47 protein-coding genes and 1 other annotated feature are annotated in these 51346 nt (G+C 37.0%); of the genes, 17 read left to right on the top strand and 30 right to left on the bottom strand.

Annotated elements, in window-relative coordinates:
- Positions 1-1313: hemolysin family protein (locus V7124_RS02270; protein WP_335485469.1), on the bottom strand; the 1313-nt coding region annotated here is incomplete at its 3' end.
- A gap of 156 nt (positions 1314-1469) precedes the next feature.
- The gene (locus tag V7124_RS02265) at positions 1470-2258 is read right to left on the bottom strand and encodes a TerC family protein (protein WP_335485466.1); all 789 of its coding nucleotides are present in this window, start codon (positions 2256-2258) and stop codon (positions 1470-1472) included.
- A 521-nt stretch (positions 2259-2779) separates the two neighbouring features.
- Here V7124_RS02265 and V7124_RS02260 point away from each other — a divergent pair.
- Positions 2780-4777: a peptidoglycan D,D-transpeptidase FtsI family protein gene (locus V7124_RS02260; protein ID WP_335485736.1), complete on the top strand. Its 1998-nt coding sequence runs from the start codon at positions 2780-2782 to the stop codon at positions 4775-4777.
- Positions 4778-4847: 70 nt separating this feature from the next.
- Here the strand turns inward: V7124_RS02260 and trhA are convergent, their stop codons facing one another.
- Positions 4848-5495 (bottom strand): PAQR family membrane homeostasis protein TrhA, encoded by a 648-nt coding sequence (trhA, locus tag V7124_RS02255; protein WP_335409383.1) that lies wholly within the window; start codon positions 5493-5495, stop codon positions 4848-4850.
- A 196-nt stretch (positions 5496-5691) separates the two neighbouring features.
- Complete coding sequence (locus V7124_RS02250) at positions 5692-6135, bottom strand: GNAT family N-acetyltransferase (protein WP_335485463.1); 444 nt, start codon at positions 6133-6135, stop codon at positions 5692-5694.
- Between the two features lie 116 nt (positions 6136-6251).
- On the opposite strand from V7124_RS02250, the gene V7124_RS02245 reads away from it, so the two are divergent.
- Entirely contained in the window at positions 6252-6602 is a 351-nt protein-coding gene (locus tag V7124_RS02245) for a hypothetical protein (RefSeq protein ID WP_335485460.1), read from the top strand.
- On the opposite strand, the gene V7124_RS02240 is transcribed toward V7124_RS02245, so the two are convergent.
- Positions 6599-7228: a TVP38/TMEM64 family protein gene (locus V7124_RS02240; protein ID WP_335485457.1), complete on the bottom strand. Its 630-nt coding sequence runs from the start codon at positions 7226-7228 to the stop codon at positions 6599-6601. The two genes, V7124_RS02245 and V7124_RS02240, sit on opposite strands and share 4 nt — an antisense overlap.
- A gap of 522 nt (positions 7229-7750) precedes the next feature.
- Between V7124_RS02240 and V7124_RS02235 the strand changes: the two genes are divergently transcribed.
- Together V7124_RS02235 and corA are read left to right on the top strand one after the other, a co-directional pair.
- Complete coding sequence (locus V7124_RS02235) at positions 7751-8914, top strand: TIGR04053 family radical SAM/SPASM domain-containing protein (protein ID WP_335485732.1); 1164 nt, start codon at positions 7751-7753, stop codon at positions 8912-8914.
- A gap of 158 nt (positions 8915-9072) precedes the next feature.
- Positions 9073-10029: a magnesium/cobalt transporter CorA gene (gene corA / locus V7124_RS02230; RefSeq protein WP_335485454.1), complete on the top strand. Its 957-nt coding sequence runs from the start codon at positions 9073-9075 to the stop codon at positions 10027-10029.
- A gap of 62 nt (positions 10030-10091) precedes the next feature.
- Here corA and V7124_RS02225 read toward each other — a convergent pair whose 3' ends face one another.
- Positions 10092-10403 carry a hypothetical protein gene (locus tag V7124_RS02225; RefSeq protein WP_335409376.1) on the bottom strand — a complete coding sequence of 104 codons (312 nt, stop codon included), beginning with the start codon at positions 10401-10403 and terminating at the stop codon, positions 10092-10094.
- 237 nt (positions 10404-10640) lie between these two features.
- On the opposite strand from V7124_RS02225, the gene V7124_RS02220 reads away from it, so the two are divergent.
- Together V7124_RS02220 and V7124_RS02215 are read left to right on the top strand one after the other, a co-directional pair.
- Complete coding sequence (locus V7124_RS02220; protein WP_420490499.1) at positions 10641-11663, top strand: M42 family metallopeptidase; 1023 nt, start codon at positions 10641-10643, stop codon at positions 11661-11663.
- A gap of 168 nt (positions 11664-11831) precedes the next feature.
- On the top strand, positions 11832-12257 hold the full coding sequence (locus tag V7124_RS02215) for a hypothetical protein (protein WP_335485449.1): 426 nt from the start codon (positions 11832-11834) through the stop codon (positions 12255-12257).
- 27 nt (positions 12258-12284) lie between these two features.
- Here V7124_RS02215 and V7124_RS02210 read toward each other — a convergent pair whose 3' ends face one another.
- Positions 12285-12857 (bottom strand): hypothetical protein, encoded by a 573-nt coding sequence (locus V7124_RS02210; RefSeq protein ID WP_335485446.1) that lies wholly within the window; start codon positions 12855-12857, stop codon positions 12285-12287.
- A 284-nt stretch (positions 12858-13141) separates the two neighbouring features.
- Between V7124_RS02210 and V7124_RS02205 the strand changes: the two genes are divergently transcribed.
- Both V7124_RS02205 and V7124_RS02200 read left to right on the top strand, forming a co-directional pair.
- Positions 13142-14365, top strand: coding sequence for an NAD(P)/FAD-dependent oxidoreductase (locus tag V7124_RS02205; RefSeq protein ID WP_335485443.1), 1224 nt, complete (start codon positions 13142-13144; stop codon positions 14363-14365).
- Positions 14366-14614: 249 nt separating this feature from the next.
- Positions 14615-15991 carry a YheC/YheD family protein gene (locus V7124_RS02200; RefSeq protein ID WP_335485440.1) on the top strand — a complete coding sequence of 459 codons (1377 nt, stop codon included), beginning with the start codon at positions 14615-14617 and terminating at the stop codon, positions 15989-15991.
- 219 nt (positions 15992-16210) lie between these two features.
- Here the strand turns inward: V7124_RS02200 and V7124_RS02195 are convergent, their stop codons facing one another.
- The 6 genes from V7124_RS02195 to proS all read right to left on the bottom strand — a co-directional run bounded on the left by V7124_RS02195 (position 16211) and on the right by proS (position 22569).
- The gene (locus tag V7124_RS02195; RefSeq protein WP_335409368.1) at positions 16211-17191 is read right to left on the bottom strand and encodes an ABC transporter permease; all 981 of its coding nucleotides are present in this window, start codon (positions 17189-17191) and stop codon (positions 16211-16213) included.
- Positions 17184-18095 (bottom strand): ABC transporter ATP-binding protein, encoded by a 912-nt coding sequence (locus V7124_RS02190; protein ID WP_335409366.1) that lies wholly within the window; start codon positions 18093-18095, stop codon positions 17184-17186. Before V7124_RS02190 ends, V7124_RS02195 begins: the two co-directional genes overlap by 8 nt.
- Positions 18096-18109: 14 nt before the next feature.
- Complete coding sequence (locus V7124_RS02185; protein ID WP_335485437.1) at positions 18110-18886, bottom strand: SGNH/GDSL hydrolase family protein; 777 nt, start codon at positions 18884-18886, stop codon at positions 18110-18112.
- Between the two features lie 88 nt (positions 18887-18974).
- Positions 18975-20216 carry an NO-inducible flavohemoprotein gene (gene hmpA / locus V7124_RS02180; RefSeq protein WP_335485434.1) on the bottom strand — a complete coding sequence of 414 codons (1242 nt, stop codon included), beginning with the start codon at positions 20214-20216 and terminating at the stop codon, positions 18975-18977.
- A gap of 130 nt (positions 20217-20346) precedes the next feature.
- A complete protein-coding gene (locus V7124_RS02175) occupies positions 20347-20910 on the bottom strand; it encodes a GNAT family N-acetyltransferase (RefSeq protein ID WP_335409359.1) in 564 nt (187 codons plus the stop codon).
- A 228-nt stretch (positions 20911-21138) separates the two neighbouring features.
- Positions 21139-22569 (bottom strand): proline--tRNA ligase, encoded by a 1431-nt coding sequence (gene proS, locus V7124_RS02170; protein ID WP_335485431.1) that lies wholly within the window; start codon positions 22567-22569, stop codon positions 21139-21141.
- Between the two features lie 47 nt (positions 22570-22616).
- Positions 22617-22835 (bottom strand) — a binding site (T-box leader).
- A gap of 159 nt (positions 22836-22994) precedes the next feature.
- Between proS and V7124_RS02165 the strand changes: the two genes are divergently transcribed.
- Both V7124_RS02165 and V7124_RS02160 read left to right on the top strand, forming a co-directional pair.
- Positions 22995-23132, top strand: coding sequence for a hypothetical protein (locus tag V7124_RS02165; RefSeq protein WP_335409356.1), 138 nt, complete (start codon positions 22995-22997; stop codon positions 23130-23132).
- A 148-nt stretch (positions 23133-23280) separates the two neighbouring features.
- A complete protein-coding gene (locus tag V7124_RS02160; protein ID WP_335485429.1) occupies positions 23281-24159 on the top strand; it encodes a cupredoxin domain-containing protein in 879 nt (292 codons plus the stop codon).
- Between the two features lie 43 nt (positions 24160-24202).
- Here the strand turns inward: V7124_RS02160 and V7124_RS02155 are convergent, their stop codons facing one another.
- The 4 genes from V7124_RS02155 to V7124_RS02140 form a co-directional block, all read right to left on the bottom strand.
- Positions 24203-27355, bottom strand: coding sequence for an MMPL family transporter (locus V7124_RS02155; RefSeq protein WP_335485427.1), 3153 nt, complete (start codon positions 27353-27355; stop codon positions 24203-24205).
- 3 nt (positions 27356-27358) lie between these two features.
- Complete coding sequence (locus tag V7124_RS02150; protein ID WP_335409351.1) at positions 27359-27820, bottom strand: MarR family winged helix-turn-helix transcriptional regulator; 462 nt, start codon at positions 27818-27820, stop codon at positions 27359-27361.
- A gap of 145 nt (positions 27821-27965) precedes the next feature.
- Positions 27966-28550: an ATP-dependent Clp endopeptidase proteolytic subunit ClpP gene (gene clpP / locus V7124_RS02145; protein ID WP_335409349.1), complete on the bottom strand. Its 585-nt coding sequence runs from the start codon at positions 28548-28550 to the stop codon at positions 27966-27968.
- A gap of 30 nt (positions 28551-28580) precedes the next feature.
- A complete protein-coding gene (locus tag V7124_RS02140; RefSeq protein WP_335485424.1) occupies positions 28581-29273 on the bottom strand; it encodes a sigma factor-like helix-turn-helix DNA-binding protein in 693 nt (230 codons plus the stop codon).
- Between the two features lie 227 nt (positions 29274-29500).
- Between V7124_RS02140 and V7124_RS02135 the strand changes: the two genes are divergently transcribed.
- A complete protein-coding gene (locus V7124_RS02135; protein ID WP_335485421.1) occupies positions 29501-30985 on the top strand; it encodes a TerD family protein in 1485 nt (494 codons plus the stop codon).
- A 38-nt stretch (positions 30986-31023) separates the two neighbouring features.
- Here V7124_RS02135 and selB read toward each other — a convergent pair whose 3' ends face one another.
- The gene (gene selB, locus V7124_RS02130; protein ID WP_420490497.1) at positions 31024-32907 is read right to left on the bottom strand and encodes a selenocysteine-specific translation elongation factor; all 1884 of its coding nucleotides are present in this window, start codon (positions 32905-32907) and stop codon (positions 31024-31026) included.
- Between the two features lie 72 nt (positions 32908-32979).
- Positions 32980-33786, bottom strand: coding sequence for a type II pantothenate kinase (gene coaW / locus V7124_RS02125; RefSeq protein ID WP_335485419.1), 807 nt, complete (start codon positions 33784-33786; stop codon positions 32980-32982).
- A 165-nt stretch (positions 33787-33951) separates the two neighbouring features.
- On the opposite strand from coaW, the gene V7124_RS02120 reads away from it, so the two are divergent.
- Positions 33952-34362, top strand: coding sequence for a hypothetical protein (locus V7124_RS02120; protein WP_335485416.1), 411 nt, complete (start codon positions 33952-33954; stop codon positions 34360-34362).
- Between the two features lie 55 nt (positions 34363-34417).
- On the opposite strand, the gene V7124_RS02115 is transcribed toward V7124_RS02120, so the two are convergent.
- The 6 genes from V7124_RS02115 to V7124_RS02090 form a co-directional block, all read right to left on the bottom strand.
- The gene (locus tag V7124_RS02115) at positions 34418-37510 is read right to left on the bottom strand and encodes an AAA family ATPase (protein ID WP_335485413.1); all 3093 of its coding nucleotides are present in this window, start codon (positions 37508-37510) and stop codon (positions 34418-34420) included.
- Positions 37511-37514: 4 nt separating this feature from the next.
- Positions 37515-38720 (bottom strand): exonuclease SbcCD subunit D, encoded by a 1206-nt coding sequence (locus V7124_RS02110; protein WP_335485410.1) that lies wholly within the window; start codon positions 38718-38720, stop codon positions 37515-37517.
- 171 nt (positions 38721-38891) lie between these two features.
- Positions 38892-39092: a cold-shock protein gene (locus V7124_RS02105; protein WP_007083969.1), complete on the bottom strand. Its 201-nt coding sequence runs from the start codon at positions 39090-39092 to the stop codon at positions 38892-38894.
- Positions 39093-39259: 167 nt separating this feature from the next.
- Positions 39260-41074: a TIGR04190 family B12-binding domain/radical SAM domain protein gene (locus V7124_RS02100; protein WP_335409337.1), complete on the bottom strand. Its 1815-nt coding sequence runs from the start codon at positions 41072-41074 to the stop codon at positions 39260-39262.
- A 135-nt stretch (positions 41075-41209) separates the two neighbouring features.
- A complete protein-coding gene (locus V7124_RS02095) occupies positions 41210-41566 on the bottom strand; it encodes an ArsR/SmtB family transcription factor (RefSeq protein WP_335409335.1) in 357 nt (118 codons plus the stop codon).
- Between the two features lie 23 nt (positions 41567-41589).
- Positions 41590-43338, bottom strand: coding sequence for a SulP family inorganic anion transporter (locus tag V7124_RS02090; RefSeq protein ID WP_335485406.1), 1749 nt, complete (start codon positions 43336-43338; stop codon positions 41590-41592).
- 316 nt (positions 43339-43654) lie between these two features.
- On the opposite strand from V7124_RS02090, the gene V7124_RS02085 reads away from it, so the two are divergent.
- Positions 43655-44446, top strand: coding sequence for a TIGR00266 family protein (locus tag V7124_RS02085; RefSeq protein ID WP_335409331.1), 792 nt, complete (start codon positions 43655-43657; stop codon positions 44444-44446).
- 72 nt (positions 44447-44518) lie between these two features.
- Here the strand turns inward: V7124_RS02085 and V7124_RS02080 are convergent, their stop codons facing one another.
- The 4 genes from V7124_RS02080 to V7124_RS02065 form a co-directional block, all read right to left on the bottom strand.
- Complete coding sequence (locus V7124_RS02080) at positions 44519-45979, bottom strand: DUF4153 domain-containing protein (RefSeq protein WP_335409330.1); 1461 nt, start codon at positions 45977-45979, stop codon at positions 44519-44521.
- Positions 45980-46052: 73 nt separating this feature from the next.
- The gene (locus V7124_RS02075; RefSeq protein WP_335485404.1) at positions 46053-46691 is read right to left on the bottom strand and encodes an HAAS signaling domain-containing protein; all 639 of its coding nucleotides are present in this window, start codon (positions 46689-46691) and stop codon (positions 46053-46055) included.
- Positions 46672-47019 carry a PadR family transcriptional regulator gene (locus V7124_RS02070; protein ID WP_335409326.1) on the bottom strand — a complete coding sequence of 116 codons (348 nt, stop codon included), beginning with the start codon at positions 47017-47019 and terminating at the stop codon, positions 46672-46674. Before V7124_RS02070 ends, V7124_RS02075 begins: the two co-directional genes overlap by 20 nt.
- A 104-nt stretch (positions 47020-47123) precedes the next feature.
- On the bottom strand, positions 47124-47369 hold the full coding sequence (locus tag V7124_RS02065) for a hypothetical protein (protein WP_335485401.1): 246 nt from the start codon (positions 47367-47369) through the stop codon (positions 47124-47126).
- A 29-nt stretch (positions 47370-47398) separates the two neighbouring features.
- On the opposite strand from V7124_RS02065, the gene V7124_RS02060 reads away from it, so the two are divergent.
- The 4 genes from V7124_RS02060 to V7124_RS02045 all read left to right on the top strand — a co-directional run bounded on the left by V7124_RS02060 (position 47399) and on the right by V7124_RS02045 (position 49788).
- A complete protein-coding gene (locus V7124_RS02060) occupies positions 47399-47605 on the top strand; it encodes a methionine aminopeptidase (RefSeq protein ID WP_335409324.1) in 207 nt (68 codons plus the stop codon).
- A gap of 170 nt (positions 47606-47775) precedes the next feature.
- Positions 47776-48789: an aspartate--ammonia ligase gene (gene asnA, locus V7124_RS02055; protein WP_335409323.1), complete on the top strand. Its 1014-nt coding sequence runs from the start codon at positions 47776-47778 to the stop codon at positions 48787-48789.
- Between the two features lie 83 nt (positions 48790-48872).
- On the top strand, positions 48873-49223 hold the full coding sequence (locus V7124_RS02050; RefSeq protein WP_335409322.1) for a hypothetical protein: 351 nt from the start codon (positions 48873-48875) through the stop codon (positions 49221-49223).
- Positions 49224-49317: 94 nt separating this feature from the next.
- Positions 49318-49788 (top strand): CBS domain-containing protein, encoded by a 471-nt coding sequence (locus tag V7124_RS02045; RefSeq protein ID WP_335409321.1) that lies wholly within the window; start codon positions 49318-49320, stop codon positions 49786-49788.
- Positions 49789-49836: 48 nt separating this feature from the next.
- On the opposite strand, the gene aspA is transcribed toward V7124_RS02045, so the two are convergent.
- Complete coding sequence (gene aspA, locus V7124_RS02040) at positions 49837-51258, bottom strand: aspartate ammonia-lyase (protein ID WP_335409319.1); 1422 nt, start codon at positions 51256-51258, stop codon at positions 49837-49839.
- Between the last annotated feature and the right edge of the window lie 88 nt (positions 51259-51346).

Here is a 51346-nt window from a genome sequence, read left to right as displayed (position 1 = left end):
TTGCTTGTTTTTGTTTCTTCATTAAATACTTTTTTTACTTCGATAAACAAAATATGATGTCCTTGAATTTCTTTAATGGTGAAGATGAACCCTTCTTCTTCAATCTCATCTCCCTTTTTGGCATCAAAATTTCGTGTTAAAAACCAGCCACCTATCGTATCCATTTCATCGTCCGATAAATTTGTACCAAGAGTATCATTTACTTCACCAACTAATACTTTGGCATTAAATAAATAATGATCATTATTTATTTTTCGAATTTCTGCCACTTCGTCAATATCATATTCATCTCTAATTTCACCGACAATTTCCTCAAGAATATCCTCAACCGTCACTAATCCTGATGTTCCACCGTATTCATCAAGTAAAATGGCCATATGCGATCGTTCCTTTTGCATTTTTACCAATAAATCATGGATGGGTATTGACTCAATGACTCGAATTACAGGTTTTAATATTCGTTTAAGGGTAGTATTTTTTAAAAGTTCTTCCTTCGTAATATCTTCCGTTAAAATTTCCTTAATATTAATCAAGCCTAATATATTATCCTTATCACCATCGACTACTACCGGGTAACGTGTATATTTTTCCTTTTTTATGACATCCCTTACCGTTTCAATACTATCGTTCATATCCAACGTAATCATTTCTGTCCTGGGAACCATGATTTCTTTTGCAAGTCTTTCATCAAATTCAAAAATATTATTTACGTATTCCAATTCACTTTTGTTAATCTCTCCACTTTCATAGCTTTCTGAAAGGAGTATGCGCAGCTCCTCCTCTGAAAGTCCTAATTCATTTTCAGAAACCCCTTTAAATCCAAACCATCCAACAAGCACGCGAGCGGAATGATTTAATATCCATATAAACGGATACATAACTTTATAAAAAAAGATCAATGGTTTAGAGAATAAAAGTGTTATTTGTTCCGCTCTCTGAATGGCTATAGTTTTTGGAGCTAACTCGCCAATAACAACATGTAAAAATGTAACAGAAGCAAAGGCTAATCCAAACGATAAAACATGGGCTACTGCCTCATTTAGCTCCAGCATCTGAAATAAGGGCAATAATAAACTTTCTACTGTTGGTTCCCCCAGCCAACCAAGTCCCAAAGCAGTAACGGTGATACCAAGCTGACACGCCGATAAATATTCATCCAAGTGTGTGGTCACATGTTTAGCAGCTTTTGCTCCTTTTATACCTTCTGCGATTAACTGTTCAATTCTTGATCCCCTAACCTTGACGATAGCAAATTCGGTTGCAACGAAAAATCCAGTTAAGGCAATGAGTAAGGCGATAAGAAAAAGATTCATGGTTATCAATAGCAAACCTTACAGCATGTAAGGCTTCCACCTCCATCATTATGATGTATACAAAAGGATCCATTTTATTGAAGGTAAGCTGCATTAAGATTAAATGCAGCTTTCCTTTATTCTTCCTATTTTAAGTTTTCCTATATTGAATGCAAATTATGACACTTTTGTTTCGACTTTCCCCTTTTCAACTCCTTGATCCTTGGATAGGAACCATCCAGCAGCTGCAATTGCTACCAGCACACCATAAAACGTTAATTTCCATTCAGTTGAATGAGCAAATTCTTCACTTAATATAGCGAGTGCCGGATGTGATAGTGTGTACACAGCTAGCTTAACACCAACCCAGCCAACAATAGCAAAGGCGGCGATTTCTAATCCTGGTCTTCTCTCTAATAACGTAACAAATTGATTTGCTGCAAAACGCATGATAATTAATCCAATAATACCACCGGCAAAAATGACTAAGAATTTCCCGCCATCAAGACCACCGATATTAGGTAGAGGAGTCTCTGGCAAAACGACTGCAAGTGCAACTGCCGCTAAAATAGAATCAACTGCAAAGGCGATATCTGCTAATTCGACTTTAAAAACTGTTGCCCAAAATCCACTCTTCTTAACAGGTTTAGGCTCCAGATTACTATCCGATTTTCCTTTAATAGCGACTTTTCGAACAATATGGTTGATAGCCATAAATAAAAGATATAAAGCCCCTATGGCTTGAACTTGCCATACATCCACAAGGAACGAAATGACGAAGAGCGAAATAAATCTGAACACAAATGCACCAGCTAATCCATAAAATAAAGCTTTCTTCCGTTCTTCTTCCGGTAAATGTTTTACCATAATTGCAAGGACTAATGCATTATCTGCTGCTAACAACCCTTCCAATGCAATTAGTACTAGTAATACCCATCCGTATTCCAGCAATAGAGAAAAATCCATTAATAAATCCTCCTAATAAAATAAGTTTTTTTCTAAAACATCCCTTTGCTGCAACTAAAAAAGACCTTTACCAAGGAAAAAGTGATTTACTTTTTCCAGCGATAAAGGCCTCAAAAAACACAAAAAGACCTTTACCGTTTTGCAGTAAAGGTCTTGCTAACAACATCACGTTGCCAATAAAGCCGGAGAAACGAATTTCTCGGAATGACGACTTTATTGTACAGCTACTCCCCTTTAAAAGGAAATATTTTATTACTACAACTATATGATAAAACCAAAGATGTGTCAATGACAAAATTCAACATAAAGCGTAGCGATGCAAACTGTAGGAAATACTTTACATATTTGTGAATTTAACCGTAAAATAATAAATAATTACAAATAATAAATAGGATACTAACGATGGAACCATTTCGTGTGTTTGCTAAAAAAGGATGTGTCAGCATTTGGAGAATACTAAAAAGAAAAAGAAAAAATCTCATTTCCCGATTCGCTTAAACCTACTTTTTTTCAGCGTTTTTATGTTATTTTCCATTCTAATTTTACGTTTAGGCTTTGTTCAAATTGTGTATGGGGAGAATTTTAAACGTGAATTAGAAAGAAAAGAAGATATAACCATTAATAACCCTGTTCCAAGGGGGAAAATGTTTGACAGTAATCACCGTGTGATTGTTGATAATGTACCAAAACGTGCTATTACATATACCAATATGGGCGCAAGCCAAAAAGAAATGCTTCAAACAGCAGAAAAATTAGCGCAGTTAATCGTTAAAAACCCTGATAAAGTAACTGAAAGAGATAAAAAAGATTTTTGGTTGATCAAAAACCTTAAGAAGGCTGAAGCAAAAATTACTGAAAAAGAATATTCATTATTTAAGGCAAAAAAATTAAAAGATAATGATCTTTATAAACTAAAACTTGATCGGATTACTCCGGAAGAAATAGCACAATTTACCCCAGAGGAGCTTGAGGTGCTCGCCATTTACCGTGAGTTATCTAGTGGTTACAAATTCACACCGCAAATTGTCAAGAATGATGATGTTACCCCTGAGGAGTTTGCGATTGTTAGTGAAAACTTACAATCGCTCCCAGGTGTTGATACCACGACTGACTGGGACCGATCCTATACATTTGACCAAACATTAAAATCGATTCTAGGGAATGTAACAAAAACAGATGAAGGACTTCCGGCAGATCGACTAGATCATTTTTTATCACTTGGGTATAACCGTAATGACCGAGTTGGAAAAAGCCAGCTTGAACTACAATATGAGGATATCCTTCATGGACACAAAGCAAAGGTTAGAACGGTCACGGATAAACAAGGCAATGTTATCGAAACAGAAGTGGTTTCAAATGGAAAAAGAGGCAAGGACATGGTCCTGACGATTGATATGGATTTACAAATAGCGGTAGAGAAAATCATCGAAGAAGAGCTTTGGGCATTGAAAAAAACTCCTAATACCGTTTTATTGGATCGAGCCTATGTCGTTTTAATGAATCCGAATAATGGCGCAGTCCTAACAATGGCCGGAAAAAGAATCGTTAAAAATAAAGAAACCGGGCAGGTTGAAATGCAGGATGACGCACTTGGTACAATTACCACCACCTACAATGTAGGCTCATCCGTGAAGGGTGCCACCATTTTAACAGGCTATAAGACCGGGGTCATAAAACCGGGAACGAGAATTGATGATTCAGGTATAAAAATTAAAGATACTCCACTAAAAAGTTCATATTCCTATTTAGGTATATTGAATGATGTCGATGCATTAAAACTATCTTCTAACGTTTATATGTTCCATACGGCAATTAGAATTGGTAAAGGAAATTACCAATTTGATCAGCCGTTAAATCTTGCATCTAACACGGGTGAAATTATCAGAAATTCTTTTGCAAGCTTCGGACTCGGTTCAAGAACAGGAATTGACCTGCCAAATGAATCAAGTGGATTAAAAGGTACTAGCAAGCTGCCAGGACACATAATGGATTTAGTGATTGGACAGTATGACACCTATTCCCCGATGCAGCTGGCGCAATATATTTCAACAATTGCGAATGGCGGCAATCGCATGAAGCCACATATTGTCAAAGAAATCCGTGAGCCAAACGATGATACTGATGAATTAGGTCCAGTTTTTCAAGAGATTAAACCCACTGTTCTCAATACCATTGATGCTGAACGTTTCTGGATGGACCAAGTACAATTAGGCTTTAAAAAGGTTTATCAAGAGCCAGGTGGAACAGCGTTTAGACGATTTGCCGGTGTCTCATACTCTCCTGCAGGTAAAACCGGCACAGCTGAGGCATTCTATGATGGTCCTGAACGCGCTAAGTTCGGTAAGGAACCACCACCTGTTATGAACCTTAGTTTGGTCACTTACGCCCCTAGTACAAATCCTGAAGTGGCAATGGCTGTCATTGTCCCATGGGCTTACCAAGGAACGAATGATAATGGGGCAAACTTCCTAATTGGTAAAAGAGTCATGGATACATTTTTTGAAATGAAGAAAAATTAATGTGAAAGCGCCTGGCAGTTTTATTACCAGGCGCCTTTTTGAGCATTATTGAAGTACCGTAGGATCTACTCTATTGAATTGGTAAAACATAGAGCAAAACACAGAAAAAGTGAAGCACGGTCGCTGCAATTACAAATAGATGCCAGATGGCATGGTGATATTTAAAGCCGCGCCATACATAAAAAATCGCCCCAAAGGTGTAAAGAAGCCCGCCTATCATTAATAAAGTCATACCCTGTGAGGGGAGTTTATCCGCTAAGGGATTCCATACGAAAACCATCATCCATCCCATAACTACATAGAGAATGGTGGAGGTAAAAAGATACTTTTTTGCAAAAAAGCATTTAAATACTGTTCCTGCAACGGCTAATCCCCAAACAACCCCAAATAATGTCCATCCTAAAGACCCTCTAACGACAACCAAGAGGAATGGTGTGTATGTTCCTGCTATATAAAGGTAAATAGAGGAGTGATCAAAAATTTCAAATAGATCTTTGACTTTTCCTTCTGGAAAACTATGAACCAATGTCGAGGACATAAATAGAATGAACATGGATGCTCCATAAATTGTAAAACTGACGATATGCCAAGCATTTCCATATAGGGATGCAAAAACGATTAATATGACCAGTGCGGCAATACTAAGCATTGCACCGATTCCATGAGTAATTGAATTGGCAACTTCCTCTTGCCGTGAAAAAACATGTGTATTTGCCATTTCTCTGTACTCCTTTTTCAAAACTATGAATTCTTTATTTTCTCCATTAATTCTATTATGCGCTTTTTGGGGCTCCAACAGTTAAATTTATAATTTGTTTTTGTTTCGAACCCTAAACGGGTGCAGAAATAAACCAGTCCGACTGTTTTTTTCTCTGCTTGAAAATGTCTGCAGGTGGCACAACAATGGAAATCCTTCACATTTTTCTCTCCATAAAGATTTCTGGATCATCGAGTGTCTGAAAACCGTATTGTTCATATAGTCCATGTGCGTCATAGGTGCATAACATCATTTTTCGGACATCTTTTAGCTCAGATTCCCCAATCATCGTTTCCATCATCCATTTTGATAGTCCTTTTCCCCGATATTCAGGGAGTACAAATACATCCATAATCCACGCAAACCTAACAAAATCGGTTACTGCTCGTACAAAGCCTATTTGTTTTGCATCCCCTTTTTCAGGATCAGCCTCATACATCCCAAAACAAATCGAGGATTTTTCAATTGATTTTTTCACTTTTTCCAACGATATTCCTTTAGCCCAGTATGAATCAACACTCAAAAACTGGTGAATCACATTTGTATCAAGATATTGCTTATCCGTACTAAGAATAAAACCATCTTTTACCCAATTAGACATTGTCCATCACCTTCCCGGTTTTTGGAATAACCCAACCTTCAGTTATTATGGGGTATACTTACTTCCTTTCCTGTCAATAACAATACCAATCACTAATTCAAAAGAGGTGTTAAGGTATGAAGGGAATTTATTTTATCAATGATCGGATCAGTTTAAACGGTCTTTCTAAAGAAGAAAGCTTAAAACTCCAAGAACAAACCATGCTGCCTTACATTCAAAAGTCCAAAATTGAAATGGTAAAGTTAAATCCTTACCAACTTCACAATTATTACACCATTCCTCATGCCCTTTTATATGATTTGAAAAAACATAGAAATATTCTAGATTGTTTCATCCTCTATTCTCCAGAAATAATGGATGACTTTATAAATTCGTATCCTTCGAAATGGTTGATCCTAAAAAGCTTTTTTAATGAGATTGTTACCATGAAAGAACGAAAAGATCATCCTTTTAAGTTTATCGTTTAGTCCACCGATTCCTTTGACATTCTACGATACATAATCACGATATACACCAGAAAAACAACTAGAATATATCCACCATACAAACCAAAGGAAAACAGCTTGTTGCTAGTAAATGAAGCTCCTGCGTATGACAAGATTAAAATGTTAGGTAATTTTCCTATTGTGGATGCACTAAAGAAAATGAACCCATTCACTTTGCTTAAGCCACCAATGATATTGACAACAGGCGCTGGGATAATGGGAATCAAACGGCAGGTTAAGATTGCCAAAAAAGAATTCCGATTTAGATAGGCTTCATATTCCTCGACTTTTGGTTTGTTCATTAACTTTGCCTGTGCATAGTCACGAAAACCATATCTGCATAAGAAAAAGAATGCCATCGTTCCAATCATTGCACCTGTTAGGGAAACGACCACACCTTGTGTTGTCCCAAATACACCACCAATGACACCAGCTAGAACAGGAAAAGGAATAACAGGGAAAAAAACACAAATGGCGACAAGCAGTACGCTAATTAAAAGAGAAAGTATTCCACCTTCTTGAATTATAGTAAGTAATTCATCCTTTTGAAATATGCCAATCACCACGATTATGATTAAAATTGATATACTACTTATTCTTTTACCCATCATTTACTCCTAACCCTTTAGCATTTCGCTGTGTTAAACTCGACTGTTGATTTGAGCTCCAGGCGCTATGCTTTCCGCGGGCGGTCCGGGGAGCCTCCTCGGCGCAGAAGCGCCTGCGGTGTCTCCCCTGCCCCGTCCTCCCGCAGGAGTCGAGCGCCTTCCGCTCAAATCAACAGGTTATAAAATCAACAGTACCTATTAACACAGCCTAGCATTTAAAAATGCATATGCTCTTCTAACTTAAGTATAAATCTAATTGGTCTTTTCATAAACTATAAATTTTCTGTTTTTTTGAGCAGAAAAGGACCTTTATCGTTTGGATAAAGTGAGAATATGTAGTAGTTGGTTTACAGTGAAATTAGTTGAATGTAGAAATATTGTAACAAACCAACCACCAAAACAGATTATGAGAAATTTATAATAAACCTATAGAAGCATTTTTAATGGTTTTAAATAGTATTAAAAATATGATGAATCTTGGTGATGATAATGCAAGGAATAAGTAAAGGACATCCACATGGAATGGGGCACCCCCATGCAAAAGGCCACCCTCATGGAGTGAGCAAGGGAATTGATTATGATGTGAATCCGTTTATTGTAATCTGGGAAGTAACGCGAGCATGTCAATTGAAGTGTGTACACTGCCGGGCTGATGCCCAGTTAACACCTGATCCTCGTGAATTAACTCATGAAGAGGGTATTAATTTAATTGATCAAATCTATGAAATGGATAATCCAATGCTTGTTTTCTCTGGTGGTGATTGTATGATGCGGGAAGACCTTTTTGAGCTTGCGGATTACGCAGTTAAAAAAGGTATGCGAGTTAGTATGACTCCAAGTGCAACTCCAAATGTTACCAAGGAAAAAATGAAGCTTGCACAGGACGTAGGTCTTTCACGCTGGGGCTTCAGCCTTGATGCACCAACAGCGGAAATACATGATAAATTCCGTGGAGTTCCTGGATCTTTCGACCTTACACTTGAAAAAATTAAATACTTAAATGAATTAGGAATGCCTTTACAAATAAATACCGTTATCTCTCGTTATAATTATGACCACCTTGAGCATATGTCTAAGCTTGTTGAAGAGCTTGGTGCAGTCATGTGGTACATCTTCTTGCTGGTACCAACTGGAAGAGGTCAAATGGATGCTTGTATTACACCTGCAGAGCATGAAAAAGTATTTCGCTGGTTGTATCAATTAAGTAAAACTGCACCTTATGATATCAAAACAACCGCTTCTCAACACTACCGTCGTGTAGTGTTACAAGAAAAAGCTCGTGACCATGTAATTGAAAAAGGCGAAATTCGCTATGAAGATTCCATCACAACTGACTTTGCTTCGATGCATGATGGTTTAAAGCGTGCACCAAAAGGTGTAAATGATGGAAATGGTTTTGCCTTCGTTAACCATATTGGTGATGTAATGCCAAGCGGCTTACTGCCAATCGTTGGTGGTAATATTCGTGAAACTCCGTTAGCAGAAATTTATCGGGAAGCAAAAGTATTTAAAGATCTAAGACAGCCAGATAACTATAAAGGCAAGTGCGGCGTTTGTGAATTCAACAAAATTTGCGGCGGCTCTCGTTCAAGAACATATGCGGTAACCGGTGACTATATGGAAAGTGAACCATTCTGCGTTTATATTCCACAATCAATGCGTAAAAAAGCTGAACAAACCGTATAAAAATTAAGGCATTCCAATTGGGATGCCTTTTTACATGCAATTAAACAGGTATTGTTGTATTACTATCTTCGATTTTTGAAAACCGCGATATTTTCCATTATCATGATCATAGGAGTAACTTTATCAAAATTAAAAAAAAGAAATAAGGTGTTTAAAATATGATTAGATTTATGGGGATTACAAATGAAAATACAATTGTAGAACAGGATTCTATTGAAAATCTAAACTTTATTGACTATAAATGGTTTTGGGTTGATTTTAATGGACCAAGTGAGGAAGAGGTAAGTCATTTAATTAAAACTTTTCATTTTCATCCCCTAGCGGTTGAAGATTGTATATACCACTCAACTCAAAGACCTAAACTAGATTACTACGAGGACTATACTTTCTTTATTACCCATATTGTTCGTGAGAATGAAAATGAAATCATAAAAGAAGAGTTGGATTTTTTTTTAGGAGAAAATTTTATCATTACCTTCCACCTAATGCCCTCGATGGAAGTCTTCCAAGTGGTGGATAGATTAACGGCCCGGAAAAACATTGAAGAGTTTACAAGTCATCATGTGTTTTATGAAATATTGGACAAAATCGTAGACAACTACTTCCCGATTATTTACAAAATCGAAGATAAATTAGATGAGATTGAAGAAAATACCCTTAATAAACCAATGAACAATTTATTAAAGGAATTATTTGATACAAGGTATCTGCTCTTAAATCTAACGCATACCGTTAATCCAATGCGTGATCTTCTCTATCGGATGCTAAACTCTCAACATTTGAAAAACATTACAAAAAGGAAAGAATATTTCTCTGACATTCATGATCATCTGTTAAAATTATCAGAAATGTTGATGGCAAACAGGGAAATCACGGCTGATATCCGAGATAATTACCTATCTATGAATTCACACCAAACAAATAATGTAATGAAAGTTCTTACCATTATGACGTCTATTTTTGCTCCGTTAACCTTTATTGCCGGTATTTTTGGAATGAATTTTCAAGATATGCCCGAATTATCCTGGAAGTATGGCTATCCATTTTCACTCTTGTTGATGGGCAGCGTCGGTGTGTCATTGATTTTTTGGTTTAAGAAAAAGGGATGGTTTTAAGCATTGTTATCGAATAACTTGTTTCATAATCAAAAAAGACTAGGCAGCTAGTCTTTTTTGATTCATTCCCAATTTTCATAGGTAACCGTTCCACCAGTTAGATCAATTGTATTACGCTCTCCCTTATAGTAGATCCTTCCGTCTTTTTCAAGAATATAATTTTCATACGTAAAAACCTCTTTCCCATCTGGAAGATGGATGACAACTTTTGAACCTAGATTTTCATCAGGTGCTTCAATTTTTATCGTACTTTGATAATAATGCTTAAACAAGAAGAAACCTGCTGTTACTATTATTAAAGTTAGTATAAAAAAAAATGGCCTCTTCCATGAAAATTGCTTCGTTTTTTGGTGATATAATTCAATTCTGGTCATTTTTCTCTCCCATTTGCATCATAGATTTAATTTTTCTAATTATTCACTTTCCCTGGTTTTTATCCTTGAAATCGATAAATTCAAACACTACCTAGACTATGCAAGCACACAAGAAAAGTTGACGGTTTTCAATTAGTTTTGTATCGATTGATTTTTTGGTTATGATGTTATAATAGGTAAGACAGTTATATTTGATAGGAGGTTTTAACTTTGTTAAACAAGAATACAGAGGAAACAATGAAATTACTCGTGGATTTAGTATCAATACCAAGCCCATCTGGAAATACAAATGAAGTAATTTCATATGTTGAAAAATACCTTGCTAATTTAAACGTTGAAACGATAAGAAATAGGAAAGGCGGTCTTATTGCAACATTAGAAGGAAAAGATTCTAGTAAGCACCGCATGCTTACAGCACACGTGGATACGCTCGGGGCAATGGTTAAGGAAATAAAGTCTAATGGCAGGCTGAAAATCGATTTGATTGGGGGTTTTAAATATAACTCAATCGAAGGAGAATACTGTCTGATTGAAACAAGCAGCGGCAAGAAAATGACAGGTACAATTTTGATGCACCAAACCTCCGTTCATGTATATAAGGACGCTGGAAAAGCGGAACGCAACCAAGACAATATGGAAATACGACTTGATGAAAAAGTACATAATGCAGAAGATATTAGGGCACTAGGAATCGAGGTTGGCGATTTCGTTTCTTTCGATCCGCGGGTAGAAGTCACTCCTAGCGGCTTTATTAAATCCCGCCATTTGGATGACAAAGCTAGTGTAGCCATTTTACTTCAACTGATTAAACAATTAAAGAGTGAAAACATTCAATTACCTTATACGACCCATTTCTTAATTTCAAACAATGAAGAAATTGGTTACGGTGGAAATTCCAATATTCCCCCTGAAACAGTAGAATATTTAGCGGTTGATATGGGCGCTATGGGTGATGGACAGTCAACAGATGAATATACAGTATCTATCTGTGTAAAAGATGCAAGTGGACCTTATCATTATGAACTCCGTAAAAATTTAGTGAGACTTGCCGAAGCTAATGATATTAAATATAAGCTCGATATCTATCCCTTTTACGGTTCCGATGCATCAGCAGCCATCCGCTCTGGTCACGACATCGTTCATGGGTTAATTGGTCCTGGGATTGATTCATCCCATGCTTTTGAACGTACACATGAATCATCGATTGAAAATACAGCCAAGCTTTTGCTTCATTACGTTCAATCAAGTTTAGTCATCTAAGAAATACTCTGTTAAAAAAAATGCAAGATGCAGACGCATCCTTGCATTTTTCTTTTTACATCAAAGGTTTACTCCTTAAATATTTTACTGTATTCTAAATATATAGATAATATAATCCATCTAGAATCCACATCTAGCATCCTATTTTAATCAAAAGAAGGTGTTGAGATGTTTTTTCATTTGATCGCTGCCATCCTCTTCTGGACGATTCCATTCTTCATACCTGCAATTTCTGAAAAGTATATGGTGTCTATTGTAACCATGGGTTTTATCGCCTTACTCATATTTCTCAAAAATCTATATTTCTATGTAAACCATCAATTCCTAATAAAAGCAAAAGAAGCAGAAAATGAAAATATTAGTAATCTGTCATCGTTTAAAGGAAAATTTGTCATGATTCGGAATGAAGAATCACCACTTTCTGATGAATTCACTTTTATGATTTTTAATAATGGATCCATTGAAGTCCCCTTATTTTGCCGAAACTTCAATGTAATTCAAAAAGCCACAAAAGCCAATAATGAGTTAATCATTTATTATAAAGATTATATCCTCATAAATGTTGAGGAAATTGAAAAGACACCAAATCGATAAACGGCTGGTGCCTACTTCCTGACTAAATTATTCTCTTAACATTGCCTTTATCTTTTCATTATGCTGTTTAGACTGCTCTAATAATAGATTTAATAACTCAGTAGCCTGATTATCATTTTTCGCTTCAACTGCTGTTTTTAAATCATGATAGGTCTTCCAATTTCCCATGGCTTTATCACCATGTGCTTTTTGGACAAATTCCTCTTTCGTTATCTGTCCTTCATCTAATTGCTTTTTTAGTTCCTTAATTTTCCCCATCTTTTCTTGCTTCCACTTTTCACGTTTTTCAGCATTCTCTGGACTTAACCACTTATTTCTTAATTCCTTTTTTTCTGCTAATACCTTTGTCCATTCAGCTTTTTTATCTGGGGTATATTGATCAACCCATGCTAGAAGCTTTTGTTCACGTTCTGCCATTTTTTCCTGCCAGTTATTGTGATTATGTTCTTTACCTTCTTCACCATCCTTATCCCCCTCTTTATCATGAGGACTAGGTGCAGCTGGTTTTTCAGTCTCATCTGGCGCCTGAACATTTGCTGATGTTATACCTGGCATTGCTAGGAGTAGTCCTAACACAATTATCAACATTCTTACTTTCATTTTAATCTCCTTCTTTCATGATAATCACTTCAAAATTTAACCAGTCTTTAATTGGCACGAAATTATCATTCCCTTTATGTCGAAAAAAATTTACCAATTCGACATATTTATTCAAAAATAATACTTGTTAATTTTAAACAATTATCGTATTCTATGAATATAGAAGATATGTGAAATACTTCACAATGTGTGAGCGAAAAGCTCTATATTTTTTGTCACATAATGTGAAGTGTTTCACAATAGAAATCGTTGAAAAACTTACTTATTGTTAGGAGAGGGTTTAAATGAAGAGACCAAAAATAGTAATCTTAGGTGCTGGTTACGGTGGCATTATTACAAGTAAGAAGTTAGAAAAATTGTTAAAATCCGGCGAAGCAGATGTGACTTTAATTAATAAACATGAATACCACTATATTACTACTCAACTGCATAAAACAGGCGCTGGGACTGCAGCCGATCGTCAAATTGCCATGGAGATTCCAGAGTTGATTAATCCTGAAAAGACAACCTTTAAAAAAGGCAGTGTTACTTCAGTCGATGTCCAAAAACAAGCAGTACACCTTGAAGGTGGCGAAACTGTAGAATATGATTATCTCTTAATCGCATTAGGTTTTGGTATTGAAACATTTGGTATCCCTGGCATTAAGGAACATGCCTTTGCCATTCGCAGCTTTAGAAGCACGAAGGCTATCTATAACCAAATTATCAGACAACTTTCTCTTTATAAAGAAGATAAAGATCCATCCCGTTTAACCTTTGTTGTTGCTGGAGGCGGATTTACTGGAGTAGAAATGTTAGGAGAATTATCTGAAGGACTTCCTAAGCTTTGTAAAAAATATGATGTCCCATTCGAGCATGTAAATATTGTAGCAGTTGAGGCTGCACCATCCGTCATTCCGTTTTTCCCTAAGGAATCAGTTAAATACACAACCGAAGTTTTAGAAAAATTTAATGTACAAATGTATATGTCCACTAAAATCTTAGAATGTACACCTGAAAAGGTCGTACTTGAAAACAATTTAGAGATTCCGACTAAGACATTAATCTGGTCTTGTGGTGTAAAAGGAAATCCAATTGTTCAAAACTGTGGTATTCCATTAGAAAAAGGCAAGCTCCCTGTTGATTCCTTCCTTCGTGTTAACGGTAAGAATAACATTTTTAGTATTGGTGACTGTTCTTTATTCATGAAGGATGAGAAAAATGCCCTTCCACCAACTGCACAGGTTGCTTTACAAGAAGCAGATGTTTGTGCAAAAAATATTGTATCTACCTTACGTGGAGAAAGCTTAAAATCTTTTGAATATCACCACAAAGGATCAGTTGCATCCATTGGTAACTTTGCAGCAGTTGGAAAGGTTGGAAACTTTAGATTATCAGGATTATTTGGAGCCTTTATGAAACAAGTAATTGAAGCTAGATATTTATTAAACCTTGGTGGTCCTGCGCTTATCATTAAACAACACTTGAGATTTAGTAAAGAACCAGTAAAAGTGACTGCTAAGCAGTAATTTGTATTAAAGAGCATCCCGTTTTCCCGGGTAAAAAAGGGTTCCCTCCCCTTGCATCCCATTGAATAGATTACCCTTTTTCTATACCTTGCCTTAATCCCCCAATGTTAAGGCACAAAAACCACCTTTCATGTAGAAGGTGGTTTTTTCTTATAAAAACATTTTTAACCTCAGGGCTTCTACCCACCATCTTATATAACATTTGAATAGAATAAGTAGAAAGCTTGTTTAAGAAGGGAGACATAGACTATGTGTGGAAAGTTAAACTATTATTCTCGCTTATTAAACGACGGGGAAATTTCTCGGCATTTACCCGAAACAGCCCTATTTAACGAAAAAAACTTTTATGAATTTCTGAACAAATATGACCAGGTTTCATTAAAGCCCTGCAATGATAATAAAATAAACATCCTAGTCACTACACTTGTTCATCCACAGTATCAAATTGAAACAGGAATCATGAATCAGATCGTATCTGGAAAACAAGAAGTCTATCAGTTTATTGAAAAGAATCTAATAGCAGAGGGAAAATTCATTATTCAACAGGCAGTTCCACGTGCAAAATTTAATGAAAATCATTTTGATATTAGGGTATATGCAACAAAACAACCTGCTAAATGGACTATTACTGAAAAGGTAGCACGGATAACCCCCAAGGGATTTTCAATTACCGATGAAGTTAAGGACATATTCCCAGCCAATGATATTCTTCAAAAAGGATATCCGGATAACAGTACTGACATCAGCTGTCAACTTGACCATATTGCCTCACTACTAGCTGAAATACTGGAAGAAAAATATTCTAAATATAATTTGGTGATGATTGATTTCTACCTTGATCAATTAGGGAAACCATGGATAAATGATATACGTTATAGATTTACAGAGGGAAAATGGGACTGGCATCAAGTGTTACGAGGTGCCAAGGCTCTCTTCCCTTATTTGCCTATTTCCTACCCTTTTCACGAAAAAGTACTCCAGCAATATCTTGAAAAATATAAATGCTGCATTATTAAACCTAATCGCAGCCAATGGGGGCGCGGGCTGGCACTAATCTCACAATTTGATGATCAAACCTATGTAATTCATTCTAAAAGAAAGATATCTCCTTTCAATCATTTTAATGAGCTGCTAACTGAAATACATGATCGGTTTACCTCAAAGAAATCCTACCTTATTCAAGAAAAAATTCTTCTCCCAACGATAAAAGGATGCCCATTTGATATCAGAGTCATGATCCAACGAAAAACAGTTCAATCAGAATGGGTAGTCACAGGAAAGATTACAAGAATAGCAGCTACTGGATTTATTGTTACCAATGTTGCAAAAGCTTTATCCACCTTGGAAGATGCCATGGAAGCATCTGTCTTAAACCCAAAGAACCCAGATTCACTTCACTGGGAAATTGATCAGCTATGTAAATTGGCAGCAATCCAACTGGAAAAAGTTTATCCAAATGCTCGAATGTGGGGTATGGATATAGGAATTGATCAATTTGGAAAACCATGGTTTATTGAAGCAAATCTTGTTCCTGACATATCCTTCTTCCGTGTTCTTTCTGACAAAACGATGTATAACACAATAAAAGAATATATAAGAGCTGGAAAAAAGCCAAAAATAGAATGACAAAAGAGCTATTCCTAGGAATAACTCTTTAATAAGGCTCTTTTCTTAAACTTTGTTTCTTTTTTATACAAAAAAAGAATGAATGTACTGTGTTTTCGCCGAAAACAGCATAAATTTAGTAAGAAAAGAGTTTGCAGACTAAATTCAAAGGCTTAAAATACTATTGCCACGTTAAAATCGGCTTTAAGATTTTAACAACAATCGTTACGAAAACAGCCTTTAATAAACATCCTTTCTTGTAAAAACAAAGAAGGAAACAAATAATCCTGCTGCCCACCATACGAGTAGAACCATCATTGAAAATGAAAGTGTCATTCCTTCAATCGGAGGTGGATTACCGTTCATATAGTTCGTTAGCTTTAAATTTACCATAAAGAAGTATTTTGCTGACTCCCAAGAGGAAACCATATTGCTTAGGATTGCTCCTGAAATTAGGGCGGCTAACATGACCCCCATACCTGCAGCAGTGCTCCGGATTAAAACAGATAACATAAAGGAAAGTGTCCCAACCACAATAGCTACAAGCCATACAAGACCAAAATCCATTAATAAAAACTGCCATTGATCGATTAACTTTACACTAGAAGTATTTAAGCCTGTATCATTTACACTAAAACCTGTCAGCACAGGTGCACCCCAACCTTTATAGCCAAAAACCAACCCCGAGATTAAATAGGAAAGGATTCCTGCAATGGCCACGATTAACGAGATTGCAAGGGTAAGGGTTATATATTTACTGAGAAGAATTTTCCACCTTTTCACCGGCCGCGTCAATAATAACTTAATGGATCCTTGGCTATGCTCCGAAGACACTATATCACTGGCAATCACCATAACCATTAATGGAATAAATAATTCAATCGAATTCTCTAAAAAGATCCTCATAAACGTAGGAGCACCTGGCTCTGAAGGGTTTATGTTATGATCGAGATAGTATTGATTTTGCTGTAAGGCTATTTGTAGTTGTTTTTTCCATTCATCCGAAATTCGTGGACTGCTGATCCTGTTTTGCTGATCAATGATCGTTTGTTGGATAATCGTTCGCCAATCATCGGTTCCTAATTTTTCTCTCTGACGTTCGACCTCTTTAAATTGTGCATAGGTAAATAATGCAACCAAAATACCAATAATAATCGCAATGACAATAAGGCGTTTTTTTGCGATGAGTTTCATCATTTCATTTTGAATCAGGTTATTCAATTGAATCACCCCCGGTTAGTTCCAGGAACAAATCTTCCAAGACAGGCATTTTGCGATTCATTTCAGTAACAGATACTCCAGCCCCTACCAATTTTTTATTCCACTCTGCTGTCTTGACTTCATTATATTCGGTCAAAATCGAGCCATCATTTCTTTCTTCGATGGTTGTGACTGACCGTAAAACCTGCTTCCCCTCTTCGTGTGGATGAAAACGCCAAACCACACGTTCCCTATTTGCCAGCAAGTTATCGACCGTATCTGTACGAATAACTTTTCCTCTTGAAATAATCGCCACTCGGTCGCATAATAATTGAATCTCGCTTAACAAATGGCTGGATACAAGGACACTCATTCCTTCCTCTTCGGCGAGGAAACGAATAAATTCTCGCATTTCTCGAATTCCAGCTGGGTCTAGCCCATTTGTAGGTTCATCAAGAATTAATACTTTAGGTCTGCCTAGCAGAGCTTGAGCAATACCCAGTCTCTGTCTCATCCCAAGCGAATAGGTTTTTACTTTATCATGAATTCGATCTTTAAGACCTACAAGTTCCGTCACTTCACTGATTCGCTTTTCACCAATTCCATTAAGCATCCGCGCAAAATGCAATAGATTGTCATAGCCAGACAAATATGGATATAGTTCGGGATTCTCAACAATACAGCCGAGGTGTTTCATCGCTTCCTCAAAGTTGTCTACAATATTATTACCGCCTATTTGAATACTTCCTGATGTAGGTTTGATTAATCCTACCAGCATCCGGATGGTTGTCGTTTTTCCAGCACCATTTGGACCCAAGAATCCAAATACCTCTCCTTCTTTTAACTCAAAACTAATTCCTTTAATGATCTCCTTTTTGCCAATAACTTTCTTTAAATCATGGACAGATAAAGTTACTTTCTCCATTTGGCTAACTCTCCTCACCAGGTAAGCAATGAAGCTACACGTTCAGCTATTAAACGGTACCCTTTTGTATTAGGATGAAACTTGTCACTATAAAGATAATCATTAACCTTCAGCTCAAACAGATCAAAAGTTGGCACAAACACAATATTAGGGAACGATGCACTTAATTCTGCACTTTGATAGTTCCAGTGACGAACTACTTTAGACATTTCCTTTCCCTGTTCTAAATCGATAAAGGGATTGTATAAACCAATAAAAAAGACATTTGCATCGGGATTGCTGGTACGAATTTGTTGAAAAATGAAAGTCATATTCTCAAGGAATTTCCCCTCTATCTCCGTAATGTCTTCTGGATCAAACTCTATTAACCCTTGTCCACCTCTAAACAAATCATTACCGCCCATTGTTACCACAATCATATCAGCTGTTTTGATTTGTCTTTGAATTTCAGCCTGCTGGATTTGCTGCTTTAATTGATCGGACTCCTGTCCGCTGATACCAAGATTTGTCAGCCGCACATCCTGCTTTGATTTCTCTTTTATTTCATCGATAAGGACCCCAACATATCCTTTTCCTGTTTCATCACCTGTTCCTCTTGTTAAAGAATCACCAAGGGCAACAATATGTAAACCTTCTTTATCTTCCACTTTCTTTTCAATAGTGGTTTCCTTTGGGATTATATCTGGTTTCCCTGCATAATATTCGCCTACTGCCCAGCCCAGTCCGACCAGCCAGAGGAGACAAAAAAATACTGAAACCATAGTTACAGAGCGTATAACGTTCTTATTCAAAACAATTCCTCCTTTCTGGCAATTCCTACCTATATTTAATCACAATTACTGGATGATTCAAACTTTCAATACACGAAAAAACCGATTCCTAAACGGAAACCGGTTCTTTCTTCACACTATCTTCTAAATTGTCTTTTGGTCCAAAGAATTCAAAGTTAATTCTATCTTCTGATACTCCTAAATTCTTTAAGGAACGATTGATTGCCTTCATAAATGGAACTGGACCACAGAAATAAAAATCTGCGTCTTGAATTGGAAGATTCTGTCCCATCCATTCCTGCGTTACATACCCTTCGACATCAAACCGTTTGTTTGTCCAGTCATCTTCAGTAGGTGAATCGTAAAAGTAAAATGAATTGACATGTTCAACCGAAGTCAATGATTCTACTTCATCTCTTAATGCATGAACATTACTATTGGCAGCTGCATGAATGAAAGTTACTTTTCTTTGCGGCTGGACCTCAACAACAGTTTTTAACATGCTTAGCATTGGTGTTAAACCAACACCTCCGCTTAATAGCACAACAGGTGTATTTTTATTAGTATCCAGTACAAAATCCCCTGCAGGAGCACTTACCTTAAGGATTTCTCCTTCTGTTACACTTTCATGTAAATAATTTGAGACCACTCCATCTGGATTTGCAGTTCCTGCTTCACGTTTTACGCTAATGCGGTAATAATCTTTACTTGGTGAATCAGATAAGCTATATTGACGGATATGCGTAAACTTCTCGCCATCGATTTCAAGCTTAATACTAATATACTGTCCAGGAAGGAACTGGGCAATTTCCTTATTGTCCGTTGGTTTTAAGTAGAATGAAGTAATAACATCACTTTCGATTACCTTACGATCAACTGCAAAGCTTCGGAAACCATCCCACCCACCTTTTTGAGTGGTAGCCTCATCATACATTTCTGCCTCAACACTGATAAAGGCATCAGCTATTACCCCATAAGCATCTGCCCATGCATTGATAATCTCATCTGTAGCTGCATCTCCAAGCACATCTTTAATCGCTAACAAAAGATGCTTTCCTACTATTGGATAATGTTCGGCTTGAATCCCAAGACTTCTGTGCTTATGGGCAATTTGTTTCACAACAGGAAGAATTGCTTCTAGGTTGTCGATATATTGAGCAGCAGCATAGACTGTCCCAGCAAGTGCTCTTTGTTGTCTTCCTTGTTTTTGGTTTGCGTGGTTAAAGATATTTAATAGTTCTGGATGATTTCCAAACAACATTTGATAAAAACGAGTTGTAATCGCTTCACCGTGTTTTTCTAAAACAGGTACGGTTGATTTAATAATTTCAATTGTTCTATGATCTAACAAAACTATCACTCCTTATGTAGTGGTTATCACTATTTATATAGTGATTATATGTAAAACTTCTCACGAAGTAAGTGATTCAAATCACAGACAATTATTTTTAGATAATCCGAACCATACCTATAGTCCCTGTTTATTTTCCATATTTTGCAAAAACACACGTATCTCTTATTTCCTTACTTTTAGCTGAAAGACTATCATTTTTTAAAATGCCTTCTAAAATAAAACCAAGTTTCTCTGGAATGGCGCGACTTTTAATATTTCTTGGATCGCAGCGAATCTCCACACGCTTTGCATTTAGTTCGGTAAATGCAAAATTTGTAATTGCTTCAGTGGCTTCGGTAATGTATCCTTTTCCTGAATAACGTGTATCAATCCAATAACCAATTTCAAACTTAGGTACATCCCAATTAATTCTGTGCAGCCCAGATGAGCCAATAAATTCCATCGTTTCTTTATTAAAAATATGTAATCTTAGATCCTCTCGGGTTATAAATTTAGCAATACTATCACGTATATTCGCTTCTACATCTTGTACAGATTGATTAGTATGAGCCCAAGGCATCCACGGCTTTAGTTCATTTAGTGAGGCTTGCATCGCTTCGTATACTGCTTTGCCATCACCTGGCAAGGGTTTGCGAATTAACAACCTCTCTGTCGTAATCTCCTCTGGAAACTCTATTAAACTTGGTTTCATTATGTTCCTCCTTAATAACTTATTGTTTTCATGAGAACCATTTTATCTATTCTTATTCGATTTTGGTCATCATGAACCCTTCATGATGACCAATTTTTCCATTTCCATTTCATTTTGGGCTTCATGAGACTTTTATGAGGACCACTTTACCTATTCATTGACGATTTTCGGCTACATGAACTTTTTAAAAAAAGGGACCCTTCCTAAATGAAAGGGTCCCGGACTGTATTAGTATGCTTTTGCCCAGTAAACCATCTTGTCTGCTTCTTTCCCACAGCATACACATGTATCTGAAACTTTTTCTTGCTCAAATGGAATACATCTTGAAGTTGCTGTCGTATCTTCCTTGATCATTTCCTCGCAAGCGAGTTCACCGCACCACATTGCTTTAATAAAGCCTGGTTTTGCTTCAAGCTTCTCTTTTAATTCAGGAAGCGTTACAGCTACCGAAGTTCTCTCTTCACGGTGATTCAATGCCTTATTATATAAATTAGATTGAATCTCATCGAGTAATTCTACTAGCTTCGTTTCTAATTGATCCAAAGGAACGAATACCTTTTCTAATGTATCCCTTCTTACTAACACAACCTGCTTGTTCTCAATGTCTTTTGGTCCAACTTCTAAGCGAACTGGAATTCCCTTCATTTCATACTCATTGAACTTCCAGCCTGGCTTTTTATCACTTGCATCGATTTCCACTCGAGCAACTTGACCTAGAGACTTTTTCAAATCATATGCAAAATCTAGAACTCCCTCTTTATGCTGTGCAATTGGCACAATCATAACTTGAGTTGGCGCCGCTTTTGGAGGAATCACAAGACCACGGTCGTCACCATGCACCATAATTAATGCCCCAATAATTCTTGTTGTAAAGCCCCATGATGTTTGATGCACATACTGAAGCTTGCCTTCTTTGTCTGTATATTGGATATTAAATGCTTCCGCAAACCCTGTTCCAAAGTGGTGAGAGGTTCCAGACTGAAGTGCTTTACCATCATGCATCAAGCTCTCAATCGTAAAAGTAGCTTTAGCACCTGCAAATTTTTCTTTTTCCGTCTTTTGACCCTTCACTACAGGAATAGCAAGGATCTCTTCACAAATCGCTGCATACACATTCAGCATTTTGATGGTTTCTTCCATTGCCTCTTCATCTGTCGCATGTGCAGTATGACCTTCCTGCCATAAAAACTCTAATGTTCGTAAGAATGGACGAGTCGTTTTTTCCCAGCGGACAACGTTTGCCCATTGATTATATAATTTTGGTAAATCTCTGTGAGAATGAATAATTTTACTATAATGCTCGCAAAAAAGAACCTCCGATGTTGGACGAACGACTAATCGTTCCGCCAATTCTTCTGAACCACCATGTGTAACCCATGCTACTTCAGGTGCAAAGCCTTCGACATGGTCCTTTTCCTTTTGCAGTAAGCTTTCAGGAATGAACAATGGCATATAAACATTTTCATGCCCTGTTTCTTTGATGCGTCTGTCTAATTCATTTTTTATATTATCCCAAAGTGCATATCCATAAGGGCGGATAATCATTGAACCACGTACACTTGAATAATCAATTAAGTCTGCTTTCGTAACAACATCGGTATACCACTGGGCGAAATCCTCATCCATACTGGTAACATCTTTTACAAATTCCTTTGCCATTTTGACACCTCATTATTTTTTTTGAATATAAAAAGGCCTTGGCCCCAAAAAGGGACCAAGACCTGGCGATACCACCCTAAATTCATAAAGCAATTGCTTTAAACTCTCGACATGATAACGGATTTTATCCGCATGTATCTTCAAAAAATAATCCGATACAGAACTCCGAGGCAGGTTCAAATGTCTGTCTTTAGAAACCTTTCACCAGTGGTTTCCTCTCTTTGTAAGACCAATTACATTTTACTAATCCTCATCAACGTTTCAATAGTATTTTTTAAGAAATTATATATTTCCTATACCTAAATGTCAAACTTTATTTGGGAATATTATTTTATTCTCGCCTGTTTTTATGATCTTTAATCATATCAATCATCTTTATTCTCCTCTCGATATACGTTACAATTAATCTAAATGGGGTGATGTCCTTGAACAAGGAAGAAAACAATCAGGAAATAATAGAAATAGAAGAGGAAAAAAAATATTTACTTGACCTTATGAAAATGCAAAATGAAGCGCTAAAAAGAATCTATAAAAATACATTAGATCACGAAAATAGTGACTAGTCCCCGACCTGACGTTTATAACGTCTTTTTTATTTCTCAAAAGTTTTCATTAAACGTTCATAAAAGCCACCAAAAATACAATTTATTATTCTATTAATGCATTTATAATGTACATATATTGTTTATTAACTTTAGAAGGGATCATCATATGTATATATTATCGATAATTACCATAACAATCATTAGCATAATCACAGGTTATTCCATTTATCTTTTACACCGCCATAAAAAGAAGCTGGCCAACTTGTCTGGAATTATAATCGTCACCGTGATTACGATGATGGGCGGGCTTTTAGCTGGCTATATTAGTGGAATCCTGTCAGTTGGGTTATTCCTTCCCGTTGGATTGGGTACATTGATTGGCTTTACGCTAGGATTTATTGCCGGTCAGCCGGTAGGAATATTAGCGATTTTGAGTGGTTCCGTTTCAGGAATCATGAGTGGAATTGTCGGTGCTCTACTTGGGGCCATTCTTCAATTTGATAACCCTGTTATCATGCTAGGAATATTTTTAGGTTTGTATGTTATTATTCTTGGTCTTATCCTATTATTTATCATAGTCGAAACGAATGGGAAACTTTCACTTGATACATCAGGCATTTCTCCATTTAATATCTTATCATCTGGGTTAGTTCTTATTGCCTTATTCTTATTTTTATATAGCAGTGATTTTGTTAAAATTCCAGGTGAAGCCGAAGCCGCCCAAACACAAGAGAAGAGTACCACTCCTGAAAAAACGGAACTAGACCTTACAAAAGAATCTAATCCTAAAATTGAAATGATGATTACGCCGACTGGGTATTCTCCCAATGTTATTAAAGTAAAAAAAGGCGTACCCGTTGAATTAAACATTACAAATCCAGGTGATAATAGCTGTTTTTCAACTTTTATGATGCCTGATTTTGGTTTGGAAAATGTTAATCTTAAGGCTGGCACAACAAAGTTATCGTTTACCCCTGACGAAGCTGGTCAATATACGTTTAGCTGTGGAATGAATATGTTTAAAGGCACTGTTATTGTTGAATAAAACGAAGAAGCACGCTGCGAAATAATCAGCGTGCTTCCCTTTTTTACATATGAATAGAATGATTGTCAATCACCGAATCCTTCTTCTTTTTAAAAGGCCACCAGTTAGCCTCGCCAAATGTTTTTACCATTACTGGGACGAACAAAGGTAGGATGACCAATGCATAGAGTGAAAGTCCGATTAATAAAATTGCCGCAATCTCAAGTAATGATAAAACACCAGCTGGCATCATTGCAGCGAACGTACCGCCTAGAATAATCGCCGCTGAGATAATAACAGTTCCCATTTTCTTCATAGCCTCGAGAATCGCTTGTTCTACTGGCATGTGTTTGAATTCATTAAAACGATCCATTAAGAAAATACTGTAGTCAATTCCAAGTGCAATAAGAATAACAAAGGCGAAAAACGGAACCGCCCAGCTAATACCTGTATAGCCTAACCAATTTACGAAGATGGCCTCCGCAATCGCCATTGAAGTATAATAGGTTAAGATTAAAGAACCAATCAAGTATAGTGGCATAATAATCGAACGGAACAAAATGATTAAAATAAGGGTAATCCCAATAAGCATAAGGACGACCGTTCTTGAATAATCTGCTTGCGAAATTTCGTCAAGGTCATGGTGCATACTTGATACGCCGCCAACTGCTACTTCAGCATTTTCAAGTTTTGTATCTTTAACCACTCGCTCTACTGTTTCCTTAATTTCCGGAATACGATTTAGTGCTTCATTGGAATATGGGTTTTTATTAAAAATCACATCCAATGTCATGACTTTGCGGTCTTTTGACATATATACGTCTAAGGCTTGCTTAAAGTCATTACCGTCGAGAACTTCTTGTGGAATATAAAAACCACTTTTCTCTTGCTTCGATACACCAGCAAGATACTCTTGAGCAGATGCTAGACCATCAGAGACTTGATTTAGACCATCAGCACTTTGTGTCAACCCATCAGTCAATTGAGTAATCTGACCGCTCATGTCCTCAAATCCAGTCAAAATCTGCTGCTGACCATTATTTACACCGCTTAAACCACTTGTGAATTGTGGCAGACCGTCAACAATTTGCCCTTGGCCATTCCCCATCGTATATAGTCCAGTTTCAATTTCTGTAAGACCTTTTAATAGATCCTCCATTCCTTTAACAAGTGCTTCTTGGCCCGCAATAGCTTCTGAAAATTTACTATTAGCAAATTGGATACCACCCTGTGCACCCAATAATCCAGTATTTAATTGATTTATGCTACCTGCTAATTCTGCTGTTGCTGCTTGAGATCCTAAAATGGTCATTTTAATCGCTTGATAATTTTCATTTTGTCCAATATCACTATAATCACTTTCTAAATTGGTAAAGTATTGATTCGTTGCCATCAAGGTATCGTGTAATTCACTAACACCTTTTGCCACTTGTCCATAATTTCCAGCCAAAGTCGCTAGTCCTCCAGCTGCCTGATTGTAACCCTCAAGCAATTGTTTACTACCAGCCAAAACCTCGGCAGATTTCGTCTTAATGAGTTCAAGACCTTCTTTTACTTGAGTGGATCCCGTAGCACCTTGTTTCAAACCATCTTCAATTTTGGTAAGGTTATCTTGGATGGTTCCCATTCCAGATTGTAACTGATTTGTTCCGGTAATCAATTCACTAATTCCATCTGTTGCTTCTTCCATTTTCGGCTGATTGGCTGCGAGTTGGCTCCCTGCTTCGGCAAGACCACTGCTAATCTTCTGAATTCCATCATTCCCCTGACCAAGTCCGTCTTCTAGACTTTTCACTTGTTCTGAAATATATAATTCGTCGATGGTTTCACCAGTCGGACGTGTAACAGAACGAACAGAATCCACATCACTTATTTTACTTAGCTCTTGACTAATTTTTTCAGTAAGTGCAATATATTCAGACGTATTCATTTCGTCATCGTTTTTAATGACAATTTGCGTAGGCATTGATTCACCAGGACCAAATCCATCTGATATAAGATTGAATCCTTTAATGGAATTGAAATCATCACCGATTTCTTCTAGTGAATTAAACGATAAATCTCCATCATAAGTAAATAAAGCTGGCACAGAAATAGCTGCCACAATTAGAAGAGCGATTAATGGGCGCGCCAATGCAAACTTACCAGCAAATCCCCATATTCTACTTTCACTGTGTTCAAGTTTTCCTTTCGATGGCCAGAATAATTTTTTGCCTAATACAGCCATGAAAAATGGAACAACTGTAAACAATGCAAGCAGTAATAATGCTACCCCAATCGCAACTGCTGCTGCCGACTGATATAATACAAAGGTTGAAAAACCAATTGAAGCAAATCCAATCATAACGGCTAATCCACTAAAGAACACTGTTTTCCCTGCATTCTTATACGTTATAACAATCGCTTCTACTACACTATCATTCTTGGACATTTCCTCTTTAAAACGACTCAGCAGCAAAATGCAATAGTCTGTTCCGATACCAAACAAAACGGCTACTAAAAATATCTGTGTAAAGGTTGATAACGGAAAATTCACTTTTTCTACTAAAATAGCAGTGATTGATTGTGCAGCCAGATAACTGAATCCTACTGTTACTAATGGAATGATTGGAGCGATAGCAGATTTAAATACAAGGAGAAGTACGATTAAAATAAAGACAACCGTAATACCCTCAGTTTTCTTTAAACCTTCTTGAGAGTTTGTGACAAGATCCTCTGCAATCAACCAGTTGCCTGTATAATAGTGCTCTAACTCTACACCATCAAGTGCTTCATATAAATCTTTGGTTATTTCCTTTCCTTCTCTTCCATCAGCTGTAACATTCAAGGAAACTAGAATGGTTTTTCCATCCTCTGATACTAGCTGTTCCTTTAATTCTTCTTGATTAAAGTGAGAAAGAATCGAGGTGATTCCTAGTTCGCTCTTATTATCTTCTAATTGATGCACCGCTTTTTCTGCGGCGTCAAATTCTTCTTGTGTTAACTTCTTGTCACTATGAAAAACTAGTGCAGTTTGTAAATCATTCCCACTATTTTCACTCGACTGAACATCATTAAGAATTTCTTCAGCTAAAGTAGAAGAATATCCATTTGGAACGTTAATCTGACCTTTCTCACGAACTAGCTTTTCCATATTTGGTGCAGTCATAAAGAGAACCGCAATCAATGCGATCCATGCTATAAGGATAAACCATTTTCTTTTAACAATTAATCTCAAAAGTTATTCCCCCACTTCTTCGTTTTTCATGTTGGTTAAAATCAGGTCTAATTTTTCATACGTATTAATAAAATTTGTAATTTCAGCCTCATCAAATTTGGTGATAAATGATTCAACTAGTAAGTGTACCTTTTCTTGTGTTTTGTGGTGCAGCTCATGTCCTTTTTCCGATAGGGTAAGGTACAACACCCTCCGATCGTTTTCATCACGTGTTCTTTCAATAATCCCTCTGTCTGCTAACCGATTGATAATCGCAGTAATCGCACTTTTATTTACATCAAAAGCCTCTGCTAATTCAGTGGAAGTGCAATTGTTGGAATGCTGAATGTATCTTAAAATATAGTGTTGGTCGATCGTTAAATCTTCGCTTATTTGACATTTAAGTAAAAATGCAGCCTTTTTATTTACATCAAAAGAAACGGACACATAACGATCGATTAATTCCTGTATGATTTTTTTATCCATTATCCATTTCTCACCTCTCTTTAATCCTATTAGTTAAACTGTTGAACTATTCACCTGTTTAACTATATGGCATGATGTTTTACGTGTCAACAAAAAAAGGTCAGCAGCAGCTAACCTTTTTTCGATATTTTTTATTATTTCCTTATCAGCGATTTGGATACAGAATCTCATCAATAATTCCATATTCCTTCGCTTCTTCCGCACTTAAATAGTAATCTCTATCGGTATCTTTTGCTACTTTTTCAGGCGACTGACCTGTACGGTCTGCAATGATTTGATTGATATGCTCTCTCAACTTCACTATCCGCCTTGCAGAAATTTCAATTTCTGTTGCCTGACCTCGTGCACCACCTAGAGGCTGGTGAATCATGATTTCACTGTTCGGCAGGGCATACCGTTTCCCTTTCGTTCCAGCAAGCAGTAACATCGCCCCGAATGACGCTGCCATTCCTGTACAAATCGTCCGTATATCTGACTTAATATATTGCATGGTATCATAGATAGCAAATCCTGCTGAAGTGGAACCACCAGGACTATTAATATAAAGAGAAATTTCTTTATCTGGGGCATCGGCAGCTAGAAATAATAATTGAGCAACGACACTGTTTGCAACATGGTCATTAATTTCATCCCCGATAATAATAATTCGATCCTTTAACAGACGAGAATAAATGTCATATGATCGTTCACCACGGTTAGATTGTTCAATAACATAAGGAATCGTACTCATTATCCATCCTCCTAAAAAGCGATTTATTGGCTATGCTGCCATAGAGAGAGTGCTTAAAGGAGCTGAAGCTTTGAATGTGGTGGTTATCCAAGACGCTGCGGAAGGCACTTCCAATGTGTCCTGGAACGACGGAATGGCTTCAATCAAAACAGCTGGGTCCTGGTTGACTAGGGAATCATGAAAAAGCTTCCCAAGTTGTTCCTTTTCTTCTTCTTCCCAAACTGATTCGAGCGACTGATTATCTTTTTGGTTTTCCATTCGTTTTCTTGCTCTGTTTAAACTTGATTTTATCGCGAATTCTGTTGAATTTACTATCTCGGCAATTTCCTTAAGTTGATAATGGAAGACTTCTTTTAAGAAAAAGATTATCGCTTGCTTTGGAGTAAAGTGTTCTATTAACAAGTCAACAGAACTCACAATATCACCGGAAAAGGTAATATTCTCCTCCCACATCTGATCATTTTTTAATTCTTCCCTCTTTCTTTTTCGAAGTGTATCTATCCAATGATTGTGGGCTATTTTATTTAATAAAGCTGAGGTAATTTTATCTTGGCTGTAATAGGTCAAGGCTCTCAACATAGCCTCTTGTGCAAGATCATCTCCATCCCATTTACTTTGGGATAGAAAGTGACAATATTTTTGTAACTTAGGATACACTTCGCTCCACAAGATTTCCTCGTTCTGTACAGTTTTAAATTTGTACAGGCTACGTTCAGTAGACATTATTTTCACTCCCTTAACACTCTCTACACTCTAAACGTTTTAATAAACAAAAAGGATATGGGTGGAAAAAACTTTTCTTATTTCCTACTATATACAATAATGAAACTTTTTCTCCATTTTTCCGTAATGTTAACCAGTAGGAAAAATTTTTATTGGTTTAACATTTCTTTCTTCAATCATAAATTGCATTATAATAAGATAAGAGAAAATATGAAGGAGTGAAATCATTGGGAGTTACACTTAGTAAAGGACAAAAAGTTGATCTAACAAAGTCAAATCCTGGTTTACAAGATGTTGTGGTTGGTTTAGGATGGGATATTGCACATAACGGTTCTAATTTCGATCTAGATGCCTCAGCCTTTTTAATAGGGCAGAATGGTAAAGTCCAAAGTGATCAGGATTTTATTTTTTATAATAATCCTTCTGGTGGCAATGGCTCCATTAATTATAGCGGGGATAATCGAAGCGGAGCTGGCGAGCGGGATGACGAACAAATCCGAATAAACCTGCAAAGAGTTCCCAGCCACATTCACCGAATCGCTTTCACAATTACGATCCATGATGCTCAAATGAAGCAGCAAAATTTCGGACAAATTTCCAATTCATATGTACGTATTTTTAATGAACAAAACAATGTGGAACTGCTTCGTTTTAACCTTGGAAAAGATTTTACAGTGGAAACAGCTATCGTCGCTGCTGAACTTTACCGCCATAATGGGGAATGGAAGTTTAACGCGATTGCCAGCGGTTTTCAAGGTGGACTAGCTGCATTATGCCGTAATTTTGGAGTGAGTGTCGATGATCCAACTCCAACACCACCACCAGTTCAACAAAATCTATTTAATAACCAGCAAAATCAATTTAATAATAATCATAACCAATTTAACAATCACCAAAATCAATTTAACCAACCTAACAATTATGCAAACCAACCATCATTTAATCAAAATCAATACAATCCAAATCAATATCAGCAAAACCAACAGCAACCAATTCATTTACAGCCTGAACCTACCTTTTCACAGCCAGCATTTGGATATCCAACACAAACCTCTCACTCCCACACAAATCGTACATATGGGGATGATATTTATTGCCCGCGTTGTAATTCTTCAAATGTCCGAACAGGGCAAAAGGGCTTTGGACTTGGGAAAGCGGCGATTGGTGGATTAATACTTGGTCCAGTTGGGCTTCTAGGTGGTTTTATTGGAAAAAATCAATTAAAATTCACTTGTAATAGCTGTGGTAATAATTGGTCCCCAAATCAAACAGATATTACTGAATGGGCCAATCAATCAAAAAGGAAAGCTCAGGATTTATTTAATCGCTATAAAAGCCAGGATGTCCTAGAAGCAGTGGTTGCTGCTTGTGCCTTGGTATCGATGGCTGACGGATACTTAGATGCTATGGAGCGACAAAAGATGATTGAGTTTGTAAACTCCAGCGAAGAATTACGGGTATTTGATAGCAACAAAGTCATCCAAAGATTTAACTACTTTGTATCCCGTATTGAAGCCGACCGAATGATTGGTCGAGCGGAAGCATTCCGTGCACTTGGAAAAATAAGATCAAAACCAGAGATCGCACGTTTAGTTGCTCGTTACTGTATTGCAATTGGTTATGCTGACGGTAATTTCGACCACAATGAAATGCAAATGGTCAGTGATATTTGCCGTGAACTTGGATTAAATCCTGGGGAATTCCTTTCTTAAAAAAATACCTCAATCCAGTTAAAGGATTGAGGTATTTTCTATTTTTGCCAGATTCGTTTATTTTCCACACGCTTTGTTAGTCCCTTTGAATCTAATCTTTCTAAAAATGGGATCATATATTTTCGCGACAGGTCGAGAATTTCTTTCGCATCTCCCACCTCAAACTCTTCTCCCGTTCCACTTCGAAGTTTTTCGACGGCCGCTTTAAAGACTTCTCCATGATAAGCAAATTGTTCATCCAAATGGACGACTAATTCTTGTTCTTCCAGGTAACGACGTAAATCCGCTTCTAAATGGTCTGGTATACCAGAATCTGAAAAATAATCTTTATAATAACGGACCTTCAGCCCATCCTTCTTTAATTCACTAAGCATATTTTCAGATCGTTTTTGCCAGCTTTTCGGAACATGTGGGACAAAGTTTGAAAGTGAAACAAACTGTTCTTTTCGATTGAAAATGGCATTTGCTATCCCATTTTCAACAACAAAATCTAGTAGCGATTTCGGGAACCTCTTTTGCATCGACTGCAAAAGCTCTGCTTTATTTAGGCCAAGTTTCATGGAATGAGCTTGATGAAAATCTTGTAATCGGTCATATATGTCTTCTTCAATCGAGTTAACTAATAGTTTAAGTGTAAACTCTTTCCCATTGTATAATATAAAATCTTCGTTATCTAAAAACTCATTTAGCATTTCTTCATCAAGTGCTGTCCGTTTTATTAACTCGCTAACTGTTATACTTTTAGCCTCAAAAATGGCAGACGTGATTCTTTCCTTCGGAGTACCTACCTTTTTCTTTTCAAGTTCTTCAATCGTTTGATTCCCAAACCGATATTTATTGCCTCTCGGATCAATGACCCAGCCGCCGCCAATTGTCTCTTGCGGGCTTGGGCGCCTTAAAATAAAGCGGTCCCCACGCTTCGTAAGAATTTCTTCCTCTAAGCGCAGCTGACAGAGAATTTCTCCGTTTTCTTCTTTCAGCTCATTTCTGTCAAAAAAGACAATCCGTCCCATTACTTCAGTCGTTCCAATATGGAGCTTAATTGGCATCCGTTGTTTCACCATATAGTCGAGATCCTCAACCACCCTGATCGCCACATCCACTGTTTTCGATACAATGAAGTGCTCTGATGAAACCAAAACATTCCCACGTTCCAGGTCTTCCTTTGAAACACCAGAGAGGTTGATTGCGGTACGCTGCCCTGCATAAGCCTTTTGTGCTTGCTTATGATGGACCTGAATCTGCCTGGCCTTTACCTCCAGCCCCTCTGGCATGATCTTAAGGGTTTGCCCCTCTTCTACGGTTCCTTCATAAACCGTTCCTCGAACAACCGTCCCCTGCCCCTTGACAGTAAATACTTGGTCAATTGGGAGACGGAACGCCCCTTTGGCATCTCTCATTTCTTGTTCTTTCAGTGTTCTAATGATTAAATCCTTTAACTCCTCAATTCCCTTTTTTGAAAGGCTGTCTATTAATACGAATGGAGTACCCTCAAAAACGCTTCCTGTAAGTTCTTCTAATATCTCATCTTTAACGAGCTCAATAAATTCTTCATCGACACGATCAATTTTAGAAATGGCAATGAGTCCATTCTTCACTCCTAGAAATTTTAAGATGTCCAGATGTTCTCTCGTTTGCGGCATGACTCCTTCATCGGCTGCGACAACAAGTACAACCAGGTCAATTCCAGCCACCCCAGCAATCATTTGCCGGATAAAGCGCTCGTGTCCCGGAACATCAATTACCGAAATTTGAACTTCCTCATCCTCATAAAGTGGAGCAAATCCCAGTTCGATCGAAATTTGTCTTTCTTTTTCTTCTTTTAATCGGTCGGTATCGACATTGGTCAATGCTTTTGTCAAGGAAGTTTTACCGTGATCAATATGTCCGGCCATGCCAATTGTAAAATATCGTTTTTCCAAAGTTGCCACCTACTTTTTCTATCTTCCTATTCTACTTTATCTTTAAAGAACATATAGTTCAAGGGTACATTTTTAGACAGATAAAGAGGCTCCGATCGCGCCACAATATTCCCCCTTTTCTAAAAATACTGTAGATAAACCCATCATATCCATATAGAAATCTAGACCACTCTTTAATGAAGGATTATCCACAATAGCACTTCCGATTATGACGGCATTTTTAACTTGATGTAAGGCAGCTGCCTGAGAGGTTAATAACACAATGGTTTCAGCTATCATATTGGAAAGCGATGCCAGCCGATCAGCTTCTGTATGGTATAGTTTTTTCCCCTTTGCAAAATTCGCAGCGGTTAAGTCCCCATTAATTGGAGTTTCTGCTGATTCATAAATATCCTTTACAAGCATGTCTACGTTACTTTTATTCCCCATTATTGCTAGATCAGTTAGCTGATGATAGTCCTGCCCCTGTGCTAATAGTGACCCAAGCCCAGTAAACGTCCCACCTCCTATGCCACTGCCAAGAATTCGCTCCGCCTTATCTCCTTTTACTACATGCCAAGAAGTTCCTGTCCCAATGTTTACAATTAGATAGTTTTCTTCCAACCCTTTATTTTCTATGGATAATAAAAACCGTACACCCTCACAAGTTGCTTTAAATTCAGGATAGATGACACTGTCTTGAAAGTACTTTTTTTGAATTACACTGGCTTTCCCGCCAGTTAATGAAACTTTTAAAGAGGGAGCAGACATTCTTAACCATGAAAGAGCAGAATCCAACTCGGAAATCGGAAATTTTTTATAGTGCATCCTCCCATTTTCCTGATAAACCATTTTTATTAATGATCCTCCAGCGTCAATTCCTGCTGTAATCCGTTGCATTTCAGCCCCACTCCTTCTATTCAACTAGGATAATAACTAATTTGACAATTCTCCCCTTTATCCTGCTTTTTCTTTTCACGATTCCTCCACAATCACCCCGTTCAATGCGTCAATTAATGTGCTATGGTGTAGAAAAGAATTCTATTACAACAAAGGAAGATTATTATGAAGAAAATCGTTTTTCCTATGATCCTTGGACTAGCTTTGTTAGTTGGTTGTCAGAACAGTGAACCGAAAGCAAAAGAAGTTCCGAAGCAGACAAATGAAGAAAACAAACAGGCTGCAGAAACGACAAATACCAATTTTCCATATCCAAATCTATTGTCTGAAGATGCTCAATTCTTTTCCCTCTTAGTGATCGGGGAACCAGATCAAGATAACCCGATTGAAAAGAACAAAAAGATCACAGATAAAGTCCATGATATCTTGAGTTTACCTGAACTTGAAATGGTTAAAAAAGCTTATCCAGAACTTAATATCAAGAGCGAACCCGCCTATATTGTTTTTGACCAGGCTGGAGTTGTTCATCAATCTGCGGACCTCGAGGAGCTAACAACCTTCCTAGAGAAAAAATAGCCGAAAATAAAAACCAGAATTAAATTCTGGTTTTTTTGCTATCTCATAATGAAAGCTATTTAATCACAAACTCTGTTCGGCTGTAGCCTTCTTTCGTCTTTTTTACTTCTAATATTGCCGGTATCGCATTTTTCAATTCTTGTACGTGCGAGATCACACCAATCATACGACCCGATTGCTGCAGATCAATTAATGTATCGATTGCTTTATTCAATGATTCTTCATCTAAAGAACCAAATCCTTCATCGATGAACATGGTATCAATAGAAACTCCGCCCTGGAAGCTCTGAATGACATCAGCCATACCCAGTGCCAGGCATAATGAAGCATTAAACTTCTCCCCGCCTGACAAGGTTTTAACATCACGTGTTTGTCCAGTATAAGAATCAAACACATCGAGACCAAGACCGCTTTGTCTGCCGCGAGCCTCTTGACGTTCACTTCGCTGCAAGATAAATTGACCATTCGATAGACGTTTTAAACGTTCATTAGCTGCAATGATTATTTGCTCTAGGTACTCGATTTGTAAGTATCGTTCAAATGATATTTTACTGCCATTTTGCCCTCTAACCACATCAAATAAATCCGCTATTCGATTCATTTTCTTTTCCAAAGCGGTTACCGTTTCTTCTGTATTTAGTATTTTCCTTCTTAACTCGATAGCCATTTTCTGATAACCTTCCGAATCACTCAATACTTTTAGGGCTAGGTCACGTTCATTTTTCATTAGAGTTAATTCACTTGCTAATAATTCTAAATCTGCCCTTACTTTATCCTTCAATTCAACTTTAAGTTCGGTGATTTGTGCTTTAAGCGTTTCAAAATTTTTCTTAAAATCATCAATTGAAGCTTTTAGTTGATGTCGAGCTGTGTCTGACATTTTTGCACGTATATAGTCATCTTCAGAAGCAAACAGAGCATTTTGCCATTCGGAGACAAATTGAGCTTCTGAACGTTCCTTTTTCTCGGTACTTTCTTGTAATTGAGTGTGGGCACTAACAAAATAAGCAGATGTCTTTGTTTCTTCTTCTTTTGTTATCTGCAGCTGCTTCTGGGCAGTCTCCCAATCCCTCTCAAGCTTTTCCTTTTGATGTTGCGCTTCTGTGATTTTCTCTTGTAAAGCAGTTAGATTTCGAATTTCCTCTGGAATCCGACTGATTTTCTCATCATAAATGGCTTTTTCTTTTACAAAAGCAGTCTGCCTTTCTTGATGAGCAAAAAATAATTGTTCCTTTTTTACCTCATATTGTTTTAATTCTTGTTCTATCGCCTCAAGCGACTTCTTTAAGGCCTTTATCTCATCCTTTGCTACTAGGAGGGCATCGACTTCTTTCTTTAGCTCTTGACCCTCTTTAACGATGCGCTGGTAGATTTGCTGCGCATCTTCAACTAGAAATCCCTTTTCCATGACTTCATTGGCTTTTGTTTCAAGCAGTTCTGTATTAGATTTCAAATTTGCTGCTGCATCGCGATAAAGGTTATCTAGTCTATCTAAAGCTTTTTTAACTGCTTCTCGCTCTTCTTTTGTAGGAACCGCATCTTGACCATCAGCCTTATGAGGATGGTCACTGCTTCCACAGACAGGGCATGGCTTTCCATCATGCAAATGCATAGCAAGTATACTCGCTTGTCCACTAATCCAGGACTCTTCAAGCTTTTCGAATTGGCCTTTCATTTCCAGGTAATCCCTATGCTTTATTGTGTAGTCCTCTTGTAGCTTTTCCTGCTTTTGGTGGGACTTTAAATATTCCTGGATGATAACTACCTGTTCTCTCAATTCATGTAAGGTTTGCTGTTTAGTAGGTAATTCATCGACAAGCTTTTCTATTCCCTTTATGCTAAAAGTGATTTTTTCCTTTTCACTGTTCTTTGCATCCATTTTTCCACGGGTACCTTCAAGGTCATTTACTAGTTTCTGGACCTCTTTATTTATCTTTAATAGCTCCGACTTTTTACTATCAATCTCCTGGACAGTCGGAAGGAATTCTTTTAAGCGATCAAAGGTCCGGGCACTTTCCTCACGTTCCACTTTCCGCTGCACTTGGGTATCGTAAAATTTTTGTGCCTTTTCACTCTGTTCTATCGCTTCTTTTTGTTTTAAATCCGCCTCAACTAAAGCTAGCTTTTTCGAGTTTTCATCCGCACGCCATTCGTTCACCTGGTTTTCATAGGCTACAATTTTACTTGCTCGTTCGGCTTTTTCGTATTGTGTTTCTTTTATTTTAAAGTTTGGAATTTGTAGGGACCATGTTTGAAGTTTTGTTTCCTTTTCATCAAGCTCCTGGAACCGCTCATTTAACGTTTTTGCTTGATGATAATCCTCGAGTTTTTGGTTATAGGCCGCTTCTGCTTCCTCAGACCGTTTCTTATTTTCCATCATTTCTATTTGGTAGAAGTCAGCTTCCAAATCTAAGGCATCAATGACTTGATTTGTATTATAGTGTTCTTGTAAGAACACTTCAGACATTTTTGAATTTACCCGGATTGGAAGAGTCGCTTGAATATCTTTAATATATCGGTCAATCATTAGAGCTTCACTTTTATACTCTTCTTCGGCTTCTTTTTTTCGTTCCTTTAATCGTTCACTAATCCATTTATATGGTTCTGTTTTAAAAATCTTCCTTAGAATCTCTTCTTTATTTTCCGTTTGTGACGTTAATAGCTTCCGAAATTCTCCCTGTGGAAGCATCACAATTTGGCTAAACTGATCCTGTGTTAATCCAACAATTTCTTCTACCCTTTTGTTAATTTCAGAAACGATTTGTCGGTCTACACAAGGAATTTCACCGCTAGCGGTTTTTTCATAAAATTCATACTGTTCCCCAGTCGCGCCTTTGTTTCCCTTTTTCACATGCGAAAGTTGTCTTCGAATCCGATATTGCTTATTGTGAAGTTCAAATTCCAATTCTACCGCAGTGTGAATATCATCATCCGCAAAGTCACTGCGCATCATTTTCGAATCGCTACGGTCCTCCCCACTGGCCGATCCGTAAAGAGCGAAACAAATGGCGTCAAAAATTGTCGTTTTTCCTGAACCCGTGTTACCTGAAACAACAAATAAACGATTATCCTTTAGCTCGGTAAAATCAATTACTTCACGATCTTTGTATGGTCCAAAAGCAGTAATGGTAATTTTTAACGGTCTCAAAAGGTTACTCTCCCTTCGCTGCTTGATTTGTTGTGACTGCGGTTTTTCCAGAATAGCGCTCACTATCCTTCTGAACTAGCTCTTGAAGGACCTCTAAAAATATACCTTCCGTTTCTTCTGCTAGAGCTGTTCCTTTTACTTCTTGGTAAAATGCTTTAAATAGGGATAAATCGTCCATTTTCGTTCTAGCTATGCTTTCCGTCGCTTCTCCATCCTTCACGATAGGAGACTGGATTACTCGCTCGACATGCATCGCATTTGGATAAACGGAGCGAACCTTCTCCATTGGCATAAGTATCGGCGTTTCATCTAGCAAGCGAACAAATACATAATCCTCGTTTGTGGGCTGCTTTAATAGGTCTTCCATTCTCGCCTCAACCGTTCTCATATCATGAGCCGGAGTTAACAACCGTTTTTCTAGCGTAACCTTACCAGCCTTATCCATTTCCACAACGAAGAAGCCTTTCCTATGCTTTTCCTCTGAAATCGAATACTTTAGTGGTGAGCCTGAATATTGGATCGTTTCATTTAGAACAAAATGGGCTTGGTGCAAATGCCCTAGTGCTGTATAATGAAATTTTTCAAAGTTGACGGCACTAACATGCTCTGCACCGCCAATCGAAAGTGGTCGTTCTGACTCGCTTGTATTGTCCTCTTTTTCTCCTGCTGGTGTTACAAAGGCATGGCCAACAAAGACGTGCCGAGCATTAGGATTCATTTTCGCTGCAATTACATCGGTAATTTTTTTCATCGCATCATTATGATTCTTGACTTCCTCGTCTTCAAATACATATCGAATCATACTCGGGTCAGCATATGGTATTAAATGAAAATGTACCTCCCCATGCTCATCTTTAAGAACTACAGGCTCTAACTTTTTGGAAATTTGACCTACCATATGATAGCCATTGGACTTCATGATCTTGCTGCCGAAATGAAGTCGGCTTGGGCTATCATGATTCCCTGCTATCGCTAATACTGGAGTGTTTAATTGCAAAACAATCGTCTCCAGCACTTCGTCTAATAAATTAACAGCCTCCGTTGGCGGTACCCCGCGATCGTACAAATCCCCCGCAATAATAACAGCATCCGGCTTTTCTTCTTTAATTGCTTTGACAAACTCTTTAAGAACATGACGCTGATCTTCAGTCATATATACATTTTGAACTAGCTTCCCTAAATGCCAGTCCGCAGTATGGAAAAACTTCATCCCATTCACCTCATCTTTAATTCCTCATAACTACTATTATAGCAAAATACCAACTTAAAAGTGGATGGAAAACAAAGCAATTAAAGGTAATGCAGGGTGAAGATTTTTATCGATTAACAGCAAAAAACAGCCCGACGCATTGGTCGGGCTGTTGATAATTGATTTAGTTGGTTACTTCTTAGTTACGTTAGCAGCTTGTGGTCCACGAGCTCCTTCAACTACTTCGAAAGATACTTCTTGACCTTCTTCTAAAGTTTTGAAACCTTCTGTTTGAATAGCAGAATAGTGAACAAATACGTCATTTCCGTCTTCAGCTTCGATAAATCCGAAACCTTTTTCTGAGTTAAACCATTTTACTTTACCGTTTTTCATGTAAAAAAATCCTCCTATTGACTAAAAATAAGCCATTTGTAAAATTAACCAACTTGCAACGGCTGACTAAATTTTAACACTTTTCAGTCAATTCGTCAATGTACGATTCCTGATTTCACCCAGAAAAAATCAGACTTTACAAGGGGTTGGGCGCCGTAGGCCCTGGATTATTTTCGGTTCTGACTACCCTGTGAATTTGTGACCATCACCGTATTCCTGTCTATTTTTCCAAGTTTACATTTTAAATCTTTAATCACATCTTTAATGAGTAATTCTACGCCAATCAACGTTAGTGATGGGAAGTTTGCAAACAGCTTTTTGACCTCCCATTTCAGTTCATTCTCACCACAAATACTGTGGCGATTAATCTGCTCCACTTCTTTTTTAATAATGGCAAGTTCTCTTTGTCTTTCTTTCTCTGGAAGGAGCTCAATCTCATCGAGTCGGTCAAGGAACTCAATAGATTTTTCAATTTTTAATTTCACTTCATCATGAACGTCTTTCGTAATGATTTTATTTTTACATTTAAATTCGCTAAGTTTTAATGCTGAATCGTAGGTTGCTTTTACAATTTCAGCTCGAGTCATGCTGTTGGTTTCATAGCTTAGCATATTTTTCCATGATGGCTGTTTCATAGCTTCACGGAAGTCTTCTAGTTTGTTACAAAACTTTTTATAGCCATATTTTTCTGGGTTCTCAAATGCTGGGCTGCCGGGATCAAGAAATGGAGAAAGTGGTGCCACAAAATAAGAAATCCGAGAACTTCTTTCACATTCTTTGTGAATATTTTCACAAAAATCAACATTTCTCATCGCACTTTGATAACTTTGATTTGGGATACCCGTCATGAAAAATAGGTCAATTTTAGCACAGCCATGCTTTAATGCAAATTGGAGCATTTCGATTACTTTAGCATTTGTACAAGGTAACTTTCCATTATACTTGCGAATATCTTCATCTGCCGATTCAAGTGTAAGCTCAATACTATATTTAGGTATAGCCATATTCAATCTTTCAAAAAATTTCTCGTCCGCATAATTAAACAGTTCAAATACGATTTCATTCTTTAGTTTCATTTTTGATAAACCATCTAGAAACTCATCAACGTACTCTTTTCCCCCCTGCCTGATATCATTTAAAAGAAATATTGGCGCTCGTGTAAATCGTTGAATCAAAGCAATATCTTCAAGCATTCTTTTTGGGGAACGCATAACAAGCTTTTTCCGGTTGCAGTTAAGTTCGTAGGCATCTTTAGAGCCCCCACAGATTAAACAATTATAATTACAACCTTTTGAGGTTAAGATCGCAGTGTTAGGATACTGCAGCCACCCTTTGTATGGCAGTGCATCTAAGAGATTAAAATATTTAAAGACTGAACCGATAATATAACGATATCCTGGTAAGTTAAACTCATCCAGACTATCTGGAACATAGGTGAGTTCATTATAAAAATATTGATTATTTCTTTTCCAAGTTAAATTAGGAATATCTGCAAAGTCCGATACCTCTTTTTTCTCCAACTTATTTAGCAGCATTAAGATTAATTTTTCAGTCGTATCACCGCGAACAACAAAATCTATACATGAATATTCAATTAATTCCTTATGAAAATAGGTGCTCGATAGCCCCCCGAACATAACCGGAGTATCTGGATGATACTTCTTAATGATTTTTGCTAATTCAACACTACCGTGGGCGTGTGGAAGCCAATGTAAATCAATTCCAAAAGCCTTGGCCTTTATTTTCCGGATTTTCTTTTCAACGTCAAATTTAGAATTTAAGAGCATTCGATTTGCAATATTAATGATCTTTACTTTTAAACCAAAGCGCTCAAGGTAGTCTCCAATGCTCGTCAATCCAATTGGATACATTTCAAAAACAGGTGAAGATGGAACAACATCGCTGATTGGACCGGTAAAAAGCATTTCTTTCCTAAAATCATAGACAGTAGGTGGATGCAGCAGTACCAAGTCGTAAATCATTTGATCACTTCCTAAATTCCTTATATTTGATTACACCTTTATAGTAATATAAGAAACTAGGTAAATGATGGTTAAAATATTACAAATAAAATAACATTATTTTCCTTATAAAAAACATAGCAATACCGAAGAACGTTAATTCTTCGGTATTGCTACTACTTCTTCATCTTCATCTTTAAATTTATCAAGTATAGTAATCGTATCAACTAGATGATTGTTAAAAATCTGTCGAGCCACAGCTAGTAATTCAATGATCATTGGATCTTTTAATGTATATATAACCTTATTCCCATCTTTTGTGCCTGAAACAATATTTTTTGCTCTTAGAATCGTCAACTGCTGCGAAACAGCAGATCCTTCACTGCCAACAAGGGTTTGAATTTCATTTACATTTTTATCCCCTTCTGCCAACAGTTCTAATATGCGGATTCTCAAAGGATGTGCCAGGGCTTTGAAAAACTCCGCCTTAAATTGCTGCATTTCAAGATTCAATCCATTCACTTCCTTAATCCATTCTAGTAAGTAGCCGAGAGCTTCGTTTTGCTGCTATCCATCATTCCTGAAGCCGAAAGCTTCTTACATTCTTTAAACGCGAAGTGTTTACAGCCAAGACATTTATTCCGGTCCAGCTGTGATAACGCAAACTGAATGGCATCACCAGTGTGTTCAAAAAAATGCTCTTGACCAATAACATCATATAAGCTTGTTCTTATCATTACATTTCTAGGCTGTTCGTTTATACCAGATATAATTACTATACCAGTTTTTGAAAAATGAGAAACAATACTAGCTAAAATTGCTTCACCAGTAGTATCCATAAATGGTACTCTGCTCATCCGTAATAAAAGAATTTTAGGATGATAATTAATCGTATTCATAATCGATGTTTCAAAAGTTTGAGCTGCTCCAAAGAACAATGGACCTTCTACATTATATATACTTACCTGCGGACAATCATGCGAGTCAGATACCATTTGAGTCTCGACCTTTTCGTGTTTATGCTGAAGATTTGGCAATGCTTTTGATGTCTTCATCAAATCGCTCATTCTCTTCGTAAAAAGAATCGCTGCCAGTACTAAACCCACTTCAACCGCAGTCGTTAAATTTACAAAAACCGTTAATAAAAAGGTAACCACTAACACTAGAGAATCCGTAGATTTTGTTTTGAAAATATGGGCAAATACTTTTCGTTCACTCATATTCCAAGCAACTACCATTAAAATTGGCGCCATACTAGCTAACGGAATATATGAGGCAAAGGGAGCGAAAAAAAGTAAAACGAGCAAAACTACAACCCCATGAATAATACCTGATAATGGGGAGACAGCCCCATTTTTTATATTCGTAGCTGTTCTAGCAATAGCCCCTGTTGCTGGAATTCCTCCAAAAAGTGGAGTAACCATGTTTGCAATTCCCTGTCCAATAAGTTCTTTGTTGCTATTATGCTTACTATTTGTCATCCCATCGGCAACAACTGCTGAAAGCAAGGATTCGATTCCGCCAAGCATCGCAATAATAAACGCTGGCTTTAATAGAGTAATAATCATTTCAAAGCTCAAATCAGGTATTTGAAGCTTTGGCAATGTACTTGGAATTTCACCATATGCCGTTCCAATCGTAGCTACCTGATTGGGAAAAAACAAAGTTGCAATCACTGTTGAAACAACTAATCCAATAAGTGGACCTGGTACTTTAGGAGCAATCTTAGGCGTCAAAATAATGGTTGCTAAACATATGATTGCTGTTAGGATACTTAATAGATTAATTGTGTCCATGTGAATAATAATTTCTTTCAAATTATTAATAAATTCTTCGTGTTTCTTAATTCCAGTCAACCCTAGGAAACTAGAAATCTGTCCTGTGAAGATGGTAATAGCTATCCCCGTTGTAAATCCAATTGTTACTGGCCTTGGAATGAACTTAATTAATGATCCAAGCTTAAATATTCCCATTAAGACAAGCATAACTCCAGCTAAAAAGCCCGCTATTAATAGGTTTTCATACCCATACGTCATAACAATTCCAAATAATATTGGAATGAACGCACCTGTTGGACCACCAATTTGGTACTTTGATCCTCCGAATAAGGAAATAAGGATTCCGGCAACAATCGATGTATAGATTCCATATTCTGGCTTCACCCCTGAAGCAATAGCGAAAGCCATCCCAAGCGGTATGGCAATGACACCTACAATGAGTCCGGACAGGACGTCTGTTGGTACTTTACTTAAGGAATATTTATGGAATCTTTTGTCACTAAACATATTCACCCTTCTTATCTTTTTAATTTGTATATCTGATTATTTGAATATAGAGGAATTTGAAGTAATAATCAAGTCATTTGTTTTATAAAAAATTCCCAGTTGTATTGTCCCCTGATCCTGTGTTATATTTATCTAGCGATGAGCTGAGTTGTGTAAGTCGAGAAACATTCCTTTATGGAGCGCACTATGTGGAGTGTGGTTTTTCGCCTCAATACGCAAAGACGTCTGTGTATGCAGACGTCTTTTTTATGTAGAAAATAGCATTTTCTTCCTATCTCCATTAAAATATACTTATAAAGGAATGGGAGGGAAAATGATGAATAATCATGAAATCGATTATAAAATTTACGGTGATGATATGCAGTTTGTTGAAATTGAGCTTGATCCAAATGAAACCGTGATTGCTGAAGCCGGCAGTTTTATGATGATGGAAGATGACATACATATGGAAACGATATTTGGAGATGGCTCTGGTAACAATGAAAGTGGACTAATGGGTAAACTATTTAGTGCAGGCAAAAGGGTTATTACTGGGGAAAGCTTATTTATGACCGCATTTACCAATCAAGGCCATGGCAAAAAGCATGCTTCTTTTGCATCACCCTACCCAGGTAAAATCATTCCGATGGATTTAAGTGAGTTAGGTGGGAAAATCATCTGTCAAAAGGATGCTTTCCTTGCAGCTGCTAAAGGAGTATCTGTTGGAATTGCATTTCAACGAAAAATTGGTGCTGGGTTCTTCGGCGGTGAAGGTTTCATTATGCAGAAGCTTGAAGGTGATGGACTCGCATTTGTTCACGCTGGCGGAACGATTACAAAAAAGGAATTGCTTCCAGGACAGACATTAAGAGTAGATACAGGCTGTTTAGTGGCAATGACTAGCAGCGTTGATTATGATATAGAATTTGTAAAAGGAGTCAAGACTGCACTGTTCGGAGGAGAAGGCTTATTCTTTGCAACACTAAGAGGTCCAGGTTCAGTTTGGATTCAGTCCCTTCCGTTTAGCCGACTTGCTAGCAGGGTCTTTGCTGCAGCACCACACCGTGGTGGGAAAAAGGATGAAGGCAGCATCGCAAGAGGTGTTTTTGAGATGTTTAATGGTGATTAAGCAATCAAACGAAAGCAGGCAAGATCTTTACAGATCTTGCCTTTTTAACGTGAATATAACTCCCATTTTGAACTATTCCAAATGGAGCGTGCTTAATTCCTGATTAGCTTGAACTCTTTTCAAGTTATAGGACTGCCAAGGAATGTTATCAAACTTAGCTTCGTTTTTTCGCTCTACTAACATATTCTTTAATCCTGGAAGCTGTTTATTTTCTTCATAAAGATCAATTAATCCGAGGATTCCGGTATAAGATAAGCTATTTAAATAGTGAATATCAATTTTTCCACTTTGTTCATACCGTTCTATATTCTTTGAGACAATCATTTTCTCTACATCGATTACATTCATTACTGTGTAGTAGAGTAATGAACTAATAAAATAAAAGTGAAACAATGACAGTTTTTCCATCCATATTTTTATTAAAGTATAGGTGAAAATGACGACAAGAAAAATCATAAACGAGTGTGCCATGATTCTAATAAAAGAAAACCCATATGCTTCCTCATACATGCTTAATCGCATGAAAGCAGAACTTAATAACACTGCACTCGAAAGCACAAGGGCAGTAAGCAGGATCTGAATAAGTCTTTTTATAAAATTAATTGTCTTATCAACAAAAGTTAAAACGAGAATAGTAATCGAAAGATTGATTAATGTTACAAATAAAAGTTCAAAAAATCCTTTTCTAGCATATTCAGCATACGTGAAATCTCCCTGCAAAGACCCGCTAAAGAAGTATTTAAATTGGACAATCGTAAAAAGGACATAGACTGCATTTATTAGCACCAGGACAGTTATCGTAATGATGGCATCGAATCTAAAAGTCTGGTTATTTCCATCTCCCATCGTTGCATTTATTTGTTTTTTTATAAGAGCCTGCATGAGACCAAAGAAAGCAAATGTATAAAACAAAACAACCATTATTCTAAAAACTACTTCCCCATTGATTAACTGGACCCAGTGTGGAATTCCCCCAATCAACCTTTCAAACTGGCTATCTGCTGACATCAGTAACCCTAAGACCACAAACAAAACAGGTACTGAGATCAATATCCCAATACATACTTTTTTCCATACTTGATATTTACTTTCGTCCAGTCCCTGCCTTAGTACCTTTCCTATTAAGGATGCAAAAATAAAATTATACTTTAATGCGGCTCCTAATCTCGAAAACATATATGTTATAAAGACCGGCTTGTTCCAACGCATATTTTTTTGACTCGTAACAACTACTAGGTGAAAAAATACAAGGGCAGGAATTACGAGTATATTCAAAGCAAAAAAGAATTGATTATCATTCAAAAAATAGCTGGCTGCTAATATCCAAATACAGATGAGGATTAGGTAACCGAATCGCTGATGAGAAAAAGAAAATCCCCGATAGCGATAAAAAAACAAGGCATAAAAAGCAGTAATAAACAACAGGTATGAAATGCCGATTTCAGCTCGAAAAAAAGCTTCCTCTGCAATTATTCCGACCACCATACATAGCAATAAAAATATCCAATCAGCTTTGACTATTTTCAATTCCATTACACTCCCTCTTCCTTTCATATAGAAATTCTACATACATAGTTATTCTATGTATGTAAGTAAAAAAAGATGCTCATATCGAAGCCTTCCTACCCCATCGATATCCAAGCCAACTAATTGGATATAAAAGGATGGTAAATATGATACAAGCAATAATAAACGTTTTGGTTAATAAAGGTTCAAACCAAGAATGCGGGATAATTTCAAAAACGGTTAATACCATTAACAACAGATTTGGAATGAGCGAAAGTAAAAACGTCTTTTTCAATAGCCTTCTTCCTCCATGCCCAAAACCTTTCCCAATTTCATAACCGAGCAATGCCCAAAAAAACATATAAATAAAGGCAATTAAGGTGGGGATAGCTGTTAAATGACCCCAAATTACCGTAAGCAAATTCCATTGAAAAACATTATGGAAAAAGGTTAACAAGCTTCCTCCCCCAAAAAAGAGAATATTCATAGCGATAAACAACCATTTCATATTACTTGGAGTTACAGAAAGCTCCTCTTTCCAACATGCTGCAATTTCCGCCGGTGTCCCCAATCTTGAATTAATGCGCTCGATCAGTTCATTCTCATCTGTACAATCATAAGATTCAATAAGAATTTCATCTATATGTGTTTCATATTCCAGAAGAATATTTTTCTTATCTTGATGGTTTCCAAGCCCATCATCCAGCTCTGCTAAAAACTTATTCTTCGGCCGTTCCATGCTTCGATCTCCCTATTACCTTGTTCATCACCTTCACAAAATCCTGCCACTCACGGGTTTTTTCATTCAGAACATCTTTACCTGCTTCAGTAATCTTATAATATTTGCGTGCTGGACCCTTTTCCTGCTCCTGCCAATAGCATTCAATATACTCTTGTTTTTCAAGCTTGTGCAGTGCTGGGTATAATGTTCCCTCTTTAACACTTAAGCCATTATCGCTACGCTGTTCTAAAACTTTTACCAACTCATAGCCGTACATATCTCTTTCATTTAACAATTGGAGTAAGATTAATGATGTGCTTCCTTTTACCAATTCACGATTAAACATTTTATCACCTACCTAGGATTATTAGGTACATAGAAATTCTACACTAAGTTTTTGTATTTGTAAATTAAAAAAGTGACGATTTATTTGATCGCCACCACATTTGACTATTTCTTTACTTTTTTCTGATTTTGGATAAATTCGTTACGTTCACCGCCATCTGATAACTCCTCTGAAAACTCATGTTCACCCAGCTGGTCTAGTACTTCATATGGTTTGATGGTTCTTGGTGGAATATTATTATTTGGTGCAGCCTGCTCATTCCATTTACTCATACAATCACCTCTTGCAATTAGTTTTGTTAATCCTGCAGAAAATAATACATCTGCATAAATTTTCCACTTTTTTAACATACTAAATAAAAAACAATGAGGTGAAAAAAATGGGATTAATTAACTCCTTTAACCAATGGAGAGAAACAAGATATCAAAATCATGTATCTCATATGATGAATCAAGGTAAATGCCCTGATTGCTACGGGAGAGGCTTTACAGTTTATCCCTATAATGAATTTGCCTATTATAATTCAGTGGAATGTCCTGGTTGCCAAGGAAGCGGAGCATACTCTGACTGGGATCAGTTGCGATAAAAAAATATCCCTTCACCTCCTTTACAAGGTGAAGGGATATTTTTTTTACAAACATGTAGAAAGCTGAACATAATTTTGCTATAATTTCAGAATATTCTTTTCCTATATGTATGATTGTATAAATAAACAAAGTTCATTATTAAGTACTTTACTGGAGGTTTTTTAATTATATGCCGCATTCACTATCTACAAACACGAGTTACGTTTCCAAATTAGATCTATTACAAACTGAAGTTGCTATAAAACAAACGAAAGATTTCTTTGAAAGTTCATTAGCAGAAAAGTTACATTTAACACGAGTTTCTGCACCGATTCTTTTAAAATCGGGAAAAGGCTTAAACGATGACTTAAATGGTGTTGAAAGAATGGTTTCCTTTGAAGCATTAGATATTAAGAATACCAATATTGAAATCGTTCAATCATTGGCAAAATGGAAAAGGATGGCATTGGCAAGATACGGTTTTGCACTCGGTGAAGGGCTATACACAGACATGAATGCGATAAGACGTGATGAAGTTTTAGATCATTTGCATTCCCTTTATGTGGATCAGTGGGATTGGGAAAAAATTATCTTAAAAGATCAAAGGACTTTAGGGACCTTAAAAACTGAAGTACAAAAAATCTATCAGGTTTTTAAAAATACAGAAGATTATTTATACGACCTTTATCCTGTATTGGAGCCAGTTCTACCTGAAACCATTCATTTTATTACCACTCAAGAACTCGAGAACTTATATCCAGATGATTCACCAAAGCAAAGAGAAGATAAAATTGCCAAACAATATGGCGCTGTGTTCATTATGCAAATTGGTGTACAGTTAAACTCAGGAGAAAAGCATGATGGCCGCTCACCTGACTATGATGATTGGACACTAAATGGTGATATTATTATCTATTATCCAACATTAGATCAATCGATTGAAGTTTCGTCTATGGGTATTCGGGTAGATGAAGATGCGCTAATGAAACAATTAATGCTATCGAAAAACGAGGAGCGCTCTTCCTTAGAATACCACCAAGCCGTTCTTAATTGTGAGTTGCCTTATACAATTGGCGGTGGAATTGGACAATCTAGAATATGTATGTTCTTTCTTAAGAAAGTTCACATAGGTGAAGTTCAGGTTTCAGTCTGGAACGATGAAATTATTGAAAACTGCAGCCAAGCAAATATAACCCTCCTGTAGGTTTTAGTATCTTGAATTAAATACAGCCTTTTTGGGGATTTATAAAGATATGTATGCTTTATATAACTCTGGGGGTGTTATTAATGTCTGTATTTGTATACCAGACGTTTGTTATTAAACAGGATATGTTTAAAGAAGCGATAGACAATTTAAGAGAATTAAAAAAATTCAGGAATGAAAACTATAACCATCATGTTGAGATCCTTACCCCTATTTCAGGCGAAGATCATACCTATGCATTACTATCGACATACGATGGTCTGGGAGAAATGGAGTTAGAAAACAAAAGGCTTTTTGATGATGAAGAATATTTGGAGCTTATTGGTCCATTTTTTCTTGAACACGTTAAAGAAAGCAGTTTGTACACGCAAATTTATAGAGGATTAAGTGAAAGAAAAGCAGATAAAAAGAATGATAATAAAAGTGAAAAATAATCAATTTTGAAAAACCGCACAGGAACATCTCGTGCGGTTCTTTTTATTTTGATATATAATTGTATTATTCAACCTTTTTTAGGAGGATTTTTCAGTGAAAGCGCATGAAGTAATGATCAGCCAAGTACACAAAGTTAAAGAAACAGATACTGTAAAGTCAGTAATTGAAAAATTGATTACTCACCGTATCAGTGGTCTTCCTGTAGTCAATGATCGAAATGAAGTTGTAGCCTTTATTAGCGATGGAGATATAATGCGATATATTGGAAAACATTCAGACAAAGTTCTCGATACTTTCTATTATCCAATCGTAATTATGGGTGATTATGAAAATTTCGAGGAAAGAGAACAAAGGCTCTTAAATTTAAATGTAATGAAATTAGCTAAACGAAAGGTAATAAAAGTTTCATGGGATGAGGATATTGAAAATATCGCAGCAATCCTAGGAAAAAGACAGATTAAAAAGGTCCCTGTTGAACGTAATGGTGTTTTGGTTGGAATCATAAGTCGTGGGGATATTATTCGAAATACTTTTAAAGAATTCCAAGCGATTTCTGCTAATTAGAAAAAAGCGAACAGGAGCTGTTCGCTTTTTTTATAAACTTGGAAACGTTTAATCTTTGTCGAGTAGTTCTTCTCCTGCAATTCCTGGCTCGGTCATTTCATATACATTCAAGATAATGTCTAATTCCTCTTCTGTTAACACATCGTACTTTAAACATAACTCCCGAACGGATTTCCCAGTTAGGGTTGCCTCCCTGGCAATTCTTGCAGCTACTTCGTATCCAAGATGTGGATTTACTGCTGTAATAATTCCTACACTTTTATCTACATATTCTTTTAAGCGCTCTTCGTTTGCTTCAATACCTGCCAAGCAATGATCTGTAAAAACACGAAACCCGTTATTCATGATACTGATGGACTGTAGCAGGTTAAAGACTAAAACAGGCTCCATCACATTTAATTCTAGTTGACCAGCTTCAGAAGCAAGACAAATGGTATGATCATTTCCAATTACTTGGAAGGCAATTTGATTAATTAACTCAGGCATTACAGGATTAACCTTCCCAGGCATGATAGATGAACCTGGCTGCCGTGCAGGAAGTCTGATTTCACCGAGACCAGCACGTGGACCAGAAGCCATTAGGCGAAGGTCATTCGCAATTTTCGACATATTCATCATACAAACTTTCAGTGTAGCTGAAACTTCTGTATACGCGTCGGTATTTTGGGTGGCATCCACAAGGTGCTCAGCATTAACAAGTGGAAATCCACTGATTTCAGCAAGCTGTTTTACTACATCTTTAATATATTTCGGGTCTGCGTTTAAACCTGTCCCTACAGCTGTCGCACCCATATTCACTTCTAATAAATGCTCTCTTGTATGTTTAATTCGATTAATATCACGAGTTAGGACCCTCGAATATGCCTCAAATTCTTGTCCAAGCCGAATAGGTACTGCATCTTGAAGATGAGTTCTACCCATCTTGATTACTTTTTCAAATTGAACTGCTTTTTGTTTAAATACCTTTTGCATATCTTCCATCGTTACGAGTAACTTTTCTAAAAGTGTTAGCGTTGCTATATGTATAGCCGTTGGGAACACATCATTTGTAGATTGTGACATATTTACATGTGTATTTGGGCTTAAATGAAAGTAATCACCTTTTGGGTGACCGAGTAATTCAAGTCCACGGTTTGCAATGACTTCATTGACATTCATATTCATGGATGTTCCAGCACCACCCTGAATCGGATCAACAATAAATTGATTGTCCCATTTTCCATCAATAATCTCATCTGCCGCCGTAATAATGGCATTAGCAAGATCTTTATATAATCGAGTGGTATTCATATTAGCAATGGCTGCTGCTTTTTTTACCATTGCCAATGCTTTAATTAATGAATCATGGATACGATAGCCTGTAATCGGAAAATTCTCTATCGCTCTAATCGTTTGAATCCCATAATACGCCTCAACCGGTATTTCTTTTTGTCCTAGGAAATCCTTTTCGATTCTTTTTTCTGCTGCCATTTGAATCCCCTTTTCTAATATCATTCGATACTCATCTACAGTTTTTACTTAAGCTGTTTTAAACTTGGTTGTTGATTTGCGCTACAGG

This window comes from Neobacillus niacini (genome assembly GCF_036961885.1).
GTDB classification, from domain to species: domain Bacteria; phylum Bacillota; class Bacilli; order Bacillales; family Cytobacillaceae; genus Neobacillus; species Neobacillus niacini_H.
The sequence above is the reverse complement of the archived record's forward strand: the minus strand, read 5'-3'. Positions and strand labels throughout refer to the sequence as shown.

What these genes read in the sequence shown, in the direction of transcription:
- V7124_RS02050 (WP_335409322.1), top strand. Translation starts at nt 48,873, where the DNA reads ATGTCTGTATTTGTATACCAGACGTTTGTTATTAAACAGGATATGTTT.
- V7124_RS02245 (WP_335485460.1), top strand. Translation starts at nt 6,252, where the DNA reads ATGAAGGGAATTTATTTTATCAATGATCGGATCAGTTTAAACGGTCTT.
- corA (WP_335485454.1), top strand. Translation starts at nt 9,073, where the DNA reads ATGATTAGATTTATGGGGATTACAAATGAAAATACAATTGTAGAACAG.
- V7124_RS02100 (WP_335409337.1), bottom strand. Translation starts at nt 41,074, where the DNA reads ATGATTTACGACTTGGTACTGCTGCATCCACCTACTGTCTATGATTTT.
- V7124_RS02235 (WP_335485732.1), top strand. Translation starts at nt 7,751, where the DNA reads ATGGGGCACCCCCATGCAAAAGGCCACCCTCATGGAGTGAGCAAGGGA.
- V7124_RS02190 (WP_335409366.1), bottom strand. Translation starts at nt 18,095, where the DNA reads ATGGAGAAAGTAACTTTATCTGTCCATGATTTAAAGAAAGTTATTGGC.
- V7124_RS02110 (WP_335485410.1), bottom strand. Translation starts at nt 38,720, where the DNA reads ATGAAGTTTTTCCATACTGCGGACTGGCATTTAGGGAAGCTAGTTCAA.
- V7124_RS02085 (WP_335409331.1), top strand. Translation starts at nt 43,655, where the DNA reads ATGAATAATCATGAAATCGATTATAAAATTTACGGTGATGATATGCAG.
- V7124_RS02160 (WP_335485429.1), top strand. Translation starts at nt 23,281, where the DNA reads ATGTATATATTATCGATAATTACCATAACAATCATTAGCATAATCACA.
- V7124_RS02070 (WP_335409326.1), bottom strand. Translation starts at nt 47,019, where the DNA reads ATGTTTAATCGTGAATTGGTAAAAGGAAGCACATCATTAATCTTACTC.
- V7124_RS02175 (WP_335409359.1), bottom strand. Translation starts at nt 20,910, where the DNA reads ATGAAACCAAGTTTAATAGAGTTTCCAGAGGAGATTACGACAGAGAGG.
- asnA (WP_335409323.1), top strand. Translation starts at nt 47,776, where the DNA reads ATGCCGCATTCACTATCTACAAACACGAGTTACGTTTCCAAATTAGAT.
- V7124_RS02240 (WP_335485457.1), bottom strand. Translation starts at nt 7,228, where the DNA reads ATGGGTAAAAGAATAAGTAGTATATCAATTTTAATCATAATCGTGGTG.
- V7124_RS02205 (WP_335485443.1), top strand. Translation starts at nt 13,142, where the DNA reads ATGAAGAGACCAAAAATAGTAATCTTAGGTGCTGGTTACGGTGGCATT.
- V7124_RS02215 (WP_335485449.1), top strand. Translation starts at nt 11,832, where the DNA reads ATGTTTTTTCATTTGATCGCTGCCATCCTCTTCTGGACGATTCCATTC.
- V7124_RS02200 (WP_335485440.1), top strand. Translation starts at nt 14,615, where the DNA reads ATGTGTGGAAAGTTAAACTATTATTCTCGCTTATTAAACGACGGGGAA.
- V7124_RS02075 (WP_335485404.1), bottom strand. Translation starts at nt 46,691, where the DNA reads ATGGAACGGCCGAAGAATAAGTTTTTAGCAGAGCTGGATGATGGGCTT.
- V7124_RS02080 (WP_335409330.1), bottom strand. Translation starts at nt 45,979, where the DNA reads ATGGAATTGAAAATAGTCAAAGCTGATTGGATATTTTTATTGCTATGT.
- V7124_RS02090 (WP_335485406.1), bottom strand. Translation starts at nt 43,338, where the DNA reads ATGTTTAGTGACAAAAGATTCCATAAATATTCCTTAAGTAAAGTACCA.
- V7124_RS02250 (WP_335485463.1), bottom strand. Translation starts at nt 6,135, where the DNA reads ATGTCTAATTGGGTAAAAGATGGTTTTATTCTTAGTACGGATAAGCAA.
- trhA (WP_335409383.1), bottom strand. Translation starts at nt 5,495, where the DNA reads ATGGCAAATACACATGTTTTTTCACGGCAAGAGGAAGTTGCCAATTCA.
- V7124_RS02220 (WP_420490499.1), top strand. Translation starts at nt 10,641, where the DNA reads ATGAAATTACTCGTGGATTTAGTATCAATACCAAGCCCATCTGGAAAT.
- V7124_RS02265 (WP_335485466.1), bottom strand. Translation starts at nt 2,258, where the DNA reads ATGGATTTTTCTCTATTGCTGGAATACGGATGGGTATTACTAGTACTA.
- V7124_RS02210 (WP_335485446.1), bottom strand. Translation starts at nt 12,857, where the DNA reads ATGAAAGTAAGAATGTTGATAATTGTGTTAGGACTACTCCTAGCAATG.
- aspA (WP_335409319.1), bottom strand. Translation starts at nt 51,258, where the DNA reads ATGGCAGCAGAAAAAAGAATCGAAAAGGATTTCCTAGGACAAAAAGAA.
- V7124_RS02225 (WP_335409376.1), bottom strand. Translation starts at nt 10,403, where the DNA reads ATGACCAGAATTGAATTATATCACCAAAAAACGAAGCAATTTTCATGG.
- V7124_RS02150 (WP_335409351.1), bottom strand. Translation starts at nt 27,820, where the DNA reads ATGGATAAAAAAATCATACAGGAATTAATCGATCGTTATGTGTCCGTT.
- V7124_RS02060 (WP_335409324.1), top strand. Translation starts at nt 47,399, where the DNA reads ATGGGATTAATTAACTCCTTTAACCAATGGAGAGAAACAAGATATCAA.
- clpP (WP_335409349.1), bottom strand. Translation starts at nt 28,550, where the DNA reads ATGAGTACGATTCCTTATGTTATTGAACAATCTAACCGTGGTGAACGA.
- proS (WP_335485431.1), bottom strand. Translation starts at nt 22,569, where the DNA reads ATGGCAAAGGAATTTGTAAAAGATGTTACCAGTATGGATGAGGATTTC.
- coaW (WP_335485419.1), bottom strand. Translation starts at nt 33,786, where the DNA reads ATGCAACGGATTACAGCAGGAATTGACGCTGGAGGATCATTAATAAAA.
- V7124_RS02260 (WP_335485736.1), top strand. Translation starts at nt 2,780, where the DNA reads ATGTTATTTTCCATTCTAATTTTACGTTTAGGCTTTGTTCAAATTGTG.
- V7124_RS02105 (WP_007083969.1), bottom strand. Translation starts at nt 39,092, where the DNA reads ATGAAAAACGGTAAAGTAAAATGGTTTAACTCAGAAAAAGGTTTCGGA.
- V7124_RS02120 (WP_335485416.1), top strand. Translation starts at nt 33,952, where the DNA reads ATGAAGAAAATCGTTTTTCCTATGATCCTTGGACTAGCTTTGTTAGTT.
- V7124_RS02140 (WP_335485424.1), bottom strand. Translation starts at nt 29,273, where the DNA reads ATGTCTACTGAACGTAGCCTGTACAAATTTAAAACTGTACAGAACGAG.
- V7124_RS02065 (WP_335485401.1), bottom strand. Translation starts at nt 47,369, where the DNA reads ATGTTAAAAAAGTGGAAAATTTATGCAGATGTATTATTTTCTGCAGGA.